General features: G+C 73.0%; 35 protein-coding genes. 22 read left to right on the top strand and 13 right to left on the bottom strand.

Features of this window, described 5'->3' with window-relative positions; genetic code table 11:
- Window positions 1-107 precede the first annotated feature (107 nt).
- Window positions 108-908 (bottom strand): DUF1206 domain-containing protein, encoded by an 801-nt coding sequence (locus tag ACZ6C1_RS19320; protein ID WP_469242305.1) that lies wholly within the window; start codon window positions 906-908, stop codon window positions 108-110.
- Between the two features lie 209 nt (window positions 909-1117).
- Between ACZ6C1_RS19320 and ACZ6C1_RS19315 the strand changes: the two genes are divergently transcribed.
- The 5 genes from ACZ6C1_RS19315 (at window position 1118) to ppk2 (ending at window position 5801) form a co-directional block, all read left to right on the top strand.
- Complete coding sequence (locus ACZ6C1_RS19315) at window positions 1118-2719, top strand: sigma-70 family RNA polymerase sigma factor (RefSeq protein ID WP_469242304.1); 1602 nt, start codon at window positions 1118-1120, stop codon at window positions 2717-2719.
- A gap of 238 nt (window positions 2720-2957) precedes the next feature.
- Window positions 2958-3176, top strand: a complete 219-nt coding sequence (locus tag ACZ6C1_RS19310; protein WP_469242303.1) for a hypothetical protein — start codon at window positions 2958-2960, stop codon at window positions 3174-3176.
- Between the two features lie 89 nt (window positions 3177-3265).
- The gene (locus tag ACZ6C1_RS19305; protein WP_469242302.1) at window positions 3266-3964 is read left to right on the top strand and encodes a helix-turn-helix transcriptional regulator; all 699 of its coding nucleotides are present in this window, start codon (window positions 3266-3268) and stop codon (window positions 3962-3964) included.
- Between the two features lie 32 nt (window positions 3965-3996).
- Window positions 3997-4536 (top strand): DUF3291 domain-containing protein, encoded by a 540-nt coding sequence (locus ACZ6C1_RS19300; protein WP_469242301.1) that lies wholly within the window; start codon window positions 3997-3999, stop codon window positions 4534-4536.
- A 269-nt stretch (window positions 4537-4805) separates the two neighbouring features.
- Complete coding sequence (gene ppk2 / locus ACZ6C1_RS19295) at window positions 4806-5801, top strand: polyphosphate kinase 2 (protein ID WP_469242300.1); 996 nt, start codon at window positions 4806-4808, stop codon at window positions 5799-5801.
- 14 nt (window positions 5802-5815) lie between these two features.
- Here ppk2 and ACZ6C1_RS19290 read toward each other — a convergent pair whose 3' ends face one another.
- Together ACZ6C1_RS19290 and ACZ6C1_RS19285 are read right to left on the bottom strand one after the other, a co-directional pair.
- Complete coding sequence (locus ACZ6C1_RS19290) at window positions 5816-6400, bottom strand: hypothetical protein (protein WP_469242299.1); 585 nt, start codon at window positions 6398-6400, stop codon at window positions 5816-5818.
- Window positions 6401-6575: 175 nt separating this feature from the next.
- Window positions 6576-7124, bottom strand: a complete 549-nt coding sequence (locus tag ACZ6C1_RS19285) for a DUF1062 domain-containing protein (protein ID WP_469242298.1) — start codon at window positions 7122-7124, stop codon at window positions 6576-6578.
- Window positions 7125-7483: 359 nt separating this feature from the next.
- Between ACZ6C1_RS19285 and ACZ6C1_RS19280 the strand changes: the two genes are divergently transcribed.
- The 12 genes from ACZ6C1_RS19280 (at window position 7484) to ACZ6C1_RS19225 (ending at window position 21565) form a co-directional block, all read left to right on the top strand.
- Window positions 7484-8149 (top strand): DNA alkylation repair protein, encoded by a 666-nt coding sequence (locus tag ACZ6C1_RS19280; RefSeq protein WP_469242297.1) that lies wholly within the window; start codon window positions 7484-7486, stop codon window positions 8147-8149.
- A 176-nt stretch (window positions 8150-8325) separates the two neighbouring features.
- A complete protein-coding gene (locus ACZ6C1_RS19275; RefSeq protein ID WP_469242296.1) occupies window positions 8326-8892 on the top strand; it encodes a methanogen output domain 1-containing protein in 567 nt (188 codons plus the stop codon).
- 1 nt (window position 8893) lies between these two features.
- On the top strand, window positions 8894-10456 hold the full coding sequence (locus ACZ6C1_RS19270) for a SpoIIE family protein phosphatase (protein WP_469242295.1): 1563 nt from the start codon (window positions 8894-8896) through the stop codon (window positions 10454-10456).
- Window positions 10457-10566: 110 nt separating this feature from the next.
- Complete coding sequence (locus ACZ6C1_RS19265) at window positions 10567-11766, top strand: PP2C family protein-serine/threonine phosphatase (RefSeq protein ID WP_469242294.1); 1200 nt, start codon at window positions 10567-10569, stop codon at window positions 11764-11766.
- Window positions 11767-12021: 255 nt separating this feature from the next.
- A complete protein-coding gene (locus ACZ6C1_RS19260; protein ID WP_469242293.1) occupies window positions 12022-12561 on the top strand; it encodes a hypothetical protein in 540 nt (179 codons plus the stop codon).
- Window positions 12562-12995: 434 nt separating this feature from the next.
- Window positions 12996-15131, top strand: a complete 2136-nt coding sequence (locus ACZ6C1_RS19255; RefSeq protein ID WP_469242292.1) for a hypothetical protein — start codon at window positions 12996-12998, stop codon at window positions 15129-15131.
- 86 nt (window positions 15132-15217) lie between these two features.
- Window positions 15218-16708 carry a GT4 family glycosyltransferase PelF gene (gene pelF, locus ACZ6C1_RS19250; RefSeq protein ID WP_469242291.1) on the top strand — a complete coding sequence of 497 codons (1491 nt, stop codon included), beginning with the start codon at window positions 15218-15220 and terminating at the stop codon, window positions 16706-16708.
- Complete coding sequence (locus ACZ6C1_RS19245) at window positions 16705-18024, top strand: hypothetical protein (protein WP_469242290.1); 1320 nt, start codon at window positions 16705-16707, stop codon at window positions 18022-18024. Before pelF ends, ACZ6C1_RS19245 begins: the two co-directional genes overlap by 4 nt.
- A 62-nt stretch (window positions 18025-18086) precedes the next feature.
- Window positions 18087-19088 carry a GDP-mannose 4,6-dehydratase gene (locus ACZ6C1_RS19240; protein ID WP_469242289.1) on the top strand — a complete coding sequence of 334 codons (1002 nt, stop codon included), beginning with the start codon at window positions 18087-18089 and terminating at the stop codon, window positions 19086-19088.
- Window positions 19089-19117: 29 nt separating this feature from the next.
- Entirely contained in the window at window positions 19118-19831 is a 714-nt protein-coding gene (locus ACZ6C1_RS19235) for a nucleotidyltransferase family protein (protein ID WP_469242288.1), read from the top strand.
- Window positions 19832-19838: 7 nt separating this feature from the next.
- Window positions 19839-20762, top strand: coding sequence for an NAD-dependent epimerase/dehydratase family protein (locus ACZ6C1_RS19230; RefSeq protein WP_469242287.1), 924 nt, complete (start codon window positions 19839-19841; stop codon window positions 20760-20762).
- Entirely contained in the window at window positions 20759-21565 is an 807-nt protein-coding gene (locus ACZ6C1_RS19225; RefSeq protein ID WP_469242286.1) for an endo alpha-1,4 polygalactosaminidase, read from the top strand. Before ACZ6C1_RS19230 ends, ACZ6C1_RS19225 begins: the two co-directional genes overlap by 4 nt.
- A 42-nt stretch (window positions 21566-21607) precedes the next feature.
- On the opposite strand, the gene ACZ6C1_RS19220 is transcribed toward ACZ6C1_RS19225, so the two are convergent.
- From ACZ6C1_RS19220 to ACZ6C1_RS19205, 4 genes are all read right to left on the bottom strand, one after another.
- A complete protein-coding gene (locus tag ACZ6C1_RS19220) occupies window positions 21608-22618 on the bottom strand; it encodes an isopenicillin N synthase family dioxygenase (protein ID WP_469242285.1) in 1011 nt (336 codons plus the stop codon).
- A gap of 522 nt (window positions 22619-23140) precedes the next feature.
- A complete protein-coding gene (locus tag ACZ6C1_RS19215) occupies window positions 23141-24796 on the bottom strand; it encodes an FAD-dependent oxidoreductase (protein WP_469242284.1) in 1656 nt (551 codons plus the stop codon).
- Window positions 24797-24819: 23 nt separating this feature from the next.
- Window positions 24820-25734: an AurF N-oxygenase family protein gene (locus ACZ6C1_RS19210; RefSeq protein ID WP_469242283.1), complete on the bottom strand. Its 915-nt coding sequence runs from the start codon at window positions 25732-25734 to the stop codon at window positions 24820-24822.
- Between the two features lie 171 nt (window positions 25735-25905).
- Window positions 25906-26976 carry a hypothetical protein gene (locus tag ACZ6C1_RS19205; protein WP_469242282.1) on the bottom strand — a complete coding sequence of 357 codons (1071 nt, stop codon included), beginning with the start codon at window positions 26974-26976 and terminating at the stop codon, window positions 25906-25908.
- A 125-nt stretch (window positions 26977-27101) separates the two neighbouring features.
- On the opposite strand from ACZ6C1_RS19205, the gene ACZ6C1_RS19200 reads away from it, so the two are divergent.
- Complete coding sequence (locus tag ACZ6C1_RS19200) at window positions 27102-27725, top strand: mycothiol-dependent nitroreductase Rv2466c family protein (RefSeq protein WP_469242281.1); 624 nt, start codon at window positions 27102-27104, stop codon at window positions 27723-27725.
- Window positions 27726-27744: 19 nt separating this feature from the next.
- Here the strand turns inward: ACZ6C1_RS19200 and ACZ6C1_RS19195 are convergent, their stop codons facing one another.
- The 4 genes from ACZ6C1_RS19195 to ACZ6C1_RS19180 all read right to left on the bottom strand — a co-directional run bounded on the left by ACZ6C1_RS19195 (window position 27745) and on the right by ACZ6C1_RS19180 (window position 32573).
- A complete protein-coding gene (locus tag ACZ6C1_RS19195) occupies window positions 27745-29331 on the bottom strand; it encodes an SDR family oxidoreductase (RefSeq protein WP_469242280.1) in 1587 nt (528 codons plus the stop codon).
- Window positions 29332-29445: 114 nt separating this feature from the next.
- Window positions 29446-30495 carry an endonuclease/exonuclease/phosphatase family protein gene (locus tag ACZ6C1_RS19190; protein ID WP_469242279.1) on the bottom strand — a complete coding sequence of 350 codons (1050 nt, stop codon included), beginning with the start codon at window positions 30493-30495 and terminating at the stop codon, window positions 29446-29448.
- Entirely contained in the window at window positions 30496-32010 is a 1515-nt protein-coding gene (locus ACZ6C1_RS19185) for a PH domain-containing protein (protein ID WP_469242278.1), read from the bottom strand. It lies immediately after the preceding gene.
- Window positions 32007-32573, bottom strand: a complete 567-nt coding sequence (locus ACZ6C1_RS19180) for a PH domain-containing protein (protein WP_469242277.1) — start codon at window positions 32571-32573, stop codon at window positions 32007-32009. Before ACZ6C1_RS19180 ends, ACZ6C1_RS19185 begins: the two co-directional genes overlap by 4 nt.
- A gap of 123 nt (window positions 32574-32696) precedes the next feature.
- Here ACZ6C1_RS19180 and ACZ6C1_RS19175 point away from each other — a divergent pair, with 123 nt between their 5' ends.
- A complete protein-coding gene (locus ACZ6C1_RS19175) occupies window positions 32697-33320 on the top strand; it encodes a TetR/AcrR family transcriptional regulator (RefSeq protein WP_469242276.1) in 624 nt (207 codons plus the stop codon).
- A gap of 162 nt (window positions 33321-33482) precedes the next feature.
- Here the strand turns inward: ACZ6C1_RS19175 and nadE are convergent, their stop codons facing one another.
- Both nadE and ACZ6C1_RS19165 read right to left on the bottom strand, forming a co-directional pair.
- The gene (nadE, locus tag ACZ6C1_RS19170) at window positions 33483-34313 is read right to left on the bottom strand and encodes an ammonia-dependent NAD(+) synthetase (protein ID WP_469242275.1); all 831 of its coding nucleotides are present in this window, start codon (window positions 34311-34313) and stop codon (window positions 33483-33485) included.
- Window positions 34314-34404: 91 nt separating this feature from the next.
- Window positions 34405-38328 carry an nSTAND1 domain-containing NTPase gene (locus ACZ6C1_RS19165; RefSeq protein WP_469242274.1) on the bottom strand — a complete coding sequence of 1308 codons (3924 nt, stop codon included), beginning with the start codon at window positions 38326-38328 and terminating at the stop codon, window positions 34405-34407.
- A 223-nt stretch (window positions 38329-38551) separates the two neighbouring features.
- On the opposite strand from ACZ6C1_RS19165, the gene ACZ6C1_RS19160 reads away from it, so the two are divergent.
- The 3 genes from ACZ6C1_RS19160 to ACZ6C1_RS19150 all read left to right on the top strand — a co-directional run bounded on the left by ACZ6C1_RS19160 (window position 38552) and on the right by ACZ6C1_RS19150 (window position 40751).
- Window positions 38552-38719: a hypothetical protein gene (locus ACZ6C1_RS19160; RefSeq protein ID WP_469242273.1), complete on the top strand. Its 168-nt coding sequence runs from the start codon at window positions 38552-38554 to the stop codon at window positions 38717-38719.
- Between the two features lies 1 nt (window position 38720).
- Window positions 38721-39725 carry a peptidoglycan-binding protein gene (locus ACZ6C1_RS19155; RefSeq protein ID WP_469242272.1) on the top strand — a complete coding sequence of 335 codons (1005 nt, stop codon included), beginning with the start codon at window positions 38721-38723 and terminating at the stop codon, window positions 39723-39725.
- Window positions 39726-39866: 141 nt separating this feature from the next.
- Complete coding sequence (locus ACZ6C1_RS19150; protein WP_469242271.1) at window positions 39867-40751, top strand: DUF6528 family protein; 885 nt, start codon at window positions 39867-39869, stop codon at window positions 40749-40751.
- Window positions 40752-40878: the final 127 nt, after the last annotated feature.

Genomic DNA, 40878 nt, shown 5'->3' with positions numbered 1-40878 from the left:
CCCCCCCCCCCCCCCCCCCCCCCCCCCCCCCCCCCCCCCCCCCCCCCCCCCCCCCCCCCCCCCCCCCCCCCCCCCCCCCCCCCCCCCCCGCTGCCGTGCGCCGGGGTTCACACCCGGCGCCACACCGCCATCGCGAACGAGAACAGCCCGTACAGGGCGAGCCCCACCGCGACCGCCACGAGCAGCCACGGACCGGCCGGGGTGTCGGCGAAGGAGCGGATCGTGTCGTCGAGGCCCTTCGCCTCACTCGGCCGGTAGGTGAGCGCCGCACGCAGCACGAACCCACCCGCCACCATGAACACCAGGCCACGGGCCACTCCCCCGGCCACCCCCGTCACGTCCACGGCATTGCGGACGCGGGGGCTCATGTCGCCCAGCCGCAGGTGTTTGCGGTAGGTGCGGCGGACCGCCTGTACGACACCGACGAGGCCGGTGACCGCGATGGCGACGCCCGCCGCCGCGACGAGCCACTGCCCGGCAGGCAGTTCCAGCGCGCGTGCCGTGATGTCGTGGGACTGGCGGTCGCTCTCCCCGCCACCCCCGCTGTGGTCGCCACCGGCGAACACGAACACCGACCAGGCCACGACGGCGTAGAAGACCGTCCGGCCGCCCGCCAGCAGCCGCCGTGTCGTCTTGTGACCCCACAGTGCTTCGGTGAGCTGCCACAGCGCCATCCCCGCCAGGCCGATGCCCAGCAGCCACAGGAGCACCGACCCCAGCGGTTGCGCGGCGACCTCGGTGAGGGCGCCGCCCTTGTCGGCCTGCTCGGCGTTGTCACCGAAGGCGATCCGCAGGGCGAGCACGCCGACGAGCAGGAAGATCACGCCTCGTGCGGCGAATCCCCACCGCCCGGCGACCTCGACCGCGGTTCTGCCGCTCTTGCCCCTTGCCTTGCTTCGTACGCTCACTCGGCACCTCCCCCTCCCCGTTGCCCCGCCAAGGGGTCGGGAAACAATGGGGCGCCCCGGGGGGCGGGCCTCGTGGCACGCGAGTTGTCAGAGTGCTCGGGGTTCTTCAAGTTTTCCGTTGTTTTTCGCTGTTTCCGTTATCGCCGGCCCGCAGGCCGGTCTCCCAGGTGTCGGGCGGGTCGCCGCCCGGGGGAGAAAGGAGCCGAGAGGTGAGCCAGACAGACGAGGTACGGCTGGTCAGGGCGGCGCAGTCCGGGGACCAGCGGGCGCAGGACGAGCTGGTCTCGGCGTACCTGCCGCTCGTCTACAACATCGTCGGGCGGGCGCTGAGCGGGCACGCGGATGTGGACGACGTCGTCCAGGAGACGATGATCCGGGCGCTCGGTGGTCTGGGTTCGCTGCGGGACCCGCAGCGGTTCCGCTCGTGGCTCGTGGCGATCACCATGAACCAGATACGCGACCACCGGTTCGACCCGGCACTCGCCTCCGCCCTGCCCGAGGGGGCCGACTTCGCGGACCCCGGCGCGGACTTCGTGGACATGACGATCATGCGGCTCGGCCTCTCCGGGCAGCGGCGGGAGGTCGCCGAGGCGACCCGGTGGCTGGACGACGGTGACCGGGACCTGCTGTCGCTGTGGTGGCTGGAAGCCGCCGGTGAGCTCAGCCGCACCGAGGTGGCCGACGCCATGGAGCTGACGCCGCAGCACACCGCCGTACGCGTGCAGCGGATGAAGGCACAACTGGAAACGGCCCGGATCGTCGTGCGGGCGCTGACGGCGGTCCCGCGCTGTGTGCTGCTGGACGACGTGCTGGCCGGGTGGGACGGGCTGCCGTCCGCGCTCTGGCGCAAGCGGATCGCCCGGCACGCGCGCGGGTGCACGGTCTGCTCGGGTCACGGTGCCGGGCTGGTCCCCGCCGAGGGGCTGCTGGTGGGCCTGGGCCTGGTGCCCGTGGCCGCCGCACTGGCCGGGGGTAGTGCGGGTGACACGTTCGTCCTCGCGGGAGCCGGGAGCCCGGACGGCGGGTCCGGTACGGGTGGCCGGCGGCAGGAGCGGCAGGCCCAGGCCCGGCGCCGTCGGCAGCGCCGGGGGGCCGTGGCGGCGGCCGCACTGCTGGTGGCCGGGGGCGGGGTGGCCGGGCTGCAGTTCCTCGGGCCCGACGAGGGTGGGCGGGAGGTACGTACCCAGAACGCGGCCGAGCCGTCCCGTACGTCGCTCGTTCCCCCTTCCGCTCCGGCCCGGTCGAGCGCGAGCCCCTCGGCCTCGGCGTCACCGTCCGCCTCCGCGAGCCCGTCGCCCTCGGCGTCGACGTCCAAGAAGGCGACGCCCAAGCCCACGCCCAGCCGAACGGCGCCCAAGCCGCCCCAGGAGCCGTCCCCTTCCCGGACGCGTTCCGCCCCGCGGCCCGAGCGGCCGGAGGCTCCCTCGGGCTCGTTCGCCGAGCAGGTGACCCAGCTGGTCAACACGGAGCGGTCGAAGAACGGCTGCGGCCCGGTGAGCCAGAACGGTCTCCTGGACACGGCTGCGCGGCGCCACTCCGACGACATGGCCGCGCGCGACTACTTCGACCACACCAGCCCCGACGGCGAGGGCCCGGGCGAGCGGGTCACGGCGGCGGGCTACCAGTGGTCGACGTACGGGGAGAACATAGCCCGCGGCCAGCAGACTCCCGCCTCGGTGATGGACTCCTGGATGAACAGCCCGGGCCACCGCGCCAACATCCTCAACTGCTCGTTCAAGGAGATCGGCATCGGTATCCACGAGGGAGCGGGCGGCCCGTGGTGGACCCAGGTGTTCGGCGCGCGCGGCTGACCGGCCGGACCGGACGGGGGCCGTGCCCGGAAGGGGCGGGCCGCCGCCTGGCCGACCGGACCGGACGGGGGCCGTGCCCGGAACGGGCGGGCCGCCCCGCCGTCCGGTCCCGGAGGCCGTTCACCCGCGTGTCGTCGACGCCCGCGTACGAGGAGGAACCTTTCGCCTCTCGGCGTCGTCCTTCATGACGAGGCTGGACAGTCACAGCGTGTGCCGTATCCACGAAAGGTGAGTCGCCATGCGGGGGAACGACCTGGACAAGCTCGAGACCACCCTGGCCGACGGCCGGCGCCTGATCCTTTCGCTTCCGGAGACGGACGCGTGGTGGGCCGCCGACGGCATCAGGGCGCTGGACGCCGTCCCGGCCACGCACACGGGCCGCGGTGAGACGCCCCCGCCCCTTCCCGCACGACCGGCGCTCCCCCTCGAGGTGGCTCTTCTCGGCCTGGGCGCCTAGGGGGTGTCCGGAGGGCGTGCTCGGGCGCACCCGTGAGGGCCCCGGCCCGCCCTTCTACGTCCGACCTGCGTCGTTCCTAGAATGACCGGGTGGAAGACATCGATGCGATCGCCGCGTTGCAGGATCCGGTGCGGCGCCGCCTGTACGAGTACGTGGCGGCGCAGGGCCGTGAGGTCGGCCGCAACGAGGCCGCCGAGGCGGTCGGGGTGGCGCGCACACTCGCCGCGCACCACCTGGACAGGCTGACCGACGCGGGGCTGCTGGAGAGCGGCAGCCGCCGCCTGACGGGCCGCTCGGGGCCGGGGGCGGGCCGCCCGGCCAAGGTGTACACGCGGTCGCGGGCCGAGCGGGCGGTGTCGCTGCCCGCGCGTGACTACCGGACCGCCGCCGACCTGCTGGCCGAGGCCGCCGAGCAGGCGGGGCTGGACGCCGGGCTCTGCGCGGCGGCACGCCGCCGGGGTGAGGCCCTGCGTGGCTCGGCGGGGTCCTGCGGCAGCCTCGAAGAGGCCATGGAGCTGCTGGGTGACCGCGGCTACGAGCCGTATCTGGCGGACGTCGAGGGCGCGCACGGTGCCGAGGGGGCGTCCGGGGCGGCTCCCCGCGTCGTCCGGATGCGCAACTGCCCCTTCCATGCCGTCGCCGAACGCTTCCCACCGCTCGTGTGCGGCATGAACCTCGCGCTGCTGGAGGGGCTGCTCGGCACGGACGGTCCCGTACGTGCCCGTTTGGACGCCCGGCCGGGAGAGTGCTGCGTGGTGGTCGAACCCTCTAAGAACAACCGCCATTGACATAGAAAAGAGGGTCGTGCTGGTATGAGTCCATGACCGCACCCGTACCTGCCGCCCACCTCGCCCAACTCAACGTCGCCACGCTCCGCCATCCCCTCGACGACCCGCGCATGGCACCGTTCGTCGAGATGCTCGACCCGGTCAACGCCGCCGCCGACAGCGCGCCCGGCTTCGTGTGGCGGCTCGTCGAGGAGGGGGCGCCCGACGCCACGGGCCTGCGCCCGGCGGGCGAGGACGTCATCGTGAACCTGACGGTGTGGCAGTCCCAGGAAGCCCTCTGGGACTTCACCTACCGCAGCGGGCACCTGGAAGTGATGCGGCGCCGCCGCGACTGGTTCGGCCGGCACGTCGAGGCGCACCTCGTGCTCTGGTGGGTCCCCGCCGGTCACCTCCCGACCGTCGGCGAGGCTCTGGACCGGCTGGCGGACCTGCGGGCGCACGGGCCGTCCCCGCGCGCGTTCACCTTCGCCTCCTCCTTCACACCGGCCGAGGCCGCCGAGCACCTTGGGCCCGTACCGCCGGCCCAGCGGGGCCCGGTGCCCGGGCTCCGGCCACATCAGGCCGGGCGGTGAGCCCGGACGGCCAGGGATCCGGGCCCGCGGTGCCCGGGCGGACGGAGGTTTCCGTACGGTCGCCGACGGGCGTCAGCCTCGAGTCGTGCCGGCCGCCGACGACTCCCTCGACGTGGTGCGTGGCCTCGGGGTGGGTGACGACGTGGAGCGTGCACCCGAGTGTGGCCCCGCTGGGGGCGTCATATCCGATCGCCGTCCGCAACCATGGAAGGGACGGTTCGAGATCCTCACACGCGGTGATCCGGACGGCACCGGGTAAGGGGTGAGACATGGAGGACAACGACGCTGAGCGGCTGCAGACGGACGATCTCCTGGCGGGCCTGAGCGTGGACGCCAGCCGGCCGGAGCAGCCTGTCCTGCTGGACTCGGCCGGCGCGCCGATCCGGACGTGGCAGGAGAACTACCCGTACGACCGCAAGATCCGGCGGGCGGAGTACGAGCGGACCAAGCGCATCCTGCAGATCGAGCTGCTGAAGCTGCAGCGCTGGGTGAAGGAGACAGGAGCCCGCCTGGTGGTGATCTGCGAGGGCAGGGACGCCGCGGGGAAGGGCGGCACGATCCAGAGGTTCACCGAGCGGCTCAACCCTCGTGGTGCCCGGATCGTCGCCCTGGACAAGCCCACGGAGCGGGAGGCCGGCCAGTGGTACTTCCAGCGGTACGTCGCCCATCTGCCGGCGGCCGGCGAGATCGTCTTCTTCGACCGCTCCTGGTACAACCGGGCGGGCGTCGAGAAGGTCATGGGCTTCTGCAGCCAGGAGGAGTACGAGCTGTTCCTGCGCCAGTGCCCGCTCTTCGAGGCCATGCTCGTGCAGGACGGGATCCTGCTGGTGAAGTTCTGGTTCTCCGTGTCACGCGCCGAGCAGCGCACCCGCTTCGCGATCCGTCAGGTCGACCCGGTGCGGCAGTGGAAACTGTCACCCACCGACGTGGCGTCCCTCGACCTGTGGGACGCGTACACCACCGCGAAGGTCACCATGTTCCGCGCGACCGACACGGAGCACGCGCCGTGGACGGTGGTCAAGAGCAATGACAAGCGGCGGGGACGGCTGGAGGCGATACGCAGCCTGCTCTCACGGATCGACTACGCCAAGAAGGACGCGGAGGTCGTCGGCGAGCCCGACCCCCTGATCGTCGGTGCCGCCGACACCCTTCTCGAGCCCGGGGAGGAACCGGCCGACCTCTCACCCACCCCCCTCGCCGGTCCGCCCGCCCGTCCGGGACAGCACCCCGACGGGCCCGGCCCCACGGACGCCGGCCTCGGCTGAGCCACCGCCCCGCCCTACCGTCCGGTGCTCTGCCCGGGGTGATTCGTGCGGGGGCTCCAGCCGTCCGCCGGCGGGTTGTCGGCGGCGGAGGGCGGGAGCTTCGCGCACTCGGTGTAGCCGGTCAGGAAGAGGGACGTGGTCGAGTCGTTCCAGTCGAGGTCGAACATGTCGCCCGTCTCCGGGTCCTCGACGCGAAAGCCGTATTCGGTGAAGGTCGCGCCCTGACGGTTGCCGTCGTGGGTGAGGGTCCATCCGTCCGCGGTGAAGCGGTCGCGCAGACGCCGTTCCGTGGCCTGCGCGACGGTGGAGGGGATGTTCTCGACCGTCCAGGCCAGGCTGTACGTCACGACGTCCGGCAGCGTCTTCTCGATGCTGAAACCGCCCGCGAGGCAATGGCTTCCCGTGGTGACCCCCGCCGAGCGCACCGGTTCGTGGGGTGGCAGGGCCATGCCGTCGTAGGCCCACTGGGCCCGGTCCTCAAGGCGCTGGACGAGCACCGCCGGGTCGGCGGAGGGATGGTCCCGTTCCAACAGGGAGCAGCCCGTGGCAGCGGGGGCAGCGAGCAACAGGGCCGCCAGGAGTGCCGCGATCTTCCTCATGGGCCCACCGTAGGAAGAGCCGGGGTCGTTCGCGTGAGTACCCGTACTCAACCCCGGGCGCTCCCGTCCCGGTAGGGCGGCCCATTCCGTCCGCCCGGACAACAGTGCCTCCGCCCCGACCGCGCAGGGCCTGTCCGGCGGATCTTGCCGGACAGGCCCCGGGCCCGGGGTCGGCTCAGCGCTTGAGCGTGAAGGTGAAGTCGCCGGAGCGTTTGCCGCTCAGCCTGACGGCCGACACGAGATTCCCCTCCGTGATCAGCGTCTCGACCTCGGCCCGCGAAAGACCACAGCCTTCAGCGATCAGTCGCACCGGCCGGACAGGGATCCGGGCCGCGAAGCGGACCGAGACGTCGATCACCTCGCGGTCCAGGTGATCCGAGCCGCCTGTGTCGAGACGCCAGGCGTGCTCCCAGTCGAGGGCGATGCGATTACGGCACTGCAGGACCGGGTCCCGGAGCAGCTCGGCCGTCAGGTCAGGGTCGTTGTCGTGCAGCCGGTCCAGCAGCTCGGGCCGGACGGAACGCACGTTCATCCGCTCCAGGACCGTGAGCTTCGCGGTGTCCCCGCACGCGGTGCAGAGCACGAGGAGCCAGGCGTCGATGAGCTTGTGATGTGCGTTGACGCGGAATTTACCGCTTGCCCGGAAGCGCCCGGACCAGCACCCGTGACAGCGTCGCACGACGAGCGGAAGGCAGGTGGGCAGGACCACCCAGTTATTGAGCACAGAAGTACACCGGTTTCAGTGAGAAGTCCGCAGCAAAAAGGAGCGCGGCGCATACGCGCGACGCGCCACGAATCAGCGCTCGGGAGGTCTCACAGGGTGTACAACGGCACGTCCTTGCCCAGACGACTTGGTCGGCAGCACGGTAGTGGCGCGCAGCGGCGCCGCTCCACCGGTTTTCGAGCGCGTTGGACTGCTCAGGAGCGTCCGGCACCCGGTGACGACGACGGTCGGGCGCTGGTGCCGTGCGCCGCGTTCCGCTGACCAGCCGCCTGTCGGGGCGCCGGTGAAACCCGGCTGCCGTGGATCCCCGCCTGCGCCTCCCTCTCATAGGCTGCACCTGGACCGTGAGGGAGGCTGAAGTGGCGGAGACGACGGTGGCCGAGGTGATGGCCGAGCTGGCCGGGCTCGAAGACCCGAAGGTGCGCAAGGTCAACGAGAGACACGGTGACGATCACGGTGTGAACCTCGGCAAGCTGCGCGCGCTGGCGAAGCGGCTCAGGACACAGCAGGAACTCGCGTGCCGGCTCTGGGAGACGGGTGACACCGCGGCGAGACTGCTGGCGATCCTGATCTGCCGTCCGAAGGCCTTCGGGCGGGACGAGCTGGACGTCATGCTGCGCGAGGCGCGCACACCCAAGGTGCACGACTGGCTCGTGAACTACGTGGTGAAGAAGAGTCCGTACTCCGAAGAGCTGCGCCTGGCCTGGTCCGCGGATCCGGATCCGGTGGTCGCCGGTGCCGGCTGGGCGCTGACCACCGAACGCGTGGCGAAGAGGCCCGAGGGTCTTGACCTCGCCGGTCTGCTCGACGTGATCGAGGCGGAGATGAAGGACGCCCCGGATCGCCTGCAGTGGGCGATGAACCACTGCCTGGCTCGGATCGGGATCGAGCACGCCGGACACCGCGATCGCGCGATGGACATCGGTGAGCGGCTGGAGGTGCTCAAGGACTACCCGACTCCCCCGGGCTGCACGTCTCCGTTCGCGCCGGTGTGGATCACCGAGATGGTGCGCCGACAGCACTAGAACGGTGGCCTGAGAAGTGCCTTCTTCCGCTTCCGGGCCAAGCGTTGGGCAAGGGTTCAGCAGGGGCTGTCGAGAGGCTTATCCTCGGACCGAGGGGTCGGCGGGTGATTCCGCCCAGCCGACGACCGAGGCGCCGGCTGACCGCACGGTGCTCCACTACGTGGGAGGGAGCGGCCGTGGAGCCGGCGAGGAAAGCAGACGTGGTCCTCGACCGCGACGTGTTCATGCGCGGCCTCATCCGGGAGCTGGCGACGTCGCTGGAGTCCGTGGTCGGTCTGGAAGAAGCTTCCGGTTACATCAGTCTGGTCGGGCAGTCGGTCGGCTCCCAGATCAATGACGCGTACACCACGGCCCTCGGTGTACGGCGGCTCACCAGGGAGCAGGTCGCCGACGTCCTGGTCGATCTCAAGCAGCGCATCAAGGGCGATTTCTACATCATCTCCCAGGACGACGAGAGGATCGTCCTGGGCAGCCGCAGCTGCCCGTTCGCCGAGAAGGTACTGGGCCGGGAGTCCATGTGCATGATGACGTCGAACGTCTTCGGCACCATCGCCGCCCAGAACCTCGGTTACGCCCGTGTCGAGCTGGAGGAGACGATCGCCCGCGGCAGCTCGGGCTGCCGGGTGGTCGTCCATCTCACCCCTGAACTCGACATGGAGGACGAGCCCGGCCGCGAGTACTTCGGCGACGGACATCCGCCGGGGGCCGCCGGTGCCGCCCCGACGACCCCATCGGGGGAATGAGATGGACCTGGCGGCTTTCCGCGCCATGGCGAAGCTCCTCCCCCACGCGGTCCTGGTGTGCACCGCCTCGGGCAGGATCCTCGCCGTCAACCCCGCGACGCACCGGACGGTGGACACCCTCCGGGCCGGTGCGGACCTGCTCGATCTGGTGCTCGACGCCGAGGCGGTGTCGCAACAGCTGAAGCAGTGGCTGCGCAGTGGGTCCCCTCTCCCCGGGGTCATGACGACGCGGGACGCCGGGGGCCGTCCGGTGCGTCTGCGGTGCCACGGTGCGCGCGCCACGTGGTGGCGGGGGCCCGAGCCGGCGATCCAGCTCCACCTGTCCCGGCTCGACGTCAGCGACCGTTTCGTGGCGCTCAGCCAGCGGGTCGGCCTCATGCACCGGCAGATGGCCTACCGCCGGGCGATCGCCGAGCAGCGGGACAGGCTGCTGCGCGGCGAGACCGAGGCCCGCGCCCGGATGCAGCGTCTGTACCGGCTCACGGCCGCGCTGGCGTCGAGCGGGAATCTCGCCGAGGTGTGCGAGGCGGTGTACAAGAGCGCACCGCAGGCCCTCGACGCGGCGGATGTGACCCTGGAGCTGCACCCGCGCCGGATCGTGCCGTCTCTCGCCCCCAGCGACACGCTGCCGGTCACGACCGCTTCCTGGACGGATCTCGACCAGCTCCATGGCACGTCGCCCGCCGCTCCGCTCCCGGACACGTCGCAGCGCGTGCCGCTCGAGGCGGAAGGTGTGGTCCTGGGCAGCCTGGTGATGCATTACACCGAGGGAGCCGAGCCGGACGTCGACTACACCACGGCCATCGCCCAGCAGATCGCGCAAGCCGTGCGGCGCGCGGGGCTGTTCGAACACGAACACCGGCTGGCCGTACGGCTCCAGCGCAGTCTGCTGCCCCGCCTGCCGGAGGTCTCCGCTCTGGACATCGCCAGCGGATACGCCCCCGGTACGCACATGGTCGACGTCGGCGGTGACTGGTACGACGTCCACCTGCTCAGTGAGGACACCGTCGGCTTCACCATCGGTGACGTCGCCGGCCACGGCATCGCCGAGGCCACGGCCATGGCCCAGATCAGCACGGTGCTGCGCAGCATCTCCCGTCGGCACAGCGAGCACCTGCCGGCGGTGATGGCGGAGCTGAACGACTTCCTGGGCACGTACCACGAAGGGCTGATGGCCACCGCCTGCTACGCCACCTACCACCACCGCGACCGGACCCTGCGCTACACCCGGGCGGGGCACCCGCCGCCCCTGCTGGTCCGCGCCGACGGCTCCACCGAGTACCTGACGAGCGCGCTCGCACCGCCGCTCGGTCCGGTGCCGTTCACCCGCTACCCGCAGGCGGAGATCACCGTGCCGCCGGACTCGACGCTCGTGTTCTACACCGACGGCCTCATCGAACGCCGGGGCGAGAGCCTCGACGTCGGGCTGGAGCGCCTCGCCGGTACGGCGGCCACGACCGTCGGTCTCGACGCACAGGGCACATGTGACCTGCTCCTGCACGAGCAGCCCGATACGGACATGCCCGACGACCGGGCGCTGCTGATCGTCCGCTTTCCCGGATGACACCGGCCGGTCCCTTCATTCCTTGGGATGCATGTCGGTCGCGGCCATCGAGCCGGAGGTGAGAACCGCACAACGGGGGGAAGAAGAAGCGGCAGTGAAGGGAGGCTGCTGTGGACGGTGAAGCTCTGAGGCTCGGGGACGTGCTGGCCGAAGCGGCGGACGCTTCCCCGGTGGAGTCCGTCGACGTCGTCGCCCGGCACCTGCAGAAGCGTTTTCAAGCGGTGTGCGTCTCTTTTCTGTTCGCGGATCTGATCGGGGAGAAACTCGTCCGGCTGACCATCGCCGACGGGGTGCGGTCCGAGCGGAGCGGGGACGGGACCACGCGCCTCGGCCTGCGCGGCAGTGTGTACGAAAGGGTTCTGCTGTCACAACGCCTGCATGTGCAGCCGGACGGTGCCGGTGCCCGGCGGGTCATCGCGCCGGTCACCAACCGGGGTGACTGCATCGGCGTGCTGGAGCTGACGCTGCCGCACACGGACGAGTTGGTCCTGCGCCAGATCAGCGAGGCGGCACGGACGCTGGCGTACATCATCGTCACGGACCGGCGGTTCACGGATCTCTATCACTGCGGGCGGCGTACGACGCCGACCAGCCTGGCCGCGGAGATCCAGCACAACCTGCTGCCGTCGGCCTCGTGTTGTGAGGCGGCGCAGTTCTCCGTGGCCGGTGGCCTGGTTCCCGCCGATGACATCGGTGGTGACACCTACGACTACGCGCTGGACCGCGAAACGCTGCACCTGTCCATCACCGACGCCATGGGACACGACACCGAATCCGCCCTCCTGGCCACCCTTCTGGTCGGCGCGCTCAGGGGCGCGAGACGGGCGGGCTGCGACATCGGGGAGCAGGCGCGTCGGGCGCATCAGGCCCTGGTCGACCACGACTGCGGCATCGCCACCGGCCAGTTGTTCCGGATCGACCTGGGAAGGGGCGCTGTCCAGCTCGTCAACGCCGGTCACCCCAAGCCTCTGCGGCTGCGGAACGGGAGGGTGGAGGAGCTGGCCCTGTCCGTCAATCTGCCCTTCGGGGTGCCCTCCCCCACCGCGTACAAGGTGCAGGAGCTGGACCTGCGTCCGGGTGACCGGCTGGTCATGCTGACCGACGGGATGCAGGAGCGCGCCGCAGCCGGAGTGGACCTGCCGGCCCTGGTCCGCGACACCCGCGGCCTCCACCCGCGCGAGGCGGTCACCGCTCTGGTGGGCGCGGTGCGGACGGCGTGCCGGGACCGGCTGGCGGACGACGCCACCGTGCTGTGCCTGGACTGGTACGGCACGGACGCGGTCGGCCGGCGGGCCTCCCGGTACGCGTAGACGGTCGCGAGGGGCGTAAGCATGGCGGAATGCGCCATTCCTTCACCAGGGCACGTCCTCCCCCGCGTGCCCTTGGGTCACGGCCGCCCCTCCCCACTCCCGTAGCGCCGCACCCGGCGCATATGCGGTCGCGCGCGGGGACCGGCACGGCGCCGAAGCGGTCGCGAAAGGCGTGTGCGGTTCGAGCCGGGGAGGGGTACGGCCGTGGGAGAGGGGGCAGACGTCCCTGCCGGGCGTCACCTAGCCTCCCGCGCCATGCGCATCACACACCTCGGAAGACTGACCCTGACCGCGTTACTCGCCATCGCCGTCATGCTGGGCCTGGGCGGACCGGCGACCGCCGCCGAGCGCGCCGCCGCGGCCGACCTGACCTTCACGGTCGACCAGCAGAGCGTCACCCCGGGATCCACGGTCAACATGACCATGACGTTCACCAACACCCAGGAGACGGACATCTGGTTCGTCTACCAGTCGGTCCAGCCCACGTGGCTGACGACCCAGCGCAAGGACCTGAAGTACGCGTTCACCTCGTGCACCGCCGACGGCGTGACGTGCTCGGGGACCGGTACCACCAGCCTCGGTGTGAACTACGCCATTCCGCTCGCTCCGGGCGCCACCCGGACGGTGTCGCTCACGGTCCAGATCGCCGCCGACTCCGGCTGCAACGGGAACATCGGCTTCTACTCGTACCTCTACTACGAGTACAACGGTGGCCAGTCCACCAAGGACGGGGTCTTCACCACCCCCGAGACGCGCGTCGCCTGCGCGCCCGCAGCGACTCCCGCCCAGTCCTGAACCTCTCCCACCGGACCTCTACGGCGGCCGGCCGCGCCTCGCGCGCGACCGGCCGCCGTGCCGTTTGGCCGAAAAGCGGCCGACGGCGCAGCACCTCGCACGCTGGGACGGGCGGTGCCGCGCGCAGGGGCCGCAGTCGGCGGCCGCAAGCGATTGCTCCCGGGCCACACCAGCGTCACGCCCCACGGAGGCGAACCGGAAGGCGGGCTCCGCACACGCCTTCGAGCACCTCGCGCGACCGCCTCCACCCCGGTGGGGCACCTGCGCTTTTCCGTCATGTTCCACGTCGCGCGCACGAATCCTCCACACAGGCCGCACTATGTGACGCGTTGGAGCGGAGCGGCGACACCTCAGCGGGGTGCCCGTGACGCTGGGGGGTGGGGCGTGTCCGCCGGGGAGAGGCGGGCCGTCCCTCCGGGGAGGGACATCACCGCATGAAGCGGACCTTGCGTACGACCGCGCTCACCGTGGGCGCGCTGTTACTCGGGCTCGGGACTCCGGTGGCGCCGGCGACCGCCGCGGCGGCGGACCCGGCACCCCGCGTCGACCTGCGCGTCCTCGTCGTCTCGGACGGCGGGCCGGCCACCGCGGCGGTCGCCGCCGAACTCGACGGCGCCGGGACGCCGTACACGCTCGTCGACCTCACCCGCCCGGGCCGGCCCGTGATCGACGCGGCGTTCCTGGCCGACACGGTCGACGGCCGGCCGCGCGCGAAGTTCCAGGCGGTCGTCCTCCCCAACGACGCGCCCTTCGCGGCCGGTTCGGGCGAGATGGCCGCACTCGTCTCGTACGAGAGGACCTACGCGATCCCCCAGGTCGACGCGTACACCTACGCGCGGCCCCAGGCGGGGCTGGAGTACCCGGCGCACGGCGGCTACATGGGCTCCGTGGACGGGCTGCGCGCCGAGGTGACCGCGGCGGGCAAGGCCGGGCCGTTCGGCTACCTCGACGGCACCGTGCCGTTCGAGGACAACTCGCCCGCGGTCGGCGAGAGCTACGCGTTCCTGTCCCGGCCCGTCGCCGGTGCCGACTTCACCACCTACGTCGACGCGCCGCTGCCCGGCAGGCAGACGCGGGGCGTGCTGATCGGCGAGTACCGCCACGACGGCCGCCGTGAACTGGTGGTCACCTTCGCCTACAACCAGCACCAGCAGCAGTTCCGGCTCCTCGCCCGCGGGATCGTCGACTGGATGACCCAGCAGACCAGGCTGGGCACCTCGCGCCACTACTTCGCCGTTCACGTGGACGACGTCTTCGCCGCCGACGACCGCTGGGACACCACCTTGAACTGCACGCCCGGTGACGTGGACTGTCTGCCCGGCACCGGCACCCCGGACCCGATCCGGATGACCGCGGAGGACGTCCGGCACGCGGTCGCCTGGTCGCGCGAGCACGGCTTCACCCTCGACATGGCGTTCAACGGCGGCGGGAGCGTGGAGTACCGCGAGGAGCACGGCGGCACCGACCCGGCCGCCGACCGGCTCATCGCCGACCGCGAGGCGTTCCGCTGGATCAACCACACCTACGACCACCCGTACCTGGGCTGCGAGCAGGACGTCGGCAGCGTCCCGTGGAAGTGCGCGACCGGCCCGGACGGCTCCACGCGCTATGTGAGCCGCGCCGAGATCGACCACCAGATCGCCGGCAACCGGGAGTGGGCCGAGCGGGCCGGACTGCCGCTGCGTGCGGACGAGCTCGTCACAGGGGAGCACTCGGGGCTCCGGCTGCTCCCGCAGCAGCCGGAGGACAACCCGCACCTCGCGCCGTCGCTCACCGGCAACGGCATCGCCTGGCTCGGAGCCGACAACTCCCGCGACCCCGGCCAGCGCCGGGTCGGCTCCGCGCTCACCGTGGCCCGTCACCCGGTCAACATCTTCTACAACGCGGGCCGGGTCGCCGAGCAGGTCGACGAGTACAACTGGATCTACACCAGCCGGGCCCAGGGCGGCAGCGGCCTGTGCGAGGAACTGGCCACCACGACCTGCCTCGACGAGCCCCTCGACGCGGCGACCGGCTACACCGGGCACATCGTGCCCCTGGAGACGGGGATCGCTCTCGGCCACGTCCTCTCCGGCGATCCCCGCCCGCACTTCATCCACCAGTCCAACCTGGCGGAGGACCGCATCGGCTACCCCGTGCTCGACGGGGTCCTGAAGCGGTACGCCGCGCTCTACACGGCAGACACCCCGCTGGTGAACCTCCCGATGAGCGGCATCGGGGCCGAGTTGCGCGACCGGGCGGCATGGCAGGCCGCGGTGCGGGCCGGTGACGTCACCGCGTACCGGATCGGCGACACCGTGACCGTACGGACTCCGGAGGGACTTCCCGTCGCCGCCACCGTTCCCGCCGGGACGGTCCACGGCGACGCCGCCTTCGGGGAGCCGTACGCCGGGACCACCTCCGGGCGCGTCGAAGCCGGCGCGGACGGGACGACGTCCCTGACGCTGCCCGGCTCCCCCACCCGCCCGGACGCCGCGTCCACGGCCGCCCCGGCCCCGTACCGGCCCGCCCCGCACGCCCCCGTGCCCCCGGGTGTCACACGGCCCGTGCCGTACGGCACCGGGCGCTGACCGCCCCTCTCCCCACCCGGCCCTCGGGCACCGGCGGGCCACCGGTGCCCGCCCCGGGCCGATCCCTGCTGCCGCGGAGCACGTCCATGCACGTATCGCCCCCCGCGCCGCGCACCGGCGCGGCGCACGTCACCCTGCTCACCGAAGGCACCTACCCGCACAGTCACGGCGGGGTCAGCGTCTGGTGCGACCAGCTCGTCGGCGGCATGCCCGACATCGACTTCGAGGTGATCGCGGTGACGGGAACCGGTCGTGAACCACTCGTCTGGAAGATCCCGCCCCACGTGGCCGAGCCCGTCTCGGTACCCATGTGGGGGCCCGCCCCCGGCGGCACCCCGCCGGGCGGCCGCCGCGGGCGACGGCTCATGGCGGCGTACGAACGGTTCCTCACCGCCCTGCTCGATCCCGCCGAGGAGGACCTCTTCGGGCCGGCGCTCCACGAGCTGGCGCACGCCGCCCGCGACGGGCTGCTCAGTCCCGCGCTGCGCGCCGACCGTGCCGTGTCCGTCCTGAGCGGGGTGTGGAACCGCCCCGGCCTGACGGTCCGGGAGGCCCGCCCCTCCCTGCACGACGCCGTGACGGCGACGAACCTGCTGGAACACGCCCTGCGGCCGCTGGCCGCGCCTCCGCCGCACCGCGGGGTGGCCCACGCGGTCAGCGGCGGCATCGCCGCCCTCCCCGGGCTCGCCGCACACCAACTGCACGGCGTGCCGTTGCTGTTGACGGAACACGGGGTGTACCTGCGCGAGCGGTACCTCGGTTACCGGGGCGCTCCCTACCGCTGGTCCGTCAAGGCGGTGATGCTGGGCTTCTTCCGGCTCCTGGCCGGGGAGACCTACCGGCGCGCCGCCCTGATCACACCCGGCAACCGGTACAACCGGCTGTGGGAGGAGCAGGGCGGGGCCGACCCCGGACTGATCCGCACGGTCTACAACGGCGTCGACCCCGCCGCGTTCCCGGCCGCCGGTCCGGAACCGGAGCGGCCCACGCTCAGCTGGGCCGGCCGGGTCGACCCGATCAAGGACCTGGAAACGCTGATACGCGCCTTCGCGCTGGTGCGCGGACACCTTCCGGAGGCCGCGCTCCGGCTCTTCGGCGGTACGCCCCGGGGCGGCGAGGCGTACCGGGAACGGTGCGAGGAGCTCGCCCGGTCGCTGGGCCAGGGGGACGCCGTGACGTTCGAGGGGCGGGTGGACGACATCCGGGACGCCTACGCGGCGGGCAACCTGGTGATGCTGTCCAGCATCAGCGAGGGGTTCCCCTTCACGCTCATCGAGGCGATGTCGTGCGGACGGGCCACTGTCTCGACCGACGTGGGCGGGGTCCGCGAGGCCGTGGGGACGGCGGGGCTGGTCGTACCACCGCGTGACCCGGGGGCGATGGCCGCCGCCGCGCTGGACCTGCTGACCGACGCCCCGCGCCGGGCGGCGATGGGCGAGGCGGCCCGTCTGCGGGTGATCGAGCAGTTCACGCTCCGGCAGACCGTGGAGACCTTCCGCTCGATATACGTGGAGCTCTCCTCGGGCTCCGCCCCCGGCTCGGGCTCCCTCACCGAACGCCGGAGCGTGGCCGGATGAAGGGACCGTCCGCCCCGGAGCACGACAGCGACACCGTGTCGCTGCGGGTGGCGGGGCCCGTGGACGAGCTGGCCGCCGAACTGGCCGACCGGACGGCGCCCGCCGTACACCCCTATGAAGTCGCCGCGCTCCTGGAGTCGGAAGGGCTCACGGGTGAGCAGATCCGGGAGCGCTACGGGCATCCGGACATCTTCTCGCTGGCCGAGGAGCTCTACCGGCGGGTGCCGCGTGCCTTCCCCGAGCCTCCCCCGGCCGCCGATCCCTGGGCACCCGACCATGTCCGGTGCGCCCTGCGCGGGTTGCTGTTCGCGCTGCCCGGGCTGGCCTATCCCCTCACCGCGCCGCTGTGGCGGGGCGCCGGGGCGGTGTCCGCGCTGGTCGTCGCGGGGCTGGTGTCCTGGGCCTGGGGCCAGGCACTGAGCCACCGGACCTATGTGCGGCTCGCCACGGGCCGGCACGAGGCGGGCCTGACCCTGCGGGCCGGTGCCCCGGCCGGCGCGGTCCTCGCGGCCCTCGCCGCACTGGTACTGGCGGGACCGGGGGCGGCGGCGCTGTTCGCCGTGGGCCAGTCCGTGTACCTGGCCGCCGCGGGCGTCCTGCTGGTGCTGGGCCGCGAACGGCTGCTGGCGGTCGCGTTGTCGCCGCTCCTCGCCGGTGGCGCGCTGATGCTCTACGGGGAGCCCGGACGTGCCGTGCGGGTCGGGCTCCCGCTGCTGACCCTCGTGGCGGCGACCGGCCTGGCCGTGTACGCCGTGCGGGAGGCGCTCGGCTCGGCCGCGGTGCCGGAGGCGCCCCGGCCGGGGTACCTGTCCTCGTCGCCGTACGGGCTGTTCGGGCTGGCCGCCGGGATCCTGGTGCTGTCCACCGGCGCCCGGCACCCGTACGCCGTGGTGGCACTGACGGTGAGCATGGGGCCCGCCGAGTGGCTGCTGTACCGCTTCCGAGGGCTGTCGGTGACGGCTCTGCGGGCCTCCGCCACACCGCGCGGTTTCCGCTGGCGGACCGCCCGCACACTGGCGGTCTGCCTCTCGGCGTACGTGGTGCTGCTCGTCGCGGCGGTCGTGCCGACCGGTGCGCCGCCGGGTGAGCCGGCCGCCCTGGGCGCCGCCCTGTGGACCGCCCTGCTGCTCCAGGCGTTCGGTGTCGCCTGGCCACCGGCGGCCGTGTGCCTGGTGGCGGCTGTGGCCGTCGTGGTGGCGGCGGACACGGGTGCCCCTTCCTGGCCGTGGGTCTCCACGGCCTGTTGTTCCCTCGCCGCGCTCGTCCTCGCCGGGCTGGCCCTGCACGTGCTGGGCCGGCCCTCCGCTCACGCCTGATCCGCGCCACGGCACGTACCTCGTTCACCGCACGACATCCCACGGAACGAAAGGAAGACGACGTGACATCCGCACCGCTCGCCGCCGTCACCGGAGCCGACGGCTTCATCGGCTCGCACCTGACCGAGGCCCTGGTGGCCTCGGGGCACCGGGTCCGCGCCATGGCGCAGTACAACTCCTTCTCGTCGTACGGCTGGCTGGAGGTGCTGCCGCGCGACGTGCTCGACCAGGTGGAGATCGTCCTGGGCGACGTGCGCGACCCCGGCTCGGTGCGCGCCCTGGCCGAAGGGGCGGACGCGGTCTACCACCTGGCCGCGCTCATCGCGATCCCCTACTCCTACCGGGCGCCGCACAGCTACGTCGACACCAACGTCACGGGCACCCTCAACGTGCTGGAGGCGGTTCGGATGCTGGAGACGCCCCGGCTGGTGCACACCTCGACCAGCGAGACATACGGCACCGCCCGTACCGTCCCCATCACCGAGGACCACCCCATCAACACCCAGTCCCCCTACGCGGCGTCGAAGGCGGGCGGGGACCGGCTCGCGGACAGCTACCACGCGAGCTTCGACACCCCGGTCGTCACGCTCCGGCCCTTCAACACCTACGGGCCGAGGCAGTCGATGCGGGCCGTCATCCCCACCGTCATCGGTCAGGTCGCCTCGGGCTCGCGCACGATCACGCTCGGGGACCTGCGGCCGACACGTGACTTCACGTACGTCGCCGACACCGCCCGGGCGTTCCTGGCCGTGGGCACGGCCCCGGCGGGGCGCGTGGTGGGGCGGACCTTCAACGCCGGTACGGGCCAGGAGATCTCGGTGGGCGACCTGGTGCGCCTCATCGGCAAGGTGATGGACGCCGACCTCGACGTGCGGGAGGACGCGCAGCGCATCCGGCCCGCCGCCTCGGAGGTGATGCGGCTGGTCGCGGACGCCACCAGGCTGCGCGAGGCCACCGGCTGGGCCCCGGGCCACGACCTGGAGCGGGGCCTCGCCCGCACCGTGGGGTTCTTCCGCGATCCGGCGCACCTCGCCCGCTACAAGACGGACATCTACAACATCTGACCCACGAGCCCACGTAGAGGAGGCATCCCATGCACGTAGTGATACTCGCCGGGGGCAAGGGTGTCCGGTTGCGTCCGTACACCACGGCGCTGCCCAAGCCGTTGGTGCCGATCGGGGACCGGCACGCGATCCTGGAGATCGTGCTGCGGCAGCTCGCGTCGGCCGGCTTCACCAGTTGCACCCTGGCCATCGGCCACCTCGGGCAGATCATCCGGGCGTACGTGGGCAACGGCTCACGCTGGGGCCTGGAGGTGGACTACTCCGCCGAGGAGAGCCCGCTGGGCACGATCGGGCCGCTGCTGACGATGCGGGACCGGCTGCCCGAGACCTTCCTGGTGATGAACGGCGACGTCCTGACCGACCTCGACTACGCCGATCTGCTGCACCGTCACCGGCACGGGAGCGCGCCGCTGACGATCGCCACCTACTGCCGCAAGGTGCACATCGATTTCGGGGTGCTCACCACCGACGCGGGCAAGGTCGTGGGGTTCCGCGAGAAGCCCAGCCTGGACTGCCGGGTCTCCATGGGTGTGTACGGGTTGTCGCGCGCCACGCTGGACAACTACACCCCGGGGCTGCCGCTCGGCTTCGACGAACTGATCCTGGACCTGCTGGCCGGCCCGACTCCCCCGGCTGCGTACGAGTTCGACGGCTACTGGCTCGACATCGGGCGGCCCGACGACTACGACCGCGCCAACGCGGAGTTCACCACCCACCAGTCGCTCCTGCTGAAGGGAGCCTGAGCACCTCATGCGCATCCTCGTCCTGGGCTCCACCGGATACCTGGGGAGTCACGTCACGGAACAGCTGGGTGCGGTCGAGGGGGCGCGGCTGCTCCTCGGCGGCCGGTCCCCGGGCACGGACCTGGTGGTGGACCTCGCGACGGCCCGTACCGGTCCGCTCACCGAGGCGCTCGCCGCGCTGGCGCCGGACGTGGTGGTCAACTGCGCGGGTGCCGTCGGCGGTGACCCCGTGACGCTCGCGGAGGTCAACGCCCGGGGGCCGGCCGTGCTGTGTGCGGCCCTGCGGGACGCGGTGCCGGGGGCCAGGCTGGTCCACCTCGGCTCGGCCGCCGAGTACGGGCCCGGCCGGCCCGGCGAACCCGTCACGGAGGAGGCGCCGACCCGGCCGGTCGCCCCCTACGGGGCCACCAAACTCGCCGGCACGGTCGCCGTCACCTCCTCGGGCCTCGACGCCGTCGTCCTGCGCGTGGGCAACCCGGTCGGCCCGGGCGCTCCGGCGGCGGGGCTGCCCGGCGGTCTGGCGAGGCGTCTGGCCGGGGCGGGCGGTGGCGCCGAGGAGGTGCTGCGGCTCGGCGACCTCTCCGCGTACCGGGACTTCGTGGACGTGCGGGACGTCGCCCGTGCGGTGGTGCTCGCGGTGACCCGGCGGGGCGCGGTGCCCGCGGTGCTGAACGTCGGCGGCGGGCGGGCGGTGCGCGTGCGCGACCTGGTGCACGCGCTGGCCCGTACGGCGGGGTTCGCGGGCCGTGTCGAGGAGGCGGGCGGCGGATCGGCCCGCTCCGCGGCCGTCGCGTGGCAGTGCTCCGACGTCTCGGCGGCGCGCGAGGCCCTGGGCTGGGCGCCGCGTTTCGGGCTGGCGGACTCCGTCACGGCACTGTGGGCCTCCGTGGCGAGTGCGCCGGCCGCGCCCGGCGGGGGTGCCGTGCGGTGAGGGTGTTCGCCGCGCGCCGTACGCGGCCGTCGCTGCTGGCCGTCGTGCTGCTCCTGCTGGTCGCGGGCTGCTCCGGCGACGCCTCGCCGGGACCGCCGGCGGTGGCACGGTGGGTGCCGCGCCCGGGCACGGCCTGGGAGTGGCAGCTCGACGGGCGGGTGGATCCGCGTACCGACGTACCGGTGTACGACATCGACGGCTTCGAGAACACCGCCGAGGACGTGGCACGGCTCCACCGCGACGGCCGGCGTGTGATCTGTTACGTCAACGCCGGCGCGTGGGAGGATTTCCGCCCGGACGAGGACGACTTCCCCGCGTACGTCCGGGGGGCGCCCAACGGCTGGAGCGGGGAGCGCTGGCTGGACATCCGGCGGCTGGACGTGCTGCGGCCCCTGATGGAGCGGCGGCTCGACATGTGCCGGCGCAAGGGCTTCGACGCGGTGGAGCCGGATCTCATGGACGGGTACCTCCATGAGACCGGCTTCCCGCTTCGGGCCGCGCACCAGCTCGCGTACAACCGGATGATTGCGGACGCGGCGCACGAGCGTGGCCTGTCGGTCGGGCTGAAGAACGACCTGCCGCAGATCCCCGCCCTCGTCCGTCACTTCGACTTCGCGGTCAACGAGCAGTGTGCCGAGTTCGACGAGTGCGCGCGGCTCGCGCCCTTCGTCCGGGCGGGCAAGGCGGTCTTCCACGTCGAGTACACGCTCGCACCGGCCGATTTCTGCGCCGAGGCGCGTCGGCTGGGCCTGTCGTCCATGCGTAAACGGCCACGGCTGGACACCTGGCGTCAGGCCTGCTGACGGGGGCGGTACGGACCCGGGGCCCGTACCGCCCGTACCGTCTCAGCGGGCGGCGGCCAGCTCGGGGTGGTGCAGGCGGGCGACCTCGGGGTGTGCGCGTACCCAGCCCTTGAGCTCGTTGCGGCCGTACTCGGCGTGCAGGGGGTTGGTGTGGTCGTGGTCGATGCCCGGCGCCTGCGCCAGATAGGCGCCCGGGACGGTGTCGATGACGGCGTCGAGGCGGGGGTTGTAGAAGAAGGGCACGGAGAAGCGCTCCACCGCGCCCGGCGGGCTGACGACCCGGTGGTCGGTCGCCGTGAGGTAGCCGTTCGTCGCTATCTCCAGCAGCTCACCGAGGTTCACGACGAACGCGCCCGGCAGGGGCGGCACTTCGAGGAACGTGTCACCGGAGCGGACCTGCAGACCGCCGACGCCGTCCTGGAGCAGCAGCGTGAGGAAGCCGTAGTCCTTGTGGGCGCCCACCCCCTGCCCGCCGCCGGAGGGCGCCGATCCGGGGTACCGGATCAGCTTGGTGTGCAGGTGGGGGCGCTCGGCGAACGCCTCGTCGAAGAAGTCTCCCGGCGCGCCGATGGACACGAGCAGCTCCCGCAGCAGCCGGTGGGCCACCGCGGCCAGCCGCTCCTGCCAGGCGAGCACCACCGTACGGAGCTCCGGCAGTGCGGCGGGCCACTGGTTGGGGCCTTCCAGCCACAGGTACGCGGGGTCGTGCGGGCCGACCGTGGGCGCGGGCCGTTCGGCGCCGACGTCGAGCTGGTCGCGCCAGTCGGAGCGGCCGCCGGTGAGTTCGTGCCCGACGCGGGTGTAGCCGCGGAAGTGAGGCGAGCGCAGATTGCTGACGGCCAGCCGGTCGGCCTCCGGCAGGGCGAAGAACTCGCGGGTGACGCGCAGGATCCGGTCCGTCTCCGCAGGGGTGACGCCGTGGCCGGTCAGGTGGAGGAACCCGACGTGGTGCGCGGCGTCGTGGAGCTCCTTGTGGAACGCCGCCCGGGTCGCGGGGTCGTCGGCCAAGGAGAGATCGATGACGGGCAGGGAGCCCGGGAACGCTTGTGGCATGGACGGCATGATGGCCTTCCGTTTCCGGTGTGACGAGGCCCTGCTCCCGGAGGTGGCGGGATCGCGGGGGTACGGAGAGCCGGCGGCAGGGGTGTGCCCGGGGACCGCTCGTCCGCGACAGGACCGAGGGGGACGTGAAGGGGGGAGGGTCAGTCCTGCGGCGGACAGCTCATGGTCGTCACGCGCGCGTAGTCCACGTGTCGGCGCATCACGAGAAGAGTCACCCGGTGAGCTTAACCCGGACGGTCGCGCCCGGGCGGAGACGTTGGCCACATCGGTCGCCTCGGCGCGGGCCGGTGGCGGCGCCCGGCGCCGGGAGGCACGGGCGGACCGGTGCACGGTGATCATGCGGTTGGTGGGGGCTTGGGGCGGTCGTCCCGGTGCGCGGCAGCTCCGGGTGCGTCGCAGCCGGTGGGCCCGGGGTTCCGGCCCCCGGCGGCGTGGTCGCGCCGGGGGCCGGTGGTGCGGGCGGTGAGGAGCGGGTGGCCCCCGGCGGCGCGGTGGGCGTCCACGAGCCGGACGTCAGGGACGCAGTCCCCAGCGGCCGCGCCTGGCCGTGGCCGTCAGCTCCTCGACCGTGGCCAGTTTGACCCGGGGCCGGCCGTCGCCCCGGCCCCGGGCGAGTTCGGCGCGGTCGATCGCCGCCAGCCCACGGGCGTCGACGGATCCGCGGCCCCGGCGCCGCAGCAGCCGGCGGAACTCCTTCGCGGGGTGCGCGGGCCCGGGCAGCGCCCCGGCGATCGCGTCGGCGAGCAGCGTCCCCACCGTCTCGGCCGCGCAGGCGCGGTTGGTCCCGATGCCGCCGGAGGGGCCGCGCTTGATCCATCCGACGACGTAGGTGCCCGGCCGGCCCGGCACCCGGCCCGCCTCGTGCGGAACGGTGCCGGTGGCCTCGTCGAAGGGCAGGCCCGCGACCGGCACCCCGCGGTATCCGACCGCCCGCAGCAGCATGCCGGCCGGTATCGTCCGCTCCGCCGACCGTTCCGTGACCCGTACGGCGTGGACCGCGGCGTCGCCGAGGACCGCCACGGGCGCGGAGTGGAAGCGGAACACGATGCGGCGCCCCGGCGCCGGCGGCCGCGACCAGTCGACGCGCTCACGGGCGGCGCTCCGCAGCAGCGCGGCCTTGTCCGTCGGCCCGGCCCCGTCGATGGCCTCGCCCACGCGCGGGTCGTGGTCGTCGACGACCAGGTCCACCCCGTCGAGGTGGCCCAGGGCGCGCAGTTCGGACCCGGTGTACGCGGCGTCCTCGGGACCTCGGCGCCCGAGCAGCACGACCTCGCGCACCTGCGCCCCGCGCAGTGCCGTCAGCGCGTGGTCGGCGATGTCGGTGGCGGCCAGCGCGTCGGCGTCCGACACGAGGATCCGGGCGATGTCGAGGGCGACGTTGCCGTTCCCGACCACGACCACCCGCTCACCGGTCGGCTGGACGGCGTCCGCCGTGACGTCCGGGTGGGCGTTGTACCAGGAGACGAACGTGGTGGCGGAGAGGCTGCCGGGGAGGTGCTCCCCGGGGACGGAGAGCCGGCGGTCGGCGGAGGCGCCCACCGCGTAGACGACCGCGTGGTGGTGGGCGGCGAGCTCCTCGGCCGTGATGTCCCGGCCCACGTCGAGATCCAGGTGCATCCGCACCCGCGGGTGGGAGTGGAACCGCGCGAAGGTGTCGCCGATCTTCTTCGTCCCGGGGTGATCGGGAGCCACGCCGTACCGCACGAGGCCGCCGGCGACCGGCAAGCGGTCGATCAGGGTCACCTCGGCGTTGGTGTGCAGCAGCAGGTCCTCGGCGGCGTACATGCCGGCCGGGCCGGTGCCGACGACCGCGACCCGGATCGGGGCGAAGTCGGCCGGCAGGCTGCGCGCGAAGCGCGGCTCGCCCCAGGTGCGGAAGGTGGGTCCGTCGGCGGCCGGTGCGGGCTGTGAGTCCGCGCCCCGGTAGTACGCGGCGTTGATGTCGGCGAAGTCCCGCTGTGCGTCGGTGAGGCGGTCGGCCGGGAGGATCGCGTCGACCGGGCAGGCGTCGGCGCAGGCGCCGCAGTCGATGCAGGCCTCCGGGTCGATGTGGAGCATGTCCGTGGTGCCGAAAGCCGGTTCGTCGGGCGTGGGGTGGATGCAGTTGACGGGGCACACGGCGACGCAGGTGGCGTCGCTGCAACAGGTCTGGGTGATGGCGTAGGTCATGTCGTCGGCTCGGTCCGCTCGGTTCAGATCAAGTGGGCGCGCTTGTAGAACGCCAGGGCGGGCCTGGTGAGCAGGCCGGCGGAGGCCAGGAACTCCATGAGCCCCGCGCAGCTCGAGCGCATCAGGGCCTTGTGGTGCTCGTTGGCCCTCGCCTCGCGGACGGCGCGCTTGCGGTCGAGGCCGGCGTTCCGGTACACGTCCTTGTTCACCATGCTGGTGACGATGACGTAGGAGGCGATGGCGATGACGACGGCGTGGATCCGGCGGCGCAGCCACCCGGCCCTCGCCAGGCGCTTGCGCGTCTCGTCACGGGCGAACTTCATGTGCCGCGATTCCTCGACGACATGGATGTTGTTGATGGTGCGGACGAACGGCACCACGCGCTCGTCCCGCATCCAGTCGCGCTGCATGACGTCGAGCACCTCCTCGGCGACGAGGATGGCGGCGTACGCGGCCTCCCCGAACGCGATCGTCTTGAAGGCGCGGCCGAGTTCGACGGCGATCCGGTGCGGCCGGTAGGCCGGCGCTCCGAGCTTCTTCGCCCCGCGGGCGAACATGATGGAGTGCCGGCACTCGTCGGCGATCTCGGTCAGCGCCCACTGGACGCCGGGCTCGGTCGGGTCCTTGGCGTAGATGTCGCGCAGCACCATCTGCTGGAGGATCATCTCGAACCAGATGCCGGTACTGGCCACCGACGCGGCTTCCTGCCGCGTCAGTTCCTTGCGCTGGGCGTCGTCCATCTCGCGCCAGTAGGCCGTGCCGTAGAGGGTGCTCCACTCCGGGCTGGCGCCGTGGAAGTCCTTGTCCAGCGGCGTGTCCCAGTCGACTTCCGTTGCCGGGTCGTACGACAGGGTCGCGGCCGAGTCGAGCAGGCGGCGGGCGACGTCGTGTGCGTGGGGCCCGTTCCCCGTCTCCTGCCGAGCGGTGCTGCTTGCCATGCTGGGGCTCCTCCGATCGAGCGGCGGTTCCTTGTTAGACAAGATGTAAGCAAGCTGTCCGGTCGGACCGTACAGCAGGAGTGCCGCTCGGGCCTACCCCCGAGTAAGAATCTTCCGGCTGCCGCGTGGTGCCCGCTCCCACCCCCGATCGCCACCTGGTGGGCGACTCGGTCAGGCCGTCGTCCAGTGGTGGAGCCGATCGCCGTCACGGGTGAGCCAGGTGCCGTCGCCGAGCTCGGTGACGGCCCCGGTCACCGGCCGGGGGTAGCGCAACCGTCCGAGCGGGCGCAGCGATTCCGCCGCCAGGATCCAGTGGGTCCGTTCCAGGGGCCCTTGCCGGGGTACCCAGTCGGCCGTCACCAGGACGCGCGCCGCGTCCAGCACGTACGCGTGGTCGAAGTCGTCGTTGTCGGCGTCCCACGACAGCTCGTTCAGGTCGAGCACGGTCGTGCGGTGCGGGGCGAGGGTGTCGTGCACGGCCAGTTCACAGCGGTCGTCGTCGAGAGTCATGCCTTCGGCACGGCGGATCGTCACGAGCCGCGACGAGCCGGGGACGAATCCCGCCAGTTCATGGCGGTCCATCCCGCCGCCGAGCATCCGCAGGCCGTCGCCCGACGGTTCCGTCCAGTAGCTCGCCCAGCTGTACCAGGCCGTCCAGAAGGACGCGCCGAGTACCGCGCCGTCCTCGCGCCACTGCAGGGTGAGGGCTCCGGAGACGGCCGCCACCGGCCGGTCGGCCAGGACGTCCCCGGTGGCCGCGTCCAGCAGGAGCAGGCGGTCCCGCCCGTAGTCCCGCCGCGGTGGGCCGTCGTACACGAGGATCGCCCGTTCCCCGGCCGCCCCCGCTGGCAGCAGCGTGGGCACGGCGGCCGCGACGAACCGCCCGCACGGGCTGACCGCCGGGGCGCCCGGCGCCCGGGGCGGGCGATGGCCGCCGTGCCAGGTGTCGTGCGGAACCTCCCACCGGAGCGTTCCGTCGCCCGCCACCGCGCGCAGGGACGACGCCCCGGCGACGACGAAACCGCCGTCGGGCAGCGGTTCCGCCCGCGCCCCGGGCGGCAGCGGGCACACGCCCAGGGGGTCACGCACCCCAGCGAGGAACCTCTCCCGGTCGTGCACCTCCACACGGCCCGGCGCCCGGACGCACAGCCGTCCCCGACCGATCGCCACGACACTGCCGGGCGGCGCCTCCGTGGAGCCGAGCGGCACGACGTCGATGCGTATGTCTCCCGTCTCTCTCATGATCGAAAGCCTGACAGGAGGGTCTGGCCGACGGCCACCTCGTTTCGGCGTACGGGAAGTGGCCCATGCCGGCCGGCCGGGAATGGCCCGGGCCGTCGCGGCCCTCGCGTGGCAGCCTTCCCCGCATGAGCACCGACCAACGACACCGCACCGCCGTGGATTTCTGGTTCGACCCCGCCTGCCCGTTCGCGTGGATCACCTCCCGCTGGCTCCTGGAGGTCGAGCACCACCGCGACCTCGACGTCCGCTTCCACGTGATGAGCCTGTACCTGCACAACCTCGGCAACGAACTGCCCGACTGGTACCGGGACCTCGTCGACCGTTCCGTCGGCCCGGTGCGGGTGGCCGCCGCCGCGGCGGAACGGTACGGCGAGCCGGTGCTGCGCGACCTCTACACGGCTCTCGGCACCCGTATCCACCACGACAAGAACCAGGACTTCGACGCCGTCGTCGCCGATTCCCTGGCCGCGCTCGGCCTGCCCGCCGCTCTGGCGGCCGCGGCGCACGACCCCGCGTACGACGAGGCGGTGCGGCGCAGCCACGACGTCGGCAAGGACCCGGCGGCCGACGCCTACGTGGGCACGCCGACCATGCACGTCGACGGCGCCGTCTGGTTCGGCCCGGTCCTCAACTCCGTACCCCGCGGGGCCGAGGCGGTACGCCTCTTCGACGCGTTCCGCACCCTCGCGGGGCACACCGACTTCTTCGAGATGAAGCGCACCCGCACCGGGAGCCTCAGCTTCGGCTGAGGGACCGGCGGGGCGGGTGTCAGGGCTGTCGTCCCCGGCGGCGGGCGGCTCGCGCCGCACCGCCCCGCCGGGTGCGGTCCGGGGCGGGATGCCCTGGGTGGGCGGCCAGTCCCTTGGCCGCCGCCTGGGTGATGTTGCGGGCCATGCCGCCGAACACGATCGCGTGGAACGGCGACACGCTCCACCAGTACGCGTGCCCGAGCAGGCCTCGCGGGTGGAACAGCGCCCGCTGGCGGTACCGGGTGCTGCCGTCGCCGTCGGTCTCGGCGTACATCTCCAGCCAGGCCAGGCCGGGCAGCCGCATCTCGGCACGCAGCCGCAGCAGATGTCCCGGCTCGATCTCCTCCACCCGCCAGAAGTCGAGCGAGTCGCCCACGCGCAGCCGCTCGGCGTCCCGGCGCCCGCGCCGCAGTCCGACCCCGCCGGCGAAGCGGTCCAGCCAGCCCCGGACGGCCCAGGCCAGCGGGAAGGAGTACCAGCCGTTGTCCCCGCCGATGCCTTCGATCACCCGCCACAGCGCCTCGCGCGTCGCGTCCACCGGCAGGTGCCGCTCGTCCCGGTAGAGGCTGCCGCCCGCCCATTCGGGGTCGGTCGGCAGGGAGTCGCTCGGCGCGCCGGGCACCGCTGCCGACGACCACCGGGTCGCGACCTGCGCGTCCCGCACCCGCTGCAGGGCGAGCGCCAGCGCCTCGTCGAAGGGCAGCGGCTGCCCGGGACCGTCGGGAACGTACTGGGCGATGTCGTGCTCGTGGCAGACCACCTCGTGGCGCAGCGACTCGGTCAGCGGACGCGCGATGGACGCGGGCACCGGTGTCACGACGCCGACCCACCGGCTGGACAGGCCGGGCGTGAGGACGGGCACGGGCACGATCAGGCGACGGCGCAGCCCGGCGACGACGGCGTAACGGCGCATCATCTCCTCGTAGGTGACGACGTCGGGCCCGCCGATGTCGAACGTACGGTTCACCCCGGCGGGGATCCGGGCCGAACCGACGAGGTAACGCAGCACGTCCCGGACCCCGATGGGCTGGATCCGGGTGTGCACCCAGCTCGGGGTGACCATCACCGGCAGGCGTTCGGTCAGGTACCGCAGCATCTCGAAGGACACCGAGCCCGAGCCGATGATCACCGCCGCACGCAGCACGGCCGCGGGCACCGGAGCGTCGAGGAACGTCCGCCCCACCTCTGCGCGCGAGCGCAGGTGCGGGGACAGCTCGTGCTCCGGGACGCCCCGGGGCGTCAGCCCGCCGAGGTACACGATCCGCCGTACGCCCGCCCGGTGCGCCTGCTCGGCGAAGATCCTCGCCGCCATGCGGTCCGTCTCCTCGAAGCCGCGCCCGCTGCCGAGCGCGTGCACCAGGTAGTACGCGACGTCGACACCGCGCATCGCCCCGGCGACCGACGCGGCGTCGGTGACGTCACCCTTGAGCGCCTCGATGTCCGCCGCCCAGGGATGGTCGCGCAGTTTGGCAGGGGTACGGGCGAGGCAGCGCACCCGGTGGCCGGCGCCCAGCAGCTCCGGCACGAGCCGTCCGCCGATGTAGCCCGTGGCCCCGGTGACCAGGCAGTGCAGTCCTTCGCCGTGCCGAGTTCGGCCCGTGTCCACGCTCCGCTCCTTCACCCGTCGTCCGGCGTCGTGCCCCTCGGGCCGATCATCACCGCAATGTCCCGGCGGTGCGACCGCGCGTCCCGCGACGACGCCCTGACTTCGCCTCCCGCCTCACATACGGATGCGGGCGGCGACGGGAAGGTGGTCACTGCCGGTGGCGGGAAGCGTCCGGATGTCGACGACCGTGGCGGTACGGGCCATGACCTGGTCGATCCGCGCCAAGGGCAGCGCGGCCGGCCAGCTGAAGGCGAAGGTGGGCGGGGCGGGCCGCAGTCGTGAGGTGACGGGGGCGAGCCCCCGGTCGTCGACCGTGCTGTTGAGGTCGCCGAGCAGGATGACCGTGCCGAGCCGCTCCGCGGAGATCGCCTCGCCGAGGAGCGCGGCACTCGCGTCCCGCGGGGCTGAACCGAAGCCGGACGGGCCGAGGCGTACGGACGGCAGGTGGGCGACGTGGACGGCGGCCTCGCCGTGGGGCGTCACCGCGGTGGCGCGGAGCCCTCGGTTCCAGTCGGTGCCGAACCCTGGGGGCCTGATGTCCACCGGCCGCACGTCGAGCAGGGGGTACGCCGACCACAGGCCGACCGTGCCGTGCACCGCGTGGTACGGGTAGCGGGGCGCCAGCGCGGCCCGGTACGCGGGGAGGGCGGACGGCGTCAGTTCCTGGAGGGCGATCAGCCGGGGCCGGGCCTCCATCAGGACCCGCACGGTGCCTGCCGGGTCCCGGTTCTCGTCGCTGACGTTGTGCTGGACGACGGTGATGTCGTGCGCCGGTACGCCATCCGTCGTCAGGGCGCCCCCGAACTGGCCCAGCCACGCCCCGGCCAGCGGGAGCAGGGCCAGGAGCGCGGTGGCGGAACGCCGTATCCGCGCCAGGACGAGCAGGACCGGGATGGCCAGGCCCAGCCACGGCAGGAACGTCTCCACGAGGCTGCCCAGCCGTCCGACCTGGTTGGGCACCGCGCCGGGGAAGGCCACCAGGCAGGCGACCGCCAGGGCGACCGCGGCACGTACCCGCCCGCGGCGCCGGCCGGGCCGCCCCCGCGCGTCCCGGCCGCCCCACCCGTCACGGCGACCCCCGGAAGCCCGCACCGTCTCACCCGTTTCCGTGTCCACACCGGACGAGGACGCCGCCATGCGGCCGGGGGTTCCGCGGGCGGGCACTCAGCGGCTCTCCCGCTCCGGGGATGCCAGGAACTCCTCCAGGATTCCCGGCCGGGCCGCCATGGCGAGGGCGACCGCGTCGTTTGCCGCCACGTCCCGCAGGGGGTAGGCGTGTTCGCCCGCGGGCACGGCCGCCGTGACGGTGACCAGGCCGGAGCGTCGGGCGGACGGCGAGGAGGAGAACGTCCAGGCGGTGATCCCCGCGCGCTCCAGGACGAGGGTGTCACGGCTGAACGTACCGGCTCTGACCAGCAGGTGGGGGCCGTGCAGGGCGTGGCCGAGACTCGCGTACGCGTCCCGGGCCAGCAGCCATGTCACCGTCGCGGCGACCAGCGCGTATATCCAGGCGGCGTGCAGGAACGCGGAGGCCAGGAGGCTTCCGAGGGCGAGGAGCGCGGCCGTCACCGGCAGGACGGCGAGCAGCAGCCCGCGCACCACCCTGCGGCGCAGCGCCGCTCGGGGGTGCGGGGTCAGTGGGAGGGAGTCGAACGGGTACGGGGGCGTGCGGAGCGCACCGGCGAGGACGCGCAGGGCCTCGTGGCGCGGTGCCGGCGGGAGCAGGGCGCCGCGCGCGTGGGCCTCCTCCTTGTTCCCGAGTCCGCCCGCCACCGCGACGACGCTCGCTCCCCCGGCGGCCCGCAGCAGCAGTGGCTCGCGGAGCAGTACGCCGTGCAGCCGGCCGCGCTCGATGGCGACCGAGCGGGTCGTCAGCAATCCGCGCCGTACGGTGAGCGTGTCCGCGTCGGTCCAGGCGGCGCGGTAGCCCCACCAGTTCTCCACGTACACCGCGACGGCGCCGAGGCAGCCGAGGGCGGTCACGGCGATCAGCGCGGCGGGGACGGTGAGCCACAGGACGCTGTGGCCGAACTCGTCGAACGCCTCCCGGACGACGGGCAGCCGCCACGGCTCGACGCCGATGCCGTCGAGGATGCGGTACGCCGTCCCCACGGCGACGCCCACGCCGCCGAACACCCAGAAGGTGAGCGGCGCGTAGCGCAGCCGTCGCCAGTCGACGCGGCCGAGGACGGCCCCGTCGGCGAGGGCCCGGGGGTCGGCGCGGGCGAGCAGCGCGGCCCTCAGCCGGTGTGCCTCGCGGACCGTCACCGCGTTGAGGGTGATCGTCCCGCGTTCGCCGTCCGACGCGGTGGTGCCGGCCCGTACGACGGTGAGGCCGAGCAGGCGGTGCAGTGGCGTCGCGGTGAGGTCGACGTTGCGGACGCGGTCGAGGGGCAGGGTGCGCCGCCGGTTGCTGAACACCCCGCTGTGCAGGGTGAACGTGTCGGTGGTGAGCCGGTAGCGCGTGCGGGACCAGCGGACCAGCCCGGCGGCGGTGACGGCGGTGAACGAGAGGGCGAGGGCGGCCAGGGTGATACGGGCGCCCGCGGGGACCCTGCCCCCGGTGGCGAGCGCGGTGAGGGCGAGGGATGCGAGCGGCGGGGCGAGCCAGCCGCAGTGCACGAGCAGGGTGCGGGCGGCGGGTCGCCGCCAGGCATCGGCGCGACGGCTCACGCTCACGCGACGCCTCCCGCAACGCCCCGGTGCGCGCCTGGGGCAGGGGCGGCGGAAGCGGAGCGGGCCTGGTGGGCGGCTCGGCCGATGCGCCGTGAGAGTTCCTCGGCGTCGGCCGCCGACAGGCCCGCGATCCTGACGTCGCCCGCGGTCGACGCGGTGGTGACGGTGAGCGTCGCCAGGCCGTACCACCGCTGGATGGGGCCCCGGACCGTGTCGACGGTCTGCACCTGGCTCAGCGGGGCGATCCGGCGCCGCTGCCATATCCAGCCGTCGGCCGCGTAGACGGCGTAGGTACCGAGCTCCCAGGCGTGGGTGCGGTACCGGCTGCGCGGCATGAGGAGCAGGTAGCCGAGCGCGGGCGCCACGAGGGTGATCAGCAGGAGCGGTCCGAGCCAGGGCAGGGCGCCGGCGAAGAAGAGCGCGGAGAGCAGGCCGAGGGCGAGGGCGGTCAGCAGCATCGGTCCGCTCACGGTGGCCAGTGCCTGGACCGCCCACCAACGGCGGGCGAGCGGGTCGACCCGGTGGCGGGGCGGCCTCAGGCGAGGGGCGTCGGGAAGAGGCGGCATGGAGGAGAACCACTTTCCAAGTCAACTGTATTGGATGGCGATACGTTACAACGGTACGAGTGACTTGCGAAAGCGGCCGCCGGTGTCCCGGACCGCCGCGGAGAGAGATGGGGGTCGTGCTCGGTGCCGAAGAAGGTGGACCACGAGGCCAGACGGCTGGAGATCGCGGAGGCGCTCTGGCGCATCGCGAGCACCCGCGGCCTGGACGGGGTGAGCCTGCGCGAGGTGGCCGCGGAGGCGGACATCTCGCTGGGCAGGCTGCAGCACTACTTCCGCACCAAGGACGAGATGCTGCTGTTCGCCCTGCGCCACATCAACACCCTGGCGGACCGGCGCATCCGCGAACGCGTCGGCGCGCTCGCCACGAGCGCGGGACAGGACCCGCCACCACGGGCCGTTCTGAGGGAGTGCCTGGTGGGCATGCTGCCCCTCGACGAGAAGGGCAGGGTGGGCGCACTGGTGGGCGCGGCGTACTTCGCGCGCGCGATCCACGACGAGCGTCTGCGCGGAGAGGCGCGGGAAGGCATCCCCAGACTCGCGGAGTTCTTCGCGGACCTTCTGCGACGGGCGCGGGAGCGCGGGGAACTGGCGGCGGGGCGGGCACTCGACCCGTACACCGAGGCGATGCTGCTGATCAGCCTGGTCGACGGCCTGACGGCGTACACCCTGCTGGGGGTGCAGACGGGCGAGGAGGCGCTGGAGCGGCTGGACGCGCACCTGGAGCGGGTCTTCGCGAGCGGCGGCTGAGCCGTTCGCCGTTCCCGCCCGCCGCATGTGCGAGCGGTCCCCCGCGCGACGCCGGTGGCACCTGGTGGGGCCGGCGGCAGGTCCGGGCCGGCCCCGGCCTGGACCGCCGCCCTCCGGTGCCGCGCCGTATCGAGGCGGGGCGCTCCGATCAGCCGGGGACCGTCACGGGGCGATGGGCAGCCGGCGCTTGTGGTCGGTCAGGCGGTAGCGGCGGACGATCGTGTCGAAGGCGTGCTCGTGCACCGGCTTGCCCTCCAGGAAGTCGTCGATGTCGTCGTACGTGACCCCGAGCGCGTCCTCGTCGGCCTTGCCCGGGTCGAGGGTCTCCAGGTCGGCCGTCGGGGTCTTCCACACCAGCTCGGCGGGCGCTCCCAGCGCGTCCGCGACCGCGCGCACCCGGCGCTTGGTCAGGCCGGTGAGCGGGACCAGGTCGGCGGCGCCGTCGCCGTACTTGGTGAAGAAGCCGGAGACCGCCTCGGCGGCGTGGTCGGTGCCGACGACCAGACCGTCGTGCGCGCCGGCCACCGCGTACTGGGCGATCATGCGCTGCCGGGCCTTGATGTTGCCGTGCACGAAGTCCTGGTGGTGGGCGTCGCGGAACCGCACACCGGCCGCCAGCGAGGCCTCCAGGGCGGCGTCGCTCGCGGGCTTGATGTCGACGGTCAGCACCTGGTCGGCCCGGATGAAGGAGAGCGCGAGCTGGGCGTCGTGCTCGTCGGCCTGGACCCCGTAAGGGAGCCGCATCGCGTAGAACCGCGCCTCGTGGCCGGCCGCCCGGGCCCGCTCGACGGCGAGCTGGCACAGCCGGCCGGTGGTCGTGGAGTCGACGCCGCCGCTGATGCCGAGGACGAGGGAACGCAGACCGGTGGAGGTGAGCCGCTCGGCGAGGAAGGCCACCCGGCGTTCGATCTCCCGCTCGGCCTCGAAGGTCTCGGCGACCTCGAGCTCCCGGGCGATCTCCTGCTGCAGGGCTATGGACGCCGGCTCGCTCACTTCTGCTCCTTGTTCCGGTTCACGGTGTGCTGTCGCGCCCAGCCTACCCAGGGGCCGTCCGCCCGGATCACGGGCGGAAGCCCGCACGGCCTCAGCACACGTTCCGGTACGGGACGTCCGGGAAGTACGTCCGCCATTCGGCGCGGGTGAGGGTTCCTCCGGCGCGGCGGCACACCTCCGTGACGGCTCGTGCCGGGTCGATGTCGTACTTCTGGACGGGGACGTCCCGGCCCGCCGCGTACAGGGTGCCGCCGTCCTTGTCGAAGGCGAGGGAGAGGATGGCGTCCCCCGAGCCGGGCAGGGTGGAACCCAGGGGCTGCTGGGAGGCGACGTCCCACAGGCGGAGGGTGCCGTACGACCCCGCCGCGGCCAGGATGCTGCCGTCGGGCGAGAAGGCCACGGCCGTGGTCTGCTCGGGTTCGCCTGGCATGCCCCTGGAGAGGCCGCCGGAGAGCAGCCCCAGTGGGGTGCGCAACCGCCCGTCCCAGAGGGTGATGCTGCCTGCCGAGTCGACCACGGCCGCGCGGTCCCCGGCGGCGCTGAGGACGGTGGAGCAGGCGCAGTTCGCCAGCGCCGTACGTTCGCTGCCTTCCCCCGTGGTGCGGACGAGGAACCCCGCGTCGGTCAGAACCGTGCCCCCGTCGGGCGACATGGCGGTCAGCGCTCCGCCGTCCCCGTACGCCTCGTGGCCCTTCTCCTGGGGCAGGACGCGCAGCTTCTTCCCGTTGCCGGCGTCCCGGACCGTGATCCCGCTGTCCAAGTCCGTGGTCAGCAGCGTCCTGCCGTCCGGGCTCAGTCGGAGCCCGGTGAACGCCATGGCCTCGCCGGAGGCGGTGATGTCCGCGAGCCGCCGGTTCCGGGTGGTGTCCCACACGGTGACGCGGGTGGGCAGGTCCATGGCCTCGGACGTGCCCCAGCCGAAGGCGAGGCGCCGCCCGTCGGCGCTCAGCGACATGTGGACGGAGGAGTCGGCCGTGGCGCCGACCGCGAGTGCGGCCGGGAGGGCGGCCAGTTGCCGGCCCGTACGACCGTCGAGAACGGCCACACGGCCGGAGCGGGCGACGGCGAGGACACTGCCGTCGGCACTGTGGACGGCGTGGGTGGCGGTGCCCTGCTGCCGGCGGGGGCGGAGCGCTTCACCCACGTCGAGGCTGTGCACGGTCCGGGTGCCTTCGGTGCTCTGCGTGGTGTAGCGCAGAGCCCGTGCCCGCATGTCGATGCGCACGTCCATGGGCTGGTCGTCCGCCAAGGAGTGGCGGAAGACGGGGCCGTGGGGCCGGTCGAGGCGCCACAGGAAGATGTCGGCGGAGCCGACTCCGGCGGCGAACCTGCCGTCGGGGCTGAAGGTGAAGGCGAGGGGGGCGACCTGGGCGAGCCCGGGGAGGTCCTTGCCGTCGGACACGGCGATGCGCCGCAGGCCGTGTTCGTCCTGCAGCACGAGGGTCCGCCCGTCCGGCGTGAACTGCGGGGCGCCCTCCGCCCCGCAGGACGGCCGGCCGGTCCAGGCGGCGTCCGCGCGGCGGTCGGTGCGCAGGTCCCACAGTTGCAGGCCGTCGGGGGCGCACAGGGCCAGCAGCCGGCCGTCCGGAGAGACGTCGTTGGCGGCCGGGCCCCCATCGCCCGGCATCATCCGGACGAATTGCCGCTCGCCCCCGCGGACATCCCAGACTTCGAGGCGCTTGCCGACCTGAAAGGTCATGGAGTGCCCGCTGGAGCTGAACCCATGGACGTACGACGCCGACACACCGCCGAGCGACTCCGTGGTCCCCGTGGCCTCCGTGGTCCCTGTCTCCTCCGTGGCCTCCGTGGCCCCTGTCTCCTCCGTGGCCTCCGGGACCCCTGTTTCCTCGGTGGACTCCGTGGCCCCTGTCTCCTCCGTGGTCTCCGTGGACTCCAGGGACTCCGGTTCGGGGGTCGCCTCCACGGCGTCGTCGTCCACGGGGACCGGGTCGCGGGGGCCGAGAGGCGGACCGTGATAGCGCTGGGCCTTGATGTCCCACAGCCGCATGCGCGCACCGGTCTCGGGGCCCACGGCCAGGTACCTCCCGTCCGGGGAGACGTACGGCCCCAGCACGGCCGCGCCCTCGTCGAACGGTGCCCGGTAGGTGCCTGTGATCCGCTGGGTGTGCAGGTCCCACAGGGTGACCTTGTCCTGCTTCACGCTGATCAGCGTCCGGCCGTCGGAGGCCAGGGACTCGGTTTCCGCGGAACTCTCCGGCGAGGTGAACAGCGGCTGTTCGCGCTGCGTCAGGCCACCGAGCAGGGCCGAGCGGGTCTCGGGTGTCCGGCCCAGTTGCCAGGCCGCGACGCTGAGACGCAGCGCGGTCCGTGGCTCGAAGGGGCGGAGTCGGTCGGCGGCCACGGCGGCCCGGCGGGCCACGGCCGCCATGCGCTCCTCCTCACCGGCCCGGTTCTCCTGCCACGCGATCGTGCCGACGATCAGGACGAGCACCAGCAGCAGGACGGCGGAACCGACCAGGCCACGGTGGCGCCGCCGTTCGCGGCCACGGGTGGTCCGGCTCGCTTCGAGGAACTCCCGCTCCAGTGGCGTCAGGTCCCTGCCGCTGGTGTCGCCGCCGAAGCACTCCTCCGCCTCGGCCAGCCGCACCCCTCGGTACAGGGCGCCGGTGTCACGGCCCAGGTCCCGCCATGCGACGGCCGCCTGGGTGAGTCGGCGCAGCACCCGCAGCCGGTTCCGGTCGTCCTCGATCCAGGCCGTCAGCCGTGGCCAGGCGGTGATCAGTGCCTCGTGGGCGAGGTGGACGGTGGTCCCGTCCAGGGTGACCAGCCGGGCGCGGGCCAGGCGCTCCAGTACCGCGTCGACGTCCGTGGCGCGTTCGAGGCCTCCGGTGTCCAACTCGGCGCGGTCCACGGGGCGGCGGGTGTCCGCGGTGCCGTCGCCGGGGGTTATCAGCCGCAGCAGGACACGGCGCGTGAGGGTGGCCTGGTCCTCGTCGAGCTGCCCGTACAGGTCCTCCGCCGTCTGGGCGATGGCGCCCCGCACGCCGCCGGCCGCCTCGTACGCCCGGAGGGTGAGCGCTCTGCCCGAGCGCCGGCGCCACGTCTCCAGCAACGCGTGGGAGAGCAGCGGCAGGCCCCCCGGTTCCCCGGCGACCTCCTCGACCAGCCGCGCGGTCAGTGCGCGCTCCACGATCAGGCCGCGGGCGGCGGCGGGTCTGACGATGGCCTCCCGCAGTTCCTCGGGGCTCATCGGGCCCACGGGCACGCCGGCGTCCCGTAACACCTCCACCAGTCCGGGGTGTTCCAGGCACCGCCCGAAGAAGTCGGCGCGTATGCCGAGCACCACGCGCAGCCGGCTGTCCGGTTCGCGGGCGGCGAGCAGCCTGTCGATGAAGTCGGCCCGTTCGGCGGGATCCGGGCAGAGGGTGAAGACTTCCTCGAACTGGTCCACCAGTACGTGGGTGTCCCCGGGGCCGCCGGCGGGCTCCAGCTTCGCGCCGTGCGTACGTGCCGGACGTTCACCGGGTGTGAGGATGCGGAGCGCCGCCGGCATCGGTTCCGTTTCCGTCGCCTGCCGCAACCGGGGTATCAGTCCGGCCCGCAGCAGTGAGGACTTCCCGCTGCCCGACGGCCCGATGACCGCCGCGCACCGGTGTGTGCGCGTCAGTTCCAGCAGGCCGGTCACCAGCGGGTCGCGCCCGAAGAAGACCTCAGCGTCACCCGGCTCGAACCGTGTCAGCCCCCGGTACGGCGGCTCCTCGCCGTCCCCGTCGTCCTGGGGGATCGCCGCGATCTCCTCCGCCACGGCGTGCCACCGTTTCTCCCACTCGGCCGCGTCCCCGCCGCACGCCGCCACATAGGCGAGCGTCACGGCCAGCGTCGGCAGCCTCTCCCCCGCCGCGGCCTGCGACAGCGCGGGCGCGGAGTACGACGACTGCCGCGCCATCGTGCGGTAGGTCGGACCGCCCGCGGCAGCGCGCAGCGCGCGTAACTCCACCGCGAACCGCTCGACCGGTCCCGCTGCCGGGTCGAGCGGTTTCTCGCGACGCCCCATCTCCAGCCCCCCGTGGCTCTCGTACGGCACCCCGCCGTCTTCGTCACGCTAGGTCCCCGCATTGCGCCGTCCAAGGCGGCGCGCGCCGGTGCCGGATTGATTACCGGCACGGACAGGGCCTGCTTATCAACGTTCGGGCCGGTGGACTCGGTGTCGAGCGGCCCCCGCCGGGGGTGCCGCGAACGGCAGTCCGCACACAGCGGACGAGAGAGAGGAACGGTTCATGACCGAGCCCGTAGAGGTGGCGCCCGACGCCACCGAGGTACCGCCGTACCCGGTCGGCGGAGCGGGGATCTTCGACGTCGACCCGGACCAGGGCGGCGTCAGCCAGAACCCCGACGACGAGGTGACCGGAGACATCGAGGCCCTTCCGGAAGACGTGGAGTTCTGACATGGGGAACGTTCAGGGCATGCTGCGCGCGGCCCGCAAGCTGCTGGGCACCAGGGAGAACCCGCCCGGCTCCAACCGCAACCACATCACGCGCTGGTACGGGTTCACCGGCCCCTGGTGCGACATGGCGGTCAGCTACGCGGCCGCCCACTCGGACAACCTGCCCGCCGTCATGGGGAAGTTCGCGCTGACGACCGCCCACGCCCGGGCCTTCCAGAAGAAGGGCCGCTTCCACTACGGCATCGGCGGCATCCGGCCCGGCGACATCGTGTTCTTCGACTGGTCCGGCTCGCGCTCCATCAGCCGCATCGACCACGTCGGCATCGTCGAGGCCGTCCACAAGAACCGCACCATCACCACCCTGGAGGGCAACACGTCCAACGCCTTCCTCCGCCGGCGCCGCAACTCGGCCTGCATCGTGGGCTACGGCCGGCCCGCCTACAAGGGCGGCGGCGCCCCCATGCCCGGCAATGACGGCATCCTGCGCCGCGGTTCCAAGGGGCAGGCGGTCAAGACGCTGCAGAAGAACCTGAACACGGTGCAGAAGGCGAAGCTGGCCGTGGACGGCGACTTCGGTCCGGCCACCGAGAAGGCGGTGCGTGCCTTCCAGACCAAGCACGGCCTGCCGGTGGACGGGGCCTACGGGCCGAGCACGGCGGCGATGATGAAGGCGGTCCTCGCCGGCCGGAACAAGCCGATCCGGCCGATGGCCGTGGTGGCGAAGTCCGGGGCCCTGGAGGTCGACGGCCAGTTCGGCCCGGCGACCTGCGCCGCGCTGCAACGGGCGCTGAACGACCGGACGAAGGCCGGGCTCGAGGTGGACGGTGCCTTCGGGCCGCTGACCATCACGGCTCTCCAGCGGTACGTGAAGGCCAAGGCGGACGGCATCGTCGGTCCGGAGACCGTCACCGGCCTGCAGCGTCACCTCGGTTCCGCGCTGAGCGGCACGTGGGACGCCGACACGACACGGCTGCTCCAGAAGGCCCTGAACGCCGGTTCCTTCTGAGCCACGCGCCACAGCGGGGCGCGACGTAACCCGTGACAAGGGTCCGCACCGCACAACGGCACCGGGCCGGGCGTCGCACGAGGGGACGCCCGGCCTCCGGCCGGCACCGGCGGACCAGGGACAGCACAGAGAGGACGGGAGATGGACGCATCGGCGGCCGAGACCGCTTCGGGCACCTACAAGGTGGCCATCACCGAACAGAGGACGGGCCAGGTCCTCCTCTTCGACCGGACCGCCCGGTTCACCGACGCCCATGTGCGGTGGAGCTTCAGCACGGGCAACGCGCCCGGCTGGGACCACCCGTTCGAGATCCGCTTCAGGGACACCCAGCGGTACGGGGCGGTCGCCCTGATGACGTTCGGCAAGCCGGGCGAAGGCCGGGCCGGCATCGTCAACGTCACCAGCAAGAACCACCTCACCCGCGCCGACCTCATGTGGTCGGCCCGGATCACCAGTTATCCGCACAGCATCGAGCGGGTTCCCCACGCCGGGACGGTCGTGGTGGCCGGCTCCCGTGACCGGCTGCACGTCTTCGGCCCCTCCAGCAGCGACCCGGCCAGTCTCAAGGAGGTGCAGACGCTCACGTTCTCCAAGGCCCACGCGGTGCTGTGGGACGATCAGAACGAACTGCTGTGGGTCACCGGCGGCACGCTCATCCGCACGTACCGCGTCAACGGCACCCTGCGCGCGGCGCGGCTGGAGAAACACGGTCCCGACATCACCATCGCCGGGAACGGTCACGACATCCAGCCCGACTACGCCCGGCCGGGCACCCTGCTGGTCACCGACAGCCACCGCGTCTACTCGGTCGACAAAGCGACCCGAGCGGTCACCGTCGTCGCCAGGATGCCGTACGTGAAGTCCTACGTCCGGCACGCCGGCGGCCAGGCCATGTGGACGGCGGACCCCGACATCGAGGACTCCGTCTGGGGCGGTTCGACCGTCCACTTCTCGACCGGGGGCAACCGCACCCGGCAGGGCGCGCAGATCTACAAGGCCCGCCTCTACACCACCCGGTTCCACTGAACCCGCCGGGGGCCGAGCGGTTCGCGGGCGGGTGCGGGGGGGGGGGGGGGGGGGGGGGGGGGGGGGGGGGGGGGGGGGGGGGGGGGGAGCGGGCGCGGGCGGCACCGCCTTCACCGCCCCCCCACCA

The organism is Streptomyces sp. NPDC041796 (assembly GCF_055590785.1).
The sequence above is the reverse complement of the archived record's forward strand: the minus strand, read 5'-3'. Positions and strand labels throughout refer to the sequence as shown.

Bases quoted from the DNA above. Each gene is read 5' to 3' on its own strand.
- ACZ6C1_RS19160 (WP_469242273.1), top strand. From the start codon at position 38,552: ATGACCGAGCCCGTAGAGGTGGCGCCCGACGCCACCGAGGTACCGCCG.
- ACZ6C1_RS19235 (WP_469242288.1), top strand. From the start codon at position 19,118: ATGCACGTAGTGATACTCGCCGGGGGCAAGGGTGTCCGGTTGCGTCCG.
- ACZ6C1_RS19155 (WP_469242272.1), top strand. From the start codon at position 38,721: ATGGGGAACGTTCAGGGCATGCTGCGCGCGGCCCGCAAGCTGCTGGGC.
- ACZ6C1_RS19215 (WP_469242284.1), bottom strand. From the start codon at position 24,796: ATGACCTACGCCATCACCCAGACCTGTTGCAGCGACGCCACCTGCGTC.
- ACZ6C1_RS19200 (WP_469242281.1), top strand. From the start codon at position 27,102: ATGAGCACCGACCAACGACACCGCACCGCCGTGGATTTCTGGTTCGAC.
- ACZ6C1_RS19260 (WP_469242293.1), top strand. From the start codon at position 12,022: ATGCGCATCACACACCTCGGAAGACTGACCCTGACCGCGTTACTCGCC.
- ACZ6C1_RS19245 (WP_469242290.1), top strand. From the start codon at position 16,705: ATGAAGGGACCGTCCGCCCCGGAGCACGACAGCGACACCGTGTCGCTG.
- ppk2 (WP_469242300.1), top strand. From the start codon at position 4,806: ATGGAGGACAACGACGCTGAGCGGCTGCAGACGGACGATCTCCTGGCG.
- ACZ6C1_RS19270 (WP_469242295.1), top strand. From the start codon at position 8,894: ATGGACCTGGCGGCTTTCCGCGCCATGGCGAAGCTCCTCCCCCACGCG.
- ACZ6C1_RS19300 (WP_469242301.1), top strand. From the start codon at position 3,997: ATGACCGCACCCGTACCTGCCGCCCACCTCGCCCAACTCAACGTCGCC.
- ACZ6C1_RS19290 (WP_469242299.1), bottom strand. From the start codon at position 6,400: ATGAGGAAGATCGCGGCACTCCTGGCGGCCCTGTTGCTCGCTGCCCCC.
- ACZ6C1_RS19150 (WP_469242271.1), top strand. From the start codon at position 39,867: ATGGACGCATCGGCGGCCGAGACCGCTTCGGGCACCTACAAGGTGGCC.
- ACZ6C1_RS19210 (WP_469242283.1), bottom strand. From the start codon at position 25,734: ATGGCAAGCAGCACCGCTCGGCAGGAGACGGGGAACGGGCCCCACGCA.
- ACZ6C1_RS19205 (WP_469242282.1), bottom strand. From the start codon at position 26,976: ATGAGAGAGACGGGAGACATACGCATCGACGTCGTGCCGCTCGGCTCC.
- ACZ6C1_RS19230 (WP_469242287.1), top strand. From the start codon at position 19,839: ATGCGCATCCTCGTCCTGGGCTCCACCGGATACCTGGGGAGTCACGTC.
- ACZ6C1_RS19255 (WP_469242292.1), top strand. From the start codon at position 12,996: ATGAAGCGGACCTTGCGTACGACCGCGCTCACCGTGGGCGCGCTGTTA.
- pelF (WP_469242291.1), top strand. From the start codon at position 15,218: ATGCACGTATCGCCCCCCGCGCCGCGCACCGGCGCGGCGCACGTCACC.
- ACZ6C1_RS19165 (WP_469242274.1), bottom strand. From the start codon at position 38,328: ATGGGGCGTCGCGAGAAACCGCTCGACCCGGCAGCGGGACCGGTCGAG.
- ACZ6C1_RS19180 (WP_469242277.1), bottom strand. From the start codon at position 32,573: ATGCCGCCTCTTCCCGACGCCCCTCGCCTGAGGCCGCCCCGCCACCGG.
- ACZ6C1_RS19310 (WP_469242303.1), top strand. From the start codon at position 2,958: ATGCGGGGGAACGACCTGGACAAGCTCGAGACCACCCTGGCCGACGGC.
- ACZ6C1_RS19220 (WP_469242285.1), bottom strand. From the start codon at position 22,618: ATGCCACAAGCGTTCCCGGGCTCCCTGCCCGTCATCGATCTCTCCTTG.